The 57,671-nt window shown below is 36.5% G+C and carries 50 protein-coding genes and 1 riboswitch (1 of these 51 running past the window's edge); of the genes, 29 read left to right on the top strand and 21 right to left on the bottom strand.

Annotated features, from left to right (window positions below):
• Nucleotides 1–1,428 carry the 3' portion of a phosphoenolpyruvate-protein phosphotransferase PtsI gene (ptsI, locus tag J3U36_RS08335; protein ID WP_065559774.1) on the top strand. It extends 300 nt beyond the left edge of the window, so only the last 1,428 of its 1,728 coding nucleotides appear in the window; its start codon lies off the left edge, out of view; the stop codon is at nucleotides 1,426–1,428.
• A 9-nt stretch (nucleotides 1,429–1,437) separates the two neighbouring features.
• On the top strand, nucleotides 1,438–1,944 hold the full coding sequence (gene crr / locus J3U36_RS08330) for a PTS glucose transporter subunit IIA (protein ID WP_267380191.1): 507 nt from the start codon (nucleotides 1,438–1,440) through the stop codon (nucleotides 1,942–1,944).
• A gap of 72 nt (nucleotides 1,945–2,016) precedes the next feature.
• Here the strand turns inward: crr and pgi are convergent, their stop codons facing one another.
• The 14 genes from pgi to rne all read right to left on the bottom strand — a co-directional run bounded on the left by pgi (nucleotide 2,017) and on the right by rne (nucleotide 16,400).
• Nucleotides 2,017–3,666, bottom strand: a complete 1,650-nt coding sequence (pgi, locus tag J3U36_RS08325; protein WP_267380193.1) for a glucose-6-phosphate isomerase — start codon at nucleotides 3,664–3,666, stop codon at nucleotides 2,017–2,019.
• A gap of 168 nt (nucleotides 3,667–3,834) precedes the next feature.
• Nucleotides 3,835–4,233: an Imm7 family immunity protein gene (locus J3U36_RS08320; protein WP_267380195.1), complete on the bottom strand. Its 399-nt coding sequence runs from the start codon at nucleotides 4,231–4,233 to the stop codon at nucleotides 3,835–3,837.
• Between the two features lie 16 nt (nucleotides 4,234–4,249).
• Nucleotides 4,250–4,402 (bottom strand): hypothetical protein, encoded by a 153-nt coding sequence (locus J3U36_RS11410; protein ID WP_416379844.1) that lies wholly within the window; start codon nucleotides 4,400–4,402, stop codon nucleotides 4,250–4,252.
• Nucleotides 4,403–4,808: 406 nt separating this feature from the next.
• Nucleotides 4,809–5,150: a DUF6717 family protein gene (locus tag J3U36_RS08310; protein ID WP_267380196.1), complete on the bottom strand. Its 342-nt coding sequence runs from the start codon at nucleotides 5,148–5,150 to the stop codon at nucleotides 4,809–4,811.
• Nucleotides 5,151–5,569: 419 nt separating this feature from the next.
• Nucleotides 5,570–5,800, bottom strand: coding sequence for a hypothetical protein (locus tag J3U36_RS08305; protein WP_267352117.1), 231 nt, complete (start codon nucleotides 5,798–5,800; stop codon nucleotides 5,570–5,572).
• Nucleotides 5,790–6,203, bottom strand: coding sequence for a type II toxin-antitoxin system death-on-curing family toxin (locus J3U36_RS08300; RefSeq protein WP_267380198.1), 414 nt, complete (start codon nucleotides 6,201–6,203; stop codon nucleotides 5,790–5,792). The genes J3U36_RS08305 and J3U36_RS08300 overlap by 11 nt, the downstream gene beginning before the upstream one ends.
• A gap of 182 nt (nucleotides 6,204–6,385) precedes the next feature.
• Nucleotides 6,386–6,826 (bottom strand): hypothetical protein, encoded by a 441-nt coding sequence (locus J3U36_RS08295; protein ID WP_267380200.1) that lies wholly within the window; start codon nucleotides 6,824–6,826, stop codon nucleotides 6,386–6,388.
• Nucleotides 6,826–8,517 (bottom strand): hypothetical protein, encoded by a 1,692-nt coding sequence (locus J3U36_RS08290; protein ID WP_267385873.1) that lies wholly within the window; start codon nucleotides 8,515–8,517, stop codon nucleotides 6,826–6,828. The genes J3U36_RS08295 and J3U36_RS08290 overlap by 1 nt, the downstream gene beginning before the upstream one ends.
• Before the next feature lie 350 nt (nucleotides 8,518–8,867).
• Nucleotides 8,868–9,800 (bottom strand): homoserine O-acetyltransferase MetA, encoded by a 933-nt coding sequence (metA, locus tag J3U36_RS08285; RefSeq protein WP_267379010.1) that lies wholly within the window; start codon nucleotides 9,798–9,800, stop codon nucleotides 8,868–8,870.
• Between the two features lie 221 nt (nucleotides 9,801–10,021).
• On the bottom strand, nucleotides 10,022–10,834 hold the full coding sequence (locus J3U36_RS08280) for an ATP-binding cassette domain-containing protein (RefSeq protein ID WP_220216008.1): 813 nt from the start codon (nucleotides 10,832–10,834) through the stop codon (nucleotides 10,022–10,024).
• Between the two features lie 24 nt (nucleotides 10,835–10,858).
• Nucleotides 10,859–11,848, bottom strand: a complete 990-nt coding sequence (sapD, locus tag J3U36_RS08275; RefSeq protein ID WP_065559789.1) for a putrescine export ABC transporter ATP-binding protein SapD — start codon at nucleotides 11,846–11,848, stop codon at nucleotides 10,859–10,861.
• A 2-nt stretch (nucleotides 11,849–11,850) separates the two neighbouring features.
• On the bottom strand, nucleotides 11,851–12,711 hold the full coding sequence (locus J3U36_RS08270) for an ABC transporter permease subunit (RefSeq protein WP_267379006.1): 861 nt from the start codon (nucleotides 12,709–12,711) through the stop codon (nucleotides 11,851–11,853).
• Nucleotides 12,704–13,633 (bottom strand): ABC transporter permease subunit, encoded by a 930-nt coding sequence (locus J3U36_RS08265; protein WP_267385871.1) that lies wholly within the window; start codon nucleotides 13,631–13,633, stop codon nucleotides 12,704–12,706. The genes J3U36_RS08270 and J3U36_RS08265 overlap by 8 nt, the downstream gene beginning before the upstream one ends.
• Before the next feature lie 85 nt (nucleotides 13,634–13,718).
• Complete coding sequence (gene rne, locus J3U36_RS08260; protein ID WP_416379828.1) at nucleotides 13,719–16,400, bottom strand: ribonuclease E; 2,682 nt, start codon at nucleotides 16,398–16,400, stop codon at nucleotides 13,719–13,721.
• A gap of 749 nt (nucleotides 16,401–17,149) precedes the next feature.
• Here rne and syd point away from each other — a divergent pair.
• Together syd and J3U36_RS08250 are read left to right on the top strand one after the other, a co-directional pair.
• Nucleotides 17,150–17,677, top strand: a complete 528-nt coding sequence (syd, locus tag J3U36_RS08255; RefSeq protein WP_267378998.1) for a SecY-interacting protein — start codon at nucleotides 17,150–17,152, stop codon at nucleotides 17,675–17,677.
• A 136-nt stretch (nucleotides 17,678–17,813) separates the two neighbouring features.
• Nucleotides 17,814–18,989 (top strand): aromatic amino acid transaminase, encoded by a 1,176-nt coding sequence (locus tag J3U36_RS08250; RefSeq protein WP_267378995.1) that lies wholly within the window; start codon nucleotides 17,814–17,816, stop codon nucleotides 18,987–18,989.
• 117 nt (nucleotides 18,990–19,106) lie between these two features.
• Here the strand turns inward: J3U36_RS08250 and J3U36_RS08245 are convergent, their stop codons facing one another.
• Nucleotides 19,107–20,243, bottom strand: coding sequence for an MFS transporter (locus J3U36_RS08245; protein WP_267378993.1), 1,137 nt, complete (start codon nucleotides 20,241–20,243; stop codon nucleotides 19,107–19,109).
• A gap of 304 nt (nucleotides 20,244–20,547) precedes the next feature.
• Between J3U36_RS08245 and purB the strand changes: the two genes are divergently transcribed.
• Genes purB through J3U36_RS08220 form a run of 5 tightly spaced genes read left to right on the top strand, consistent with a single transcriptional unit; the run spans nucleotide 20,548 to nucleotide 24,644 of the window.
• Nucleotides 20,548–21,909: an adenylosuccinate lyase gene (purB, locus tag J3U36_RS08240; protein WP_267378991.1), complete on the top strand. Its 1,362-nt coding sequence runs from the start codon at nucleotides 20,548–20,550 to the stop codon at nucleotides 21,907–21,909.
• Nucleotides 21,906–22,430: a GNAT family N-acetyltransferase gene (locus tag J3U36_RS08235; RefSeq protein WP_220216017.1), complete on the top strand. Its 525-nt coding sequence runs from the start codon at nucleotides 21,906–21,908 to the stop codon at nucleotides 22,428–22,430. Before purB ends, J3U36_RS08235 begins: the two co-directional genes overlap by 4 nt.
• Entirely contained in the window at nucleotides 22,427–23,212 is a 786-nt protein-coding gene (locus J3U36_RS08230; protein WP_267378989.1) for an amino acid ABC transporter substrate-binding protein, read from the top strand. Before J3U36_RS08235 ends, J3U36_RS08230 begins: the two co-directional genes overlap by 4 nt.
• Entirely contained in the window at nucleotides 23,209–23,880 is a 672-nt protein-coding gene (locus tag J3U36_RS08225) for an amino acid ABC transporter permease (protein WP_220216019.1), read from the top strand. Before J3U36_RS08230 ends, J3U36_RS08225 begins: the two co-directional genes overlap by 4 nt.
• Nucleotides 23,881–23,891: 11 nt before the next feature.
• Nucleotides 23,892–24,644, top strand: a complete 753-nt coding sequence (locus J3U36_RS08220; protein WP_267378986.1) for an amino acid ABC transporter ATP-binding protein — start codon at nucleotides 23,892–23,894, stop codon at nucleotides 24,642–24,644.
• A 157-nt stretch (nucleotides 24,645–24,801) separates the two neighbouring features.
• Here J3U36_RS08220 and J3U36_RS08215 read toward each other — a convergent pair whose 3' ends face one another.
• Nucleotides 24,802–26,163 carry an MmgE/PrpD family protein gene (locus tag J3U36_RS08215; protein WP_267378983.1) on the bottom strand — a complete coding sequence of 454 codons (1,362 nt, stop codon included), beginning with the start codon at nucleotides 26,161–26,163 and terminating at the stop codon, nucleotides 24,802–24,804.
• 213 nt (nucleotides 26,164–26,376) lie between these two features.
• Here J3U36_RS08215 and folK point away from each other — a divergent pair, with 213 nt between their 5' ends.
• The 3 genes from folK to gluQRS all read left to right on the top strand — a co-directional run bounded on the left by folK (nucleotide 26,377) and on the right by gluQRS (nucleotide 28,385).
• Nucleotides 26,377–26,862 (top strand): 2-amino-4-hydroxy-6-hydroxymethyldihydropteridine diphosphokinase, encoded by a 486-nt coding sequence (folK, locus tag J3U36_RS08210; protein ID WP_267378980.1) that lies wholly within the window; start codon nucleotides 26,377–26,379, stop codon nucleotides 26,860–26,862.
• 134 nt (nucleotides 26,863–26,996) lie between these two features.
• Nucleotides 26,997–27,452, top strand: coding sequence for an RNA polymerase-binding protein DksA (gene dksA / locus J3U36_RS08205; RefSeq protein ID WP_065559802.1), 456 nt, complete (start codon nucleotides 26,997–26,999; stop codon nucleotides 27,450–27,452).
• A gap of 42 nt (nucleotides 27,453–27,494) precedes the next feature.
• Nucleotides 27,495–28,385 carry a tRNA glutamyl-Q(34) synthetase GluQRS gene (gluQRS, locus tag J3U36_RS08200; RefSeq protein WP_267378977.1) on the top strand — a complete coding sequence of 297 codons (891 nt, stop codon included), beginning with the start codon at nucleotides 27,495–27,497 and terminating at the stop codon, nucleotides 28,383–28,385.
• On the opposite strand, the gene moaA is transcribed toward gluQRS, so the two are convergent.
• Nucleotides 28,365–29,339: a GTP 3',8-cyclase MoaA gene (gene moaA, locus J3U36_RS08195; RefSeq protein ID WP_267378974.1), complete on the bottom strand. Its 975-nt coding sequence runs from the start codon at nucleotides 29,337–29,339 to the stop codon at nucleotides 28,365–28,367. The genes gluQRS and moaA overlap by 21 nt on opposite strands.
• Nucleotides 29,333–29,462: riboswitch (molybdenum cofactor riboswitch) on the bottom strand. It overlaps the preceding gene by 7 nt.
• 390 nt (nucleotides 29,463–29,852) lie before the next feature.
• On the opposite strand from moaA, the gene ppnN reads away from it, so the two are divergent.
• Nucleotides 29,853–31,229, top strand: coding sequence for a nucleotide 5'-monophosphate nucleosidase PpnN (gene ppnN / locus J3U36_RS08190; protein WP_267379013.1), 1,377 nt, complete (start codon nucleotides 29,853–29,855; stop codon nucleotides 31,227–31,229).
• Between the two features lie 82 nt (nucleotides 31,230–31,311).
• Here the strand turns inward: ppnN and radA are convergent, their stop codons facing one another.
• A complete protein-coding gene (gene radA, locus J3U36_RS08185) occupies nucleotides 31,312–32,691 on the bottom strand; it encodes a DNA repair protein RadA (RefSeq protein ID WP_267349586.1) in 1,380 nt (459 codons plus the stop codon).
• Between the two features lie 9 nt (nucleotides 32,692–32,700).
• Nucleotides 32,701–33,675 (bottom strand): phosphoserine phosphatase, encoded by a 975-nt coding sequence (serB, locus tag J3U36_RS08180; RefSeq protein ID WP_267349584.1) that lies wholly within the window; start codon nucleotides 33,673–33,675, stop codon nucleotides 32,701–32,703.
• Between the two features lie 176 nt (nucleotides 33,676–33,851).
• Between serB and J3U36_RS08175 the strand changes: the two genes are divergently transcribed.
• The gene (locus tag J3U36_RS08175) at nucleotides 33,852–34,379 is read left to right on the top strand and encodes an NAD(P)H-dependent oxidoreductase (RefSeq protein ID WP_220216027.1); all 528 of its coding nucleotides are present in this window, start codon (nucleotides 33,852–33,854) and stop codon (nucleotides 34,377–34,379) included.
• A 54-nt stretch (nucleotides 34,380–34,433) separates the two neighbouring features.
• Here the strand turns inward: J3U36_RS08175 and rsmB are convergent, their stop codons facing one another.
• Together rsmB and J3U36_RS08165 are read right to left on the bottom strand one after the other, a co-directional pair.
• The gene (gene rsmB / locus J3U36_RS08170) at nucleotides 34,434–35,726 is read right to left on the bottom strand and encodes a 16S rRNA (cytosine(967)-C(5))-methyltransferase RsmB (RefSeq protein WP_267378971.1); all 1,293 of its coding nucleotides are present in this window, start codon (nucleotides 35,724–35,726) and stop codon (nucleotides 34,434–34,436) included.
• Between the two features lie 27 nt (nucleotides 35,727–35,753).
• A complete protein-coding gene (locus J3U36_RS08165; protein ID WP_220216029.1) occupies nucleotides 35,754–37,097 on the bottom strand; it encodes a Na+/H+ antiporter family protein in 1,344 nt (447 codons plus the stop codon).
• A 413-nt stretch (nucleotides 37,098–37,510) separates the two neighbouring features.
• On the opposite strand from J3U36_RS08165, the gene J3U36_RS08160 reads away from it, so the two are divergent.
• From J3U36_RS08160 to J3U36_RS08090, 15 genes are all read left to right on the top strand, one after another.
• Complete coding sequence (locus J3U36_RS08160) at nucleotides 37,511–38,332, top strand: sugar phosphate isomerase/epimerase family protein (RefSeq protein WP_267378968.1); 822 nt, start codon at nucleotides 37,511–37,513, stop codon at nucleotides 38,330–38,332.
• Nucleotides 38,333–38,377: 45 nt separating this feature from the next.
• Nucleotides 38,378–39,250 (top strand): shikimate dehydrogenase, encoded by an 873-nt coding sequence (locus tag J3U36_RS08155; protein WP_220216031.1) that lies wholly within the window; start codon nucleotides 38,378–38,380, stop codon nucleotides 39,248–39,250.
• Between the two features lie 134 nt (nucleotides 39,251–39,384).
• Nucleotides 39,385–40,149, top strand: coding sequence for a type I 3-dehydroquinate dehydratase (gene aroD, locus J3U36_RS08150; RefSeq protein WP_267378965.1), 765 nt, complete (start codon nucleotides 39,385–39,387; stop codon nucleotides 40,147–40,149).
• A 104-nt stretch (nucleotides 40,150–40,253) separates the two neighbouring features.
• Complete coding sequence (locus J3U36_RS08145; protein WP_220216033.1) at nucleotides 40,254–41,102, top strand: SDR family NAD(P)-dependent oxidoreductase; 849 nt, start codon at nucleotides 40,254–40,256, stop codon at nucleotides 41,100–41,102.
• 111 nt (nucleotides 41,103–41,213) lie between these two features.
• Nucleotides 41,214–41,501, top strand: coding sequence for a putative quinol monooxygenase (locus tag J3U36_RS08140; RefSeq protein ID WP_267378962.1), 288 nt, complete (start codon nucleotides 41,214–41,216; stop codon nucleotides 41,499–41,501).
• A gap of 213 nt (nucleotides 41,502–41,714) precedes the next feature.
• Nucleotides 41,715–43,757: an FAD-dependent oxidoreductase gene (locus tag J3U36_RS08135; RefSeq protein WP_267378960.1), complete on the top strand. Its 2,043-nt coding sequence runs from the start codon at nucleotides 41,715–41,717 to the stop codon at nucleotides 43,755–43,757.
• 235 nt (nucleotides 43,758–43,992) lie between these two features.
• Entirely contained in the window at nucleotides 43,993–46,410 is a 2,418-nt protein-coding gene (plsB, locus tag J3U36_RS08130) for a glycerol-3-phosphate 1-O-acyltransferase PlsB (RefSeq protein ID WP_267378958.1), read from the top strand.
• A gap of 373 nt (nucleotides 46,411–46,783) precedes the next feature.
• On the top strand, nucleotides 46,784–49,852 hold the full coding sequence (fdnG, locus tag J3U36_RS08125) for a formate dehydrogenase-N subunit alpha (RefSeq protein WP_267378954.1): 3,069 nt from the start codon (nucleotides 46,784–46,786) through the stop codon (nucleotides 49,850–49,852).
• Nucleotides 49,853–49,867: 15 nt separating this feature from the next.
• Nucleotides 49,868–50,842, top strand: a complete 975-nt coding sequence (gene fdxH / locus J3U36_RS08120) for a formate dehydrogenase subunit beta (protein WP_294825775.1) — start codon at nucleotides 49,868–49,870, stop codon at nucleotides 50,840–50,842.
• The gene (locus J3U36_RS08115) at nucleotides 50,835–51,533 is read left to right on the top strand and encodes a formate dehydrogenase subunit gamma (RefSeq protein WP_267378951.1); all 699 of its coding nucleotides are present in this window, start codon (nucleotides 50,835–50,837) and stop codon (nucleotides 51,531–51,533) included. The genes fdxH and J3U36_RS08115 overlap by 8 nt, the downstream gene beginning before the upstream one ends.
• 103 nt (nucleotides 51,534–51,636) lie before the next feature.
• A complete protein-coding gene (gene fdhE / locus J3U36_RS08110; RefSeq protein WP_267378949.1) occupies nucleotides 51,637–52,545 on the top strand; it encodes a formate dehydrogenase accessory protein FdhE in 909 nt (302 codons plus the stop codon).
• Nucleotides 52,546–52,824: 279 nt separating this feature from the next.
• Nucleotides 52,825–53,784 (top strand): ABC transporter substrate-binding protein, encoded by a 960-nt coding sequence (locus tag J3U36_RS08105; RefSeq protein ID WP_267378947.1) that lies wholly within the window; start codon nucleotides 52,825–52,827, stop codon nucleotides 53,782–53,784.
• A 316-nt stretch (nucleotides 53,785–54,100) separates the two neighbouring features.
• Nucleotides 54,101–55,048, top strand: a complete 948-nt coding sequence (locus J3U36_RS08100) for an ABC transporter substrate-binding protein (RefSeq protein WP_416379827.1) — start codon at nucleotides 54,101–54,103, stop codon at nucleotides 55,046–55,048.
• A gap of 59 nt (nucleotides 55,049–55,107) precedes the next feature.
• The gene (locus J3U36_RS08095; protein ID WP_220216043.1) at nucleotides 55,108–56,061 is read left to right on the top strand and encodes an ABC transporter permease; all 954 of its coding nucleotides are present in this window, start codon (nucleotides 55,108–55,110) and stop codon (nucleotides 56,059–56,061) included.
• Complete coding sequence (locus J3U36_RS08090; RefSeq protein WP_267378942.1) at nucleotides 56,054–56,848, top strand: ABC transporter ATP-binding protein; 795 nt, start codon at nucleotides 56,054–56,056, stop codon at nucleotides 56,846–56,848. The genes J3U36_RS08095 and J3U36_RS08090 overlap by 8 nt, the downstream gene beginning before the upstream one ends.
• Nucleotides 56,849–57,671 lie beyond the last annotated feature (823 nt).

Here is a 57,671-nt window from a genome sequence, read left to right as displayed (position 1 = left end):
GATGCCGCTGTCCAATCAGTATTTGAAACTCAAGCTAAAGAGCTTGAAAACTTAGACGATGAATACTTAAAAGAGCGTGCTGCTGATATTCGTGATATTGGCAAACGTTTACTCAAAAATATATTAGGGATTGAAATTGTCGATTTAAGTGCTATTAGTCAACCTTGTATTTTAGTTGCAACAGATCTTACTCCATCTGAAACTGCACAACTAAATCTAGATATGGTACTTGGTTTTATTACTGATGCAGGTGGACGTACATCCCATACTTCAATTATGGCTCGTTCATTAGAAATTCCGGCAATTGTTGGTACATCAAATGCAACACAAACAATTAAACAAGGTGATTTTGTTATACTTGATGCTATAAATAACGCCATTTATATCAATCCTGATCATACTACCCAAGAAAAACTCAAACAAGTTCAAGCAAAATATATTGCCGACAAAGAAGAGTTAGCAAAATTAAAAGACTTACCTGCCGTCACGCTTGATGGTCACCAAGTTGAAATTTGTGCGAATATTGGTACGGTGCGTGATATCGCTGGTGCGGATCGCAACGGTTATGAAGGTGTTGGTCTTTATCGTACTGAATTTTTATTTATGGATCGTGATGCCTATCCTAACGAAGACGAACAATTCAAAGCTTACAAAGAAGTAGCCGAATCAACGAATGGTTTATCTGTTATTGTCAGAACAATGGATATTGGTGGCGATAAAGATGTACCTTACATGCATTTACCAAAAGAAGAAAACCCATTCTTAGGTTGGCGTGCAATTCGTATCTGTTTAGATCGCAAAGAAATACTCCATGCACAGTTACGCGCAATATTACGCGCATCAGCATTTGGTAAATTACGTATCATGTTCCCGATGATCATATCGGTTGAAGAAATTCGTATCTTAAAATCTGAAATTAATATCCTCAAAGAACAACTAACTGCCGAAGGTAAAGCGTTTGATAAAAATATCGAAGTTGGTGTAATGATTGAAACCCCTGCGGCTGCTGTCATTGCTCATCATTTAGCGAAAGAAGTTGATTTCTTCAGTATTGGAACCAATGATTTAACACAATACACTTTAGCGGTTGATCGTGGTAACGAATTAATTTCACATCTTTATAATCCACTTTCACCATCTGTCTTAACACTGATTAAGAAAGTCATTGATGCTTCGCACAAAGAAGGTAAATGGACTGGCATGTGTGGTGAGCTTGCTGGTGATGAACGAGCAACGATTTTATTACTTGGTATGGGACTTGATGAATTTAGCATGAGTGCAGTATCAATTCCTAAAATCAAAAAATTAATTCGTAATACACATTTTGAAGAAGCGAAAAAACTTGCAGACAATGTGCTAGAAAAAGCAACTTCTAAAGAAATTATGGATTTAATCGAAAAATATAACGCTGAAAAGCAAATTTGTTAGGAGAAAATAATGGGGTTATTCGATAAATTGAAGCAATTCATCAAATCTGATGATAGCAATGATAGCATCGAAATTATTGCACCTCTGAGTGGCGAAATCGTTAAAATCGAAGATGTACCAGATGTCGTTTTTGCAGAGAAAGTCGTTGGTGATGGTATTGCAATTAAACCTGCTGGTAATAAAATTGTTGCACCACTAAACGGTAGAATTGGCAAAATTTTTGAAACTAATCATGCGTTTGCTATTGAATCAGATGAAGGTATTGAGCTATTTGTACACTTTGGCATTGACACTGTTGAATTAAAAGGCGAAGGTTTTACCCGTATCGCTGAAGAAGGTCAACAAGTAAAAGTTGGTGACACCATTATCGAATTTGATTTACCACTACTTGAAAGTAAAGCAAAATCAGTGTTAACACCTGTTGTCATTTCTAATATGGATAGTATTGTCGAACTGACAAAACTTTCTGGTTCCGTAGAAGCAGGTAAAACACCTGTTATGCGCGTGAAAAAATAAGCATAAAAAAAACCTTCAGTTTTACTGAAGGTTTTTCTGCTCAATTCATTAACTGTCTAAAGTTAAATCAGTTTAACGCCACTTTTTATATTGATTAATCAAATTATTTGTTGAATCGTCATGTGAAGTTACTGGCGTATCACTTGCTAATTCGGGTAAAATTCGGCCGGCTAATTGCTTACCTAACTCAACACCCCATTGGTCGAAACTAAATATATTCAGAATAATACCTTGAGTAAAAATTTTATGCTCATACATCGCAACTAATGCACCCAAGCTATACGGAGTAATTTTCTTAACTAAAATTGAATTAGTCGGTTTGTTTCCTTCAAACACTTTAAACGGAACAATTGCTTTAACCTCATCAAGCGTTTTTCCAGCAGCCATAAATTCTTGTTCAACTTGTTCTTTGGTTTTACCAAATGCTAATGCCTCAGTTTGAGCAAAAAAGTTAGATAATAATTTAGGATGATGATCACCAACTGGATTATGGCTAATTGCTGGCGCAATAAAATCACACGGAATAAGTTTAGTACCTTGATGAATTAATTGATAAAATGCATGTTGACCATTGGTCCCTGGTTCACCCCAAATGATTGGGCCAGTAGTATAAGTTGTTTTATGACCATTACGATCGACACTTTTACCGTTTGATTCCATATTGCCTTGTTGAAAATAGGCAGCAAATCGATGCATATACTGGTCATAAGGTAAAATGGCTTCTGTCTCAGCACCATAAAAATTATTATACCAAATCCCAATTAAGGCTAATAATGCAGGAATATTTTTATCAATTGGTGTATTTTGGAAGTGTTTATCCATTGCATGACCACCAGCCAAAAATTGTTTAAAATTATCAAATCCAATAGATAAAACGATCGATAAACCTATCGCTGACCAAGAAGAGTAACGACCGCCTACCCAATCCCAAAATTCAAACATATTTGCTGTATCAATACCAAATTTTTCAACTTCTTTGGCATTAGTGGATAACGCAACAAAATGCAAAGCAACAGCTTTATCATCTTTAGCCGCATCAAGTAACCAAGAACGAGCCGTTTGTGCATTAGTCATGGTTTCTTGTGTGGTAAATGTTTTTGAAGCTACTAAAAACAAGGTTGTTTCAGGATTTAAGCCTTTTAATGCTTCAACAATATGAGTACCGTCAACATTTGAAACAAAATGCATGTTTAAATGATTTTTATAAGGACGCAACGCTTCGGTAATCATGACAGGTCCAAGATCTGAACCTCCAATTCCGATATTTACCACATCAGTTATCGCTTTACCAGTATACCCTTTCCACTCACCGCTAATAACTTTATTACTGAATGATTCCATTTTTGCTAATACCGCATTGACATCATCCATCACATTTTTGCCATCAACATAAATAGGGGTATTCGATACATTACGTAAGGCAACATGTAAAACAGCACGATCTTCGGTGCGATTAATTTTTTCACCACTATACATAGCTGAAATTGCACCTTTAAGATCACATTCATCAGCAAGCTTATGAAGTATTGCTAAAGTCTCTTGCGTAATACGATTTTTAGAAAGATCAACCAAAAACTCATCCTCAAACGGAATACTGAGTTTTTCAACTCGTTTTGGCTCTTCTTTTAAAATCTGCGCAATGGTCTTATTTTGATGCTTTTGATAACTTGCTTGAAGGGATTTCCAAGATGAAGTGGTAGTTGGATCAATTGATTTTAACATAACTCATTCCTTAAATAATAAAGCACTCTATCCATAATATAACTATGCCTAAAATGATGCAAGATAAGGATCTTTTATCTTTTATTTTCGAATTAAGCACACTGACCAATTGACTAAAGCACCGATTCATAATCGTTTTAAACGACTTTTTATTTGATTAATGTAACCTTAATCATCTTCTATTTTAGGAATACATGGAGACAAAAACTGATCTTTTTCTTTTTTTATTTTCCCTCTTGCTAAGACATATACTTCAAATTCATTAAATTTATCCGAAGATTCATCGTTTTTAACATACAATAAACCATATGAGCCTTGAGAAATTTTTGCTACATATTGATATAACTCAAAAATTTCTGCTACATCCTGAGAATAATGATTAGTATTCCCACTAAACAAAAGTTGACAACAATCATTAACCTTATGAATTTTAATAAATCCTGTACTATTTTCAAATTCATGTTCTGATATGAATAAAGTAAGTTTATTTAGAATTGAATTCATCTCATTTTCATTGTTTTCGTATGTAGAATTTCTTAATGATATCCACCCATAATATTCGATCATTTTATTACCTTATTTTTTAGTTAAGAAGTTTAGTATCTATAATGACTTTTACATCATAACGATTACTATATTCATATAATTTATTTATTACTGATTTTGCTGGTTCACCCTCAAAATGATAGTATACAGAACGGTTAGTTTCTTTAGCTGCTTCAAATGTTGCTTTCATTTTAGATCTTACACTTTCATTTAATTGCTTTAGGGGGGGTTGTTTGAGCTATATATAAATCACTAATCACATCAAACTCTCTTGTATCATTAGCAAATCTTACCCTTGACACACCATTTAATCTTATCGCTAAAGCATCAGCTGCTACATGTGGCTTGTTTACTTTTATCATGTCCCCCAAAGTATCGGCTCACTTCTTTTAATAATGCTTCTAAATTCAACCACTAAAAATTTGGTTGAATTTAGTATGGTCAATGATCACTTTTCAAAGTAGATTAATAGTGAGCATTACAACTACTCCTTTAGATAATCACATACAATATTGTGTGGTTTTTTATATTCTGCCGATTTATAAAGCACTAGTGACATTAACATTCATGATAATTTGTAATATTAGATTTTCTAACTAGATAGATTTAATTTTGATATACAAGTTTTTGGGGGCTTCAGGAAAATACTTAAACAAAGCAGGACAAAGCCAGCCTTCCATATCAAATTCTTTCGAGTAATACCAGTTACCAGCATTATCAGATCTTCGCCATTCTAAACAAAGATCGGTATCAGGGAAGTAATCTTTAGAAAAGATTAAAATAAATCCTTTTTCAGCATTTGGGATTGATTCAGTGGCTTTATCAATTAAAGTATCTGCGCCAGAAACAAAAGGCTCTTGTAACAAGCCTACCTTTTCATCATCAAAGACCCACATATCAAGATATTTATATGGTTTTATAATATTAATTGAGTTCATGTATTTTCCCTTTATGGAAACATTCGTAAAATATTCATGAGCGCGAAGAAAATTTTGGAGTTAGGAGTCCAAATTGGTAGCTTTTCGTGACCAATAAATAAAAAAATGGAGTCGTATTTCAAGTCATCATCAGAAATACCTTCTTTCCTAATATCAATTAACTTCTCTATACTATCTAATTTTAATTGATAGATACTATTATTATGATAACTAATATATGTTTTCATTAAATTTAATGAAAACTTATAATTTTCATTTATCATTTTATTATTAAGCCTACGAATATTAATAAATTATCTACGCAATTTATTAATATTCGTTACAGCTAATTCCATTCTTCTTCGAGCTGAAATATTAGCCGAATGAATTTTTATTTTTGGAGGCTTTCGAATATCATCTAAAAATATTTTCATAATTATTCAATAATTAGATAAAGAATCATAATATGCTATTAACTCTTCAAGCAATAAATCAAGTTCCGCACCATCTTTTCTGAAAAAACCATCTTTTAACTTACCTCCCGATAAAACAACAGAATAGAAATTATCTTTACTCCGTTGACCATCTAACTTAATAATAACGGATGCACCATCTTCTGCTATCGCTTCAATATTTTTCCAATAACACTCTAATTTAAAATTATTTTTCATATTTTAAAGCCCTTGATATATCTTCAATTTCTCTTAATTTTCCGGTTGCTACATCATCTATTACTTTTCGAATTTGTACAGGTGACAAATTCATATTATTTTTATTTACTAATTGTTCAACAACTGTTTGTGCAGTGCGTTTGTTACCATCATTAAATAAATGTCGCCCTGCAATATCCCTTATAGCTACAGCAATTTTGTCATAAAAATTTTCTCTATATGACATATTAGCAAGTATTGTCCCTATTTCATCTGTTAATGTATGACTTCCTCCATATGATTTATTTATGTTTGATATTTCTTCAATACTTAATTCCTTAAATGATGAAACGACAAAATCAGTTGCTTTTTCAGTATTATACCAATTCCCTTCTACTTCAACTGTTTCAATTTTATGATGCACCTTGGTTCTGACTTCAGTGCCGGTTATTTTGATGCGGGCGTATTTTAATAAGCGTAGTGAACGGGTTAAGGGTTTGGCTTTCTAACATCATTCACTTTTTATCGTTTTTACTCACTTCACTTACTATGCAGCTATAAGAACGTAAAAGCACTCTAATAAATTAGAGTGCTTTTACGTTATGACTACTCTAATTCAGTTATACTTACTGAAGCAGATTTTACTTCTTTTGGTAAAGTATAGATTATTTCTTTTATATTTTTCGGTAGGTCTTTTAAAGATAATGGACTCAGGGGTTTTACAACTAAAAAATAGCTATTATCTTCATAGTTAACATCATAACTAAATAATCCCTTTAAAGCCGAATCAACATAGCTTTTTAAATATTGTTCTCTTTTAAGTTGATCGGGAAATTCAGGCAAATTATCTTCAATGATTTCAATATCAGATCGTTTTTCTAATTCAAAAAAATAATCACATAGTTCTTCATAATTCTCAACCGAATCAGCTACTTTCTTCGGTACAGCTCTTGTGCCACCTGAAGCAAAGTGTGCTAGATTACCATTATAAAATGCAGCATACCAGTCAAGATCGTTAGTACTTATAAACTCATCAGTCATTTTCATTATTTTTCAACTCCAAATATATTTGTGCAATTTTCACAACGGGACACTGGTTTACCATTGCGAGGGCGTACGGCTTGAGTAAATTGTATATCTTTTAATTTAAGATTAGGATTATTTAATAACAATTCGTTGGCTGCTCTAAATTCAGCACAAGCTCCTAATACATTACCACATGAAGTTTTAACACCTAAACCTCCTAATTTATCAGCATAAACTTGTAGTTCTGGTGCTATTTTAGTGGGAACTGTTCCACTTGATGCAGTAACAACTTTCTCCGTTAATGGATCAACAGCCCCAACTGCTGTAGCTGGTTTATATTTGCTGTTAGCTAAAGATGCTATGTATTGATCTAATTCTTTATTTGCATTAGCCAATAAAGAATTATTCCTTATTGTTTCTTTTTCAACAACATTATTCCAATTAACCTCATCTAATTCAACCTCTACCGCTTCAATTTTATGATGTACCTTGGTTCTGACTTCAGTGCCAGTTATTTTAATTCGGGAGTATTTTAATAAGCGTAATGAACGGGTTAAGGGTTCGGCTAAGCCGCCGGCTATTATTCCTTCTAAGCTGTTTTTTAATCGTCCTTCTGCAAAACTATCGTCTGGTTTGGCTTGTAAATATTCGGTTATTGGGTTAGCCAGTTCGGGAAATTCTTGTACTAAGTTTGACAGGCGTTCTTCATGAGGGCTAAATACCGTAAAATCTGTGACACTGCCTGCTATCATCCCTTTTACCCACGAGCCTACATTTTTCAAGGGTTTTATAAATTTGGTTGCCCTTACCGCCGGTATAAACCCGACAATAAATTGACTGACACCATGTGTTATCCCACCAGAGATAGTCTGTGGTGGTGATACCTCAGGCATTTGTATAGGATTGGGAGCCTGACCAATCGGTTTATCACTAATAATTTCTGCATGCACTCGAGCAAAAAATAGCGGAGATACCGGATTAATTAAGGTGCTATCCCATAATAAATCGAGTGTACTTTGCCCCGCATCTCGTAAACCACCCAATATCTGTAAGGGGACATCTTGATACCAGGCTCGGTGCTGTGTTTGGCGGTCAAAGATGACATCCACTAATTTTATATCCGGCTCAAGATTGACGTAAGCATGTCCACGACTATCAAGTTGACCCTGATAAATCATTCGTTGATTACTGTTATTAAATAACGTAAAAGATTGATTCGGTAAGTTTTCGACACTGAATTCTATCCAGTTATCATCATCAAAGAAAAACAACTCCCGTTCCCGTATTTCTGCCGGGGTTAATTTACGTGGCGCTTTGTTGCTCGGTAGTCTTAAAAAATTGGTTTGAGGCGGTAATAATCCACAATCAAGTGTGAGTGGTTTTTCAATTAACAACGCCCGACCGGTTGTCAGTGCCTCTGTTAAGGCTTGCGTGACTTTGGCATTATCATGACCGTAGTGATTATTGCCATAATATAACCCCAAGTTTTCCAGTGTAGGGTAAAGCTGTTGACATTGTTCAGGATGTTGAACGCAATGAGCAATAGCTTCATCTTGTGCTGCGCTGTAATCGAAACGAACGGTGTTATAACCGGATGCCTGTAACTGTGTTTTGGGAAACTCATAAAACCCATACTGGGCTAACAGACTTTCGGGGGCTTTCTTTTGTAGTGCCAGCCACTCTTTTTGAGTAATCAATTTATAACATTTCATACAGCTTGTTGTTCTCTATCCCTTATATACCAAATCCGTAATGCATAAGCTTAAACTGACGATTTAAAGCTAACATTTTGCATTTTATGGTTTTATTTTGCATTTTTATATAAAACCATTTTTTTAGGATAGATTATTTTTTGACAGGCGACAAGCTTTTTTTTCTTTTTTTGGAAACAAATACGCAATTTATTGGAAATGATTACCCGTTATTTTTTTAATCTCAATAAACAAATTCTAATTATAAATCATTAATCAAATGGTGTTGCACAAGCAATAACCGATAAAAGTCAGAATAATGAGTTTATTTCTGGCTCTTTTAATCTAGGTATAATTTCTTTATGTTCGGTTTAATCATCAATTGTTAAATTGCGCGTCGTTAAATCAAATGGTGTTAATTGATAGACATAATAGTTAAGCCAATTGCTGAACAATAGATAAGCGTGACTACGCCATGTGGCTTTAGGGGTTAAGTCTGGATTATTATGAGGAAAATAATTTTCTGGGATAGTAGGCTGAATGCCAGCTTTAAGATCACGAAAATATTCATTGGCTAAAGTAAAAGAGTCATATTCAGGATGCCCGGTAACAAATACCATCCGTTTATCTGCTGTTGCCATTAAATAAGGCCCAGTGATATCTGAATCTGCCAGTATTAAGAGATCAGTATAATTTTTTATTTTTTCAATCGGAAAATCTGCATACCGTGAATGCGGTGCTAAAAAAGAGTCATCGAATCCTCGGGTTAAAATGGCATTAGGTTGCAAAATCTGATGCTGATAAACCCCAGATAATTTATGTGATCGTGTAAATTTTGGTAAATCATATAATACATTCAATGCGGCTTGTACTGCCCAACACACAAACATGGTTGAGGTGACATGTTCTTTTGCCCATGTGATAATTTCAACTAATTTTGACCAATAGACTACATCCGTAAAGGCCACTTTTCCTAACGGTGCGCCAGTGATAATAAGCCCATCAAAATTTTGTTCACGTATATCGTCAAAATCACAATAGAAACTATTTAAATGCTCGACTGGTGTATTTTTAGATTCACGCTGATCAATACGTAATAGTTGAATATCGACTTGTAATGAGGAGTTAGAAAGTAGTCGTAAAAATTGGTTTTCTGTCTCTATTTTTTTAGGCATAAGATTAAGAAAGAGCAGTTTTAGCGGACGAATTTCTTGTGTATTTGCACGAGAAGATGTCATGATAAAAATATTTTCTTTACGAAGTACATCAACGGCTGGTAATGAATCAGGAATACAAATAGGCATAGCAAAAACTCCTAATAATCAACAATCTTTTAAAACTTAAAATAGACGTCTAGAAATCTGTATAGCTAAATATAAGATGTTTTAGATTATTTGTCGAGGTTTTTATTTTGATCAGCCAAATCCAATATCTCAAAGAAAATCATGATACTACTATAAACGAATAAAATTAAATTCGCATTGGTCTTTTTTAGATTGGATAATTGACAACAGTAAGGAAAGAGTTAAAAAGCCCGTGTATCGGTGCGCCATGAGTCAGCGGTTAACGCTTCGCCAAAATAGCTATTAACGAGTTTTTGCGTGATATCACTAAGTGGCGAGGCTAACACTTCGGCGGTATTCCCGTATTCAACAAGTTCGCCTTTGTGCATCACTAAGATTTGATCACTAATATGCTTCATCATCCCTATATCTTGAGTCACATAAATATAAGAGATGTTATGCTCGGCTTGTAATGACAACATCAAATTAACAATCTGTGAACGCATCGAGATATCTAATGCGGCTAACGCTTCGTCTAAAATAATAACTTTAGGTTTTAGAATTAATGCTCTCGCTAGGGCGACCCGTTGTTTTTGCCCCGATGCCATCACCGCTGGATAATAAGAAGCATGTTCAGGCAGTAACCCAACTTGCTTTAATACGTCGCTTATCATTTTTTCACGTTCAAACGCATCGTAATGTGTATTGTGTTTGAGTGGAATTTCAAGCAATTGACCAATGCGAAGTCTTGGATCAAAAGAGCTTTCTACATGTTGAAAAATCATGCGAATAAGTTGACAACGGTAACTATAATCGCCGTATTCGACTTTTGTACCATCAATCCAAATATCACCACTATCCGGTTTGACCATTCCAACTAACATTTTAGCTAATGTTGATTTTCCCGATCCATTCTGACCAATAATTGCCAAGGTTTTTCCTTCATTGATCGAAAAAGATATCGGTTTAACAGCATCAATGTATAGATGCCCCAAAAATCCTTTAGGAATTTTAAATTGCTTTGACAAATTACGCACTTTTAAAATTGGGTTCATGGTTTAGTCCTGGTATTGATAATTTTACTCATCAGTATTTAAAGGAAAATGACAAGCAACAAAGTGATCTTTAATTTGGATTAATTCGGGTGCTTGAATACATTTTTTTTGTGCATAAGGACAACGTGGGCCCAACCGACAGCCAATAGGTAAATGTTCAAGTGACGGAATAACACCCGGTAAAGTATTTAACGGGCTTTTATGTGGCATTGCCTTACCAAAATCTGGAATGGCGTAAATGAGCGCCTGTGTATAAGGGTGATAAGGCGATTTTATTAAATCTTCGCTATCCGCCACTTCAACCGTCTGTCCACAATACAATACATTAATTCGATCTGTCCACCTTGTAATCATTTGCAAATCATGGCTGATAAGTAAAATCGTGGTGCCCATATTTTGATTCATGCTAGCCAGTAGCCTAAAAATTTGGGCTTCTGTCGTGGCTTCCATGGCATTAGTCGGCTCATCGGCAATGAGTAATTTAGGTTGATTGGCCAATGCAATGGCTATCATGACTTTTTGACATTCACCTTCTGTCAGTTCAAACGGATAAGACTTTAATATTTCTTTATGCTCTTTGATTCCAACCCGATGCAATAGTTCAATCGCACGATTTTTACGCCAAAATAGCCGTTGCCACCAATGACCTTTAAAGGTGCGTCTAGGTATCGCCTCGATCAGTTGTTGCCCAATTTTCATTGATGGATCTAAACATGATTGTGGTTCTTGGAATATCATGGAAATATTCGCACTAATAACTTTACGGCGTTGTTTAGGCGTAAGTTTTAGTAAATCAATATTATTAAAATGAAAGCGATCTGCCGAAATTTTCCAATTATGATTAGTGATCCCTAAAATCGCTTTGGCAATTAAGCTTTTACCAGAACCGGATTCACCGACTAATCCTCGAATTTCACCTTCTGATAATCTAAGGTTAACCCTGTCGATAGCACGTAACAGACCATCAGGTGTAATAAACTCAATCGTTAAATTACGAATATCTAACAATGCCATGATTAATGCCCTGCTCGTCGACCATTTAATCCAAAGTTTAATAAATAAACAAAGATAATGGTAGCTGAAACCGCAATTCCGGGGGATAAAAAGGCCAAGTAATTGGTACCAATAATGTCTTTCATTTTAAACATCATCATGCCTAAATCGGGTCTGGAGGTATCGTTAGCAAATCCTAAAAAGGTGATGCTGGTAATGGCTAAGATAATTGAGCTAAATAACGATACAATTTCAGTTAAATAGACCGGCATAATATTAGGCAAAATATAGTGATTTAAAATCGTTATTTTGGATAAACCATCAAGCCGATAAGCCGTGATATAAGTTTTATTCCACTCCTTAATCACTCGTTGATGGATATTGTATATAAATCGTGGTGAATAAGATAACCCAATAATTAACAACATATTGGTTATGTCATCTTCAAATAACATACTGACAACGATGACCCCCAATAAAGGTGGTACCACCATAAAAAATCGGAAAATCAATAAAATAAAAGATCGTAGAAATGGAATAAAGAACATTAAATAATTAATTAATCCTGCAATCACAACAACATAAAATACCGCTTTTAGTGTCATCGATAAGGTTGAGCGATAACCAATTAATAAGTAATCAAAAATATCTTGTCCTTTAGCATTGGTGCCTAAAATGTGATTAATATCGCCATTCATAAACCATGCTGGCGGTAAGGAACTTGCATAAATAGGATCTAAATGGGCATGAAAAAACCACTTTGTTGAAACAGCAACAAAGACAATTGCCATAATGCCATAAAAGCCAACAATTGAATAAAGATTACTATGTAGCTTATTAAAACATAATGCCACACTATTTAATAACCTTTTTACCTTAGACATGATGTTCCTTATGACGTAATGGATAAATAGCCACAGCGGTAATTTCGCCCAATAGTGTTAAAAAGCTTATCACCGTTCCACAAGCAAAAATAGCAATTGAGATAATAAAATAACTATGATGATGATAAGCACCCATGACCCATTGCCCTAATCCAACACGGTTAAATAATATTCCGACAATCATTGTTGAAAACAACAATGTAGTCGTATTATAAGTCAATTGAGGAATAGTTGCCGGAATGGTATTGGGCAATAAATGTCGACGTAAAATTTTTAAAGGTGACCTTTCTCGAATTGCAGCCATTTTTATGTAGTTCTGGCGTGAGGTATTTTTGACATTTTGGCTAATAAGCTGAATAGTCATAATGCTAGGCTGTATCGCAAGAATGATTATCGGAAGTTTCAAATATTGAAACTGCTCAATCAATAAATCTATTTTATTCTGTTTGTCAGACAGTAAAATCTCTAATAACGATGTACCAATAGTGGAGGAAGAAGTATCAAAATGTATTGATACAGACCAATTTGGAGAGACCCAAAACATAACAATCACAATTAGCATCACAATAGGACATGAATATAGTAATAAGCACCCTAACCGAATCGTGCTATTTAACCAATTAATATTACTTAGCCCTAAAAAGATACCCAACGGTAAACCAACAATTAGTGCTACCGCTAAGGCTAGAATACACAGTTCAATCGTCGCGGATAAAGTATAAAGAAACGAGACCTTTTCCCCTGAGGTTAATGTGAATTGTCCTTGCAATAATTGCCTAAAGAAAGAACTGTAAGCATCAACAATATGAAGATGATTAAACATAGAATGGGGCGAAAAATAGACAAGGCAAAAGCTGATCTGAGCCAAAATGCAGATAATTAATACAAAAGTGACTATTTTTTTCAAAATATAAATAATCATGTTTATCTTATCGCTTTTATTTGTCTAAGTAGGAACAGAAGTGGTCTGATGACCACTCTGTTTATAAATATCAGTTTTGAAACTATTATTCTGAAGGATAGGAAGGTTTACTTGCTTTAGCAAAGGCATGGTTTTGAGAGCTTAAACCGCCCGCTTCTCCTTTCCCTTCAAAGTGATAGTCTGATTCTTCCCGTAGTTTGAAACCAATTTCAGAATCTACATACTCTGGTGCAGGGGCTTTAGTCATTACTGACGAAGCGTGACCCGTAGCTTGAGACACATCAGTATTCACATCGCTATCATGACTTTCTTGTTCACTGTCTTTTGCAGCATCATGAACTTGAGTTGATTCAGAATTGATGGATACATCATTCAAATCAGCTGTGTCAATTGTCGGTTCAGAACGGGCTTCTGTCACTTCATTTTTAACGATAACAGGTAATAAAAGTGAAGGAATAACAGGAACCACATTACTTGGTTCATCTTGTGTGATTTGACTATAATCAATCGCAACCCGACCTAATGCCAATTCAAGAGATGCAGCAGCAAATTGTAACGGCATAGGTGATTTTTTAAGATCGCCACTTCGTACCCGTCGTTTATTACGTTGTCCATTCATACGTAGATGTCTGGAAGTGCGTCGTTGACGTTTTGGTTGTGACTCTAAAACAGGTGTTGTCTCAGCCTGTTCAGGCACTATCACCGGTAATAATAACGATGGAATAACAACACGCTCTTCATTGACTTGAATCGCTGCTTCACTATTTTTCACACGTACGCTTTTTGTCAATGAACGTTGTTGACGTCTTGGTTTCACTTCTTTTTGTTTCGGTGTGACCACTTCATTACTATTCGCTGTTTTTTCAGCTTTAGTCGCGTTTACCGCATTCGCCGAATGACTATTATTTTGCTTAGTACGACGACTGTTACTACGAGTAGTCTCTTTCACGTCTTCTGTTGCTGCGCTGCTATTAGCATTTGCACCATTGCTATTGCGACTATTACGCTGACGGCGACTATTTGATCGATTATTTTCACGTCTTTTAGTCGGTTTTGGTTTAACTTCTGGTTCAGGTTCACTTTTTTCAGCAACAAATAATTTACGTAACTTACTGAATAATCCACTAAACAAGCCCCCAGATTTTTCAACTTTAGGCTCGCTCTTTTCTTTCGATGTCGTGTTCGCTTCGACTTTTGGCCCCGATAATACCGCTTGTTCAACGATGATTTCAGCCGCTGCGTCTTCTTCCTCTTCTTCCAGTTCTCGGATTAATTTCGGTAAGTTATAACTCAGTACATCAGTCTCTTCGCCAACACGTTTACGAATCACTTTATAAAGTGGCGTTTCCATCTCTTCATCACCCACAATGACAATTTTTACATCAGGGTGCATTCGTTCGATATTATTAATCGCACGACGTTTTTCATTCAATAAATAGCTGGCAATTGGCACTGGCACGATAACATCAATTTGGACAGTGTTATCTTTCATCGCTTCTTCTTGAATTAATCGAAGAATAGAAAGCGATAATGAATTATTATCACGAATCGTTCCCGTTCCTTGACAACGTGGACAAATGTGATGAGTCGCTTCACGCAAAGACGGACTTAATCGTTGGCGTGACATTTCAAGTAGACCAAATCGAGAAATTCGTGTTGTTTGAATACGTGCTCGGTCTGTTTTCATCGCCTCTTTTAAGCGATTTTCAACTTCACGTTGGTTACGAATTGGTGTCATATCGATAAAATCGATAACAATTAGACCACCTAAGTCACGTAAACGTAGTTGACGAGCAATTTCTTCAGCTGCCTCAAGATTAGTGTTAAAGGCTGTTTCTTCAATGTCACTGCCCCGTATCGATTTAGCGGAGTTAATATCGATTGCTGTTAATGCTTCGGTCGCATCAATTACAATAGAACCGCCGGAAGGTAAACGCACTTCACGTTGAAACGCAGATTCAATTTGACCTTCAATTTGAAAATGGTTGAATAGAGGTACATCCCCCTCATAAAGTTTTAGTCGATTGACGTATTCAACACGCCCCAAATCAACTAATCGTTTTTTAGCGATCTCAAGGACTTTCGGATTATCGATTAATATATCACCCACATCATCACGTAAATAATCACGAAATGCTCGGGTAATAATATCACTTTCCTTGTGGATTAAACTTGGTGCTGGATGATTCTTAGCTTCATTTTGAATCGCTGCCCAATAATTGACTAACGCATCTAAATCTTGTTGTAACTCTTCTTGGCTTTTACCAACACCCGCTGTTCTGGCAATTACGCCCATGCCTTTAGGCTTTTCAATGGCGTCAATAATACGTTTTAAATCTGCACGATCTTCACCTTCAATTCGGCGAGACACACCACCAGCACGTGGATCATTGGGCATTAAAACTAAATAACTACCGGCAAGACTAATATAAGTCGTTAACGCAGCACCTTTTTTGCCTCGAATCTCTTTTTCAATTTGAATGAGAACTTCTTGACCTTCTTCAAGATGTTTAATGGTGCGACGACCGGTCATATTGGATGGAAAATAACTATCGGCAATCTCTTTTAATGGTAAAAAACCATCTCGCTCTCCACCATATGAAACAAAAGCCGCCTCTAAACTTGGATTGATTTTAGTAATTTTACCTTTATAGATATTGGCCTTTTTCTGCTCATGCCCAAGACTTTCGATATCTAAATCATATAAGCGTTGGCCATCAACAAGCGCAACTCGCAGCTCTTCTTGCTGGGTTGCATTGATTAGCATTCTTTTCATTATTCTACACTCTTCATTAATCTTAATTAATTGTAGGTAGAATCGTATTATTGATAAATGCTTATTTTAACAATGATAAAAAAAGTACTTAATTCGATATTTCTATACAGTGTGCATTATTTTATTTGTGTTATTTTTGTTATTATTTTATGTGACACCGATTTCACATTGACTACATTAAAATAATATTTTAGGGGGATAACCGCTAAATTCAAAAGTACAAATGACACGCCGAATTATTCCTAAATATATAATTTATTGATATTATTTCAATGGTTAATTTGCAAACCTTCATTTTATTGGTTCTAGCAAATAAACTAAATCTTTATATGATTGTTTAAAATAAACATATTATCTAATTATCTTGATTCTACTTACGCTATTTTGTTTTGACAAACTGTAATGTCTAACGCCATTGCTGCATTACAAGGATAAAAATATCCCCCCTTATTATTCACGTTTCGGCAAAGGATAGCAAGAAAATTAAACTTCATATTTCATCGATAGTTAGATTAATATTTTGAGTTATTTACAAATAATATTTATCATTTCAATAAAATCATATTAGATATATTAAAAATTTATATTAACCACACTAAAAAGCCAAAATTACTTTACATTTTTTTCTCATTTTTAGAAAACAAAAAATGGGCACTTACTTAGTAGTACCTAAAGTAAGTTAATTTGTATAATAATGGACGAAATATAAAATAAATTCAAAAAAGAGATTTAACTTATTTATGAAATCACCCGAAAAAACAGCCTTACTTGATTTTACTTCTCGTTGGATGACTCAATTTGATTATGCCCCTAAAAGTGAAGAATTACATGCCATTCCTTCACCTTGTATACTAAAAACAGCGCAACTTGCAGTATATTGGCAACCTTTTTTATTAGAGCCGGCAAGAGATCTAACTATTGTAGAACAAGTCGTTAACATCAATCTGTGTCAAAGTGCTCATGTTTTTTATGGCACACAATATGCCGGAAATATAAACGCAAAAGTTGCTGATACTCATTTAGTATTACTACAAGCATGGAATGATGACGATTTCTCAAATTTAGAGCAGAACTTAATTGCCCATTTGTCGCAACAAAAAAGATTAAAACGAATACCAACTATTTTTATTGCCTCTACCGATGAAAGTACCGAAATTATCGCCATAAATAATTTAACTGGCGAAGTGGTTAAAGAAGATCTCATTAGTGGAGAACTGACGATATTAGCTGAAAATTTAACATCATTTTTTAATAATCTTTCAATTTAATGTAAAAAAATAATTCATAAAAATTAACAAGATTATCGTCTAAACATTTATTCACAAATTGTCTGTATCGAAATTGTGTATTATAAAATATTATGTATATAATGCGATGAAAGTAATTAGACGAAATAGGTGAATTATGTTTGAAAGTTTAACAGCAGCACCGGCCGACCCGATACTTGGATTAGCCGATCTTTATAATAAAGATGAACGCACCAGTAAGATTAATTTAAGTGTCGGTGTCTATAAAGATGAAACCACCCAAACACCTATTTTAGAAAGCGTCAAAAAAGCCGAACAATTTTTATTAAATAACGAAACCACAAAAAGTTACTTATCCATTGACGGAATCAAAGAATTTAATATCGCCACACAAATCTTATTATTCGGTAACGAAAATGAACGAGCCAGAACGGCACAAGCACCTGGAGGCACAGGCGCTTTACGAATCATGGCCGATTTTTTAGCTCGCCGAACCAAAGTAAAACGTATTTGGGTCAGTAATCCTTCATGGCCAAATCATCGAAGTGTCTTCCAAACTGCTGGTCTTGAAGTGCGAGAATACCGTTATTATGATGCACAAACCCATAGCTTAGACTTTGATGGACTGATGCAAGATTTAAGTAAAATTGCAGCAGGTGAGGCGGTACTTTTTCACGGTTGCTGTCACAATCCAACCGGTATCGATCCAACTCCTGAACAATGGCAAGCCATTTCAGATTTAGCCTTAAAAAATGGTTGGTTACCGTTGTTTGATTTAGCTTATCAAGGATTGGGTCAAGGTATAGAAGAAGATGTGTATGGATTACGACTATTCACCAATCATCACCCAGAATTATTAATTGCTAGCTCATACTCTAAAAACTTTGGGCTATATAATGAACGAGTTGGTGCTTTTACCTTAATCGCTGCTGATACGGAGATTGCGGATCGGGCTTTTAGCCAAGTTAAAACCATTATTCGTGCCAATTATTCTAATCCACCCGCTCACGGCGCCAAAATTGTATCTTATATTTTAAATAACAAGGAATTAAAAGAAGAGTGGATCGATGAATTGACAAGTATGCGTCAACGTATTCATCGTATGCGCCAATTATTTGTCAAAACATTACAAGATAAAGGTGCCAATCAAGATTTTAGCTTCATCGCTAAACAAAACGGCATGTTTTCTTTCAGTGGACTAACAGAACAACAAGTACTGAAACTGCGTAACGACTACGGTATTTACATCGTAAATTCGGGACGAATCAATGTCGCTGGCATGACCCTTGATAATATGTCACGCCTGTGTGAATCGATAGTTGAAGTGTTATAAGCCTATTTTATGAAGTCAATTTTTAGGCATTATTGTTGATTAACTGTTGTGTTAGTTTGATAAAGACAGCATGAGGGATTGATTATCAATCCCTCTGCATATTAAGGATATCACGACTTATCTGGTAAATTTTTTAAATAATAAACAGGCAAATACAATATCTAACACACACAGTGAAATCAGCACTAAAAACGAGCCTAAAACACCGCCTGAATCTAATCCTAAACTAAACAGATACGGATAGCCAAATACGCCAATAAAGTAGCTTAAACTAAAAATAGTTAAATAGATACTTCGCTTTTCAGCATCGATATCTTTAACCATTTGAGTTTGAATTAACGGATAAACCAAACCATAACTTATGCCTAATAATGACGACGGTACAATATAAAAAATATTATTTGTCGTAACCAAAAACAGACACAAAGCGATCAACATAATGAATAACAAGCCGATCATTGCTAACTGCTGTGACAGTTTTAACATAAATTTAGCCAGATAGAATCGGGCAAATAATAATGAAAAAGTATAAGAAATATAAAATATCGAAAAGTTTAAATTCTTCTCTTTCGCAAACATAAATTGAAAGTTCATCATTGAAATGTAAATACAGGCGCCTAAAAAAACCATTATTAACGGAATGACCGCATTTGAAGTAACAATGGTTTTCATTACTGGCAAAATCGATAATTTACTGCAATTTTGCTTATTGGATAAGGTTACATTAAAAAATATCCCACCGGCTAACAAACTCAACAACACAGCAAACACAAACATATATTCAATAGCAATATTATAATCGAGCAGTGTTTTGACTATCACTGGCGATAATCCGGCACCTAACATATTAAATGCCGAAATAAACATAAAATGACGACTTAATTCGGCAGTATTACTGGTTGACGACACCATAATCGGCCCCAACGTATAAATAATCCCCCACCCTGCACCAAGCAACAAACCTGCAATATAAAGAAAAACACCACCTGTATACAAAATCAATGCGATAGCAAAGGCATAAATTAACGCCCCCATTGCAGCAATCACATTAGTAGAAACAGATTTCAACACATAAGGAATCGACAAAATCGACGCCACCACCCCAATGATTCCCATTGAAATAATTTCACTCGACATCACCAACGAAAGCTTTAAAGTGTCGGTTAAAAATAACGGCAGCGTTAACATCACGCCATAGGCAAAAGAGGTCAAAAAAGAGCCTAAGCAGACTAATTTAAATAATTTATTATTCATCACTATTTATTCCTTTTTATTAAGCAGGCTCACGTTGTCCCCACGATGATAACATCAAAGAGATCGAGTATCGTACATAATACGAATAAAAAATAAGAAATTTTGAAAAAATTCCCCTAGTTGAGTCTATTCATCCAAACAAAATAAACATTCAACAATTAACTTCCTCAATCGCCCGAGATCAAAACCCAACAACCTTAATTCTTTTTAGTTATATCCATAGTCCAAGAGGATATTAGACGCTGTTTGAATAATCTTTAATAATTGAATAATAAAACATTAATTAATCTTTGAGGATATTTCGGTGGCGTCACATGTTATTGATTATTTGATTTTAGGTAATAATTTTAGTACCAGTGAAATGCGAGCGATTTGGTCAGAACAAAATCGCTTAGAAAAGCAAGTTGCTGTAGAAGTCGCACTAGCAAAAGCACAAGGTGAACTAGGTGTCATTCCTTGCGATGCCGCTGATGCAATCGTTACTAAAGCCGATGCTTCGAAACTGTCCATTGAACAAATTGCCAAACAAGCTGCGAAAGCCAAGCACTCTTTAATGTCAACGATCAATGCGCTACAAGATCAAGTTGGCGATGCCGGTCAATTTATTCATTATGGTGCAACCACGCAAGATATTGTCGATACGGCAACCGTTTTACAACTTAAGCAATCATTTGCCATTATTGAACGTGACACCAAACTGGTGGCATGTGAATTAAAAAAGTTAGCCAAACAGTATCAATATTTACCTATGGTTGGACGCACTCATGGTATGCAGGCACTTCCTACTACTTTTGGGTTCAAACTTGCCGTTTGGTTAGATGAATTTGTTCGCCATTTACAGCGGTTAAGTGAAATTAAACAGCGGGTTTTAGTGGGTAATATCAGTGGTGCAATTTGTACTTATGCCGCCATGGGCGAATTAGGGGTACAAGTTGAAGCCAGAACATTAACTTTATTAGACCTCAATACACCCAACATTGGTTGGCAAGCTGCACGTGATCGGTTTTCCGAATATGCATCCGTCATTGCATTAATCAGTGGGACGCTGGGTAAAATGGGTAATGAGTTTTATAACTTAATGCGCACTGAAATTAACGAAGTTGAAGAGCCCTTTTCTGACGGAAAAATCGGTTCAACCACTATGCCTCATAAACGAAATCCAGCCGCATTAGAAGGCCTAGCTAGCTTAACCGCACCATTATTAAAAAGTGTCGCTTTAATTCATGAATCCATGAAAGTTGAACATGAGCGAGACGCCATGAGTTGGCGAGCCGAGTGGATAGCGCTTCCTGAAATTAATCTCTACCTTTCTTCACAACTACAAACGGCATTAGCTGTACTACAAGGGTTAAAAGTCAATGCTGAACGCATGTTAACTAACTTAACCTTACAAAATGGTTTACTGCTGTCTGAAAAAGTGATGTTTGAAATAGGCAAGCGATTAGGCAAACAGACCGCTCATCGTTTGGTTTATCAAAGCGCCATGCAAGCTTTTGAGCAAAATAAAACCTTTAAAGCAGTGTTATTAGCTGATCCTATCTTGAATAAAGAGTTTACCGAAGATCAACTCGATAGTTGGTTAGAACCCGTTAATTATGTTGGTTTAGCGCCTGAAAAAGTGGAACAAGTAATCCGGTATGCTGATCAAAGTGGAGTCTTAGTATGACGTTCCGCCTAATGACGCAAAATGATATCCCAGCTTATCAAACGCTATTGCATAATGCTTATCAAGCAACCCTACAACTTGGTATCCATTTTGCTGCTGCGACAGTTAATCAAAAACAAATTGCCGATCATATTGAATCAAATGCTGTTTATCTCTATGAAAAACAGGGTAAATTAATTTCAACATTAACGATTCGTTTTCCATGGGGCAATAATCCCGGGCCTTATGGATTACCGCATTTAGGTTGGTTTGCCACTGACCCACAATATAAAGGTCAAGGCTATGGTCATGCGTTATGGGATTTTGTTGAACAACAAATCTTAATTAAACAATTAAGACTTCCTGCGGCGACATTAGGAACAGCCGCAAATCATCCATGGTTAGCCACACTTTACATCAACAAAGGTTATAAACCTATTGGGCAAGCCGATTTAACCCCTGATCACACCACACTCTATTTTGAAAAAATTTTTAATTATAAAAACTACACTGAATGGAAAAAAAGGAATCACAAACAATGAAAACAATCAGAACTATTTTCTCTGCAATACTACTCGCCAGTTTAACATTATTATGCGGATGCGATACAAATAGCCAAGATTTGACCACAAAGCAGCCGATCATAAGAGTCGGTTCAACCGGTCAAAGTTATCCAAATGGTTATAAACAACAAGATAAATTAATCGGATTTGATGTTGAACTGACAGAAGCCATTGCCAATGAACTGGGTTATCAAGTCGAATGGGTAGTTGCTGAATTTGGCGGCTTAATGGGACAGTTTGATTCTGGACGTTTAGATACCATTGCCAATGCCGTTGCAATCACACCTGTTCGCCAAGCTAAGTATGATTTTTCTCAGCCTTATAGTTTTTACGGTAGTCAGATTGTTACTCATCAAGAAAATAACGATATTAATACGTTATCTGATTTTAAAGGTAAAACCATTGCTGGCGTGTTAGGTTCAAATCATATCAATAATTTGAAAAAAGCCTTTCCAAATAATGAAGTGACGATTAAAACTTATGAAACCCGTGACGGAGCCATGTATGATACCGAATATCAACGGGTTGAAGGTTATGTTAATTCAAAACCCATCTTACTGGCTGAAATCAAACGTAAAAATCTTCCTTTTAAATTAGTAGGCGAGCCAATAACGATTGAGCAAGTTGCTTTTCCATTTAGTAAAGATGAAAAAGGTCAAGCATTACGTGAAAAGTTTAATCAAGCTTTGGACAAGTTACGCAACAACGGCACGTTAAAAAATCTTTCGATTAAATATTTTGGTGAAGATATTACCTCATGAACTTTAATGTAAACTATTTTTTAAGTGTGTTTCCTCAGATATTACCGTATCTACCGGTCACACTTTTTATTGCAGTTGTCTCAATTTTATTTGCTATGGTGTTAGGTCTGACTATCGCATTGTTACGTAATAATAAAATCATCATTGTTGACGCAATTTTTTCGCTGTTTATTTCGCTATTTCGTGGGATTCCCTCGGTCGTATTGCTCTTTATTATTTATTACGGTTTACCGCAGATCTTTCCTGTATTAAAGCACATGGGAGCAACAACCGCCGCTATTGTCTGCTTTAGCTTAAAATATTCGGCTTATCTAGCCGAAATTTTCCGTGCCGGTCTGGCGTCAGTCGACCCAGGACAAAAAGAGGCAGGACTAACCTCGGGACTAAGCACGATTCAGGTTTACCGAAACATTATTTTGCCACAAGCATTGGTCAATGCTTTGCCTAATACCGGTAACATGTTTATTTCATTACTCAAAGACTCGTCTGTCGCTTTTTTTGTTGGCGTACAAGAACTGCTAGCAGCAGGCAAAATGCTAACGGCGAGCTCCTTTCTCTATTTTGAAACCTATTTAGCGGTCGGCATTGTTTATTGGCTAACGGTTGTTGCTTATTCATGGCTACAAAAACAGTTAGAACGTAAATTAAGCAAACCGTATTACCGTTAAGGAGCAAGCTCATGATTTCTGTATCACATCTGTCTAAACGGTTTGGTCATCATCAAGTATTAAAAGAGATAAACCTTCATGTAAAACAAGGTGAAGTTGTCGCCATTATTGGGCCTTCAGGCTCAGGTAAATCCACGTTATTACGTTGTCTGAATTTATTAGAAAAACTCAATACGGGTACAATTCGAATAGGTGATGTCATTCTGGATAGTGAACATTATCGTCATAAAGAAGAAGTCCAATTACGCAAACAATCAGCGATGGTATTTCAACACTATAATTTATTTAAAAACAAAACGGCGTTAGAGAACATTACTTATCCTTTGATTCTGGGTAAAAAAATCAATAAAAGCGAAGCCAAACAACAAGGATTGATGCTATTAAAGCGGGTGGGCATGTTACCTTATGCAGACCAATATCCAATAACATTATCCGGCGGGCAACAACAACGGGTGGCTATTGCCAGAGCATTAGCGGTTAGACCTAAAGTTCTATTATTTGATGAACCGACATCGGCACTCGATCCAGAGCGTGTACACGAGGTGCTGCAAGTCATGTTACAGCTTGCTAAAGAAAATATCACGATGATCATTGTTACTCACGAAATGGAATTTGCTAAATATGTCGCTGACCGAATTATCTTTATGGCAAATGGCGTCATTGTAGAAGAAGGCTATGCTAAAACTCTTATCGATCATCCACAAAACGAGTTAACTCAACGTTTTTTGCGTCAGCTAACTGATGATATTAATTTCGAAATTTAATAAAGAAAAAAATCGTTCGATCACTGAGCGCTTATATCGAGACAAGAAATTAGGGGGATTTTACATCGCCCCCCTATTTAGAATTCACGTAATAGTAAATATCACCTTATTAACAAACTTTAATTTTTATTCTTTTAAGTGAATCAAGATTTTTCAACTATAACTTAACTATATAACGCTTTATAAAATCGCTGACATCTAACCCTTTTGCAAATGCTTGGATATCTTGGCTTAGCGCTATTGCAGTTGGTTGATCATCAATAGCGTTTACGAGTTTTGCTGTCATTTCATTTTGGCTGTATGGATTCTTTGGTGATCCTTTGGGAAGGTCGATGCGTTGGCTGATTTTTTGACCGTTATTAAGTAATATCTCAACCACCACATAACGACCGTTATAAGCTTGAGGATGTGGTGCAAGGGTGATGTGATAACTGCGTTGCATTTTTTGCATCAGTTGTTGAATGTTGTCAGCGATTGACGTTGCCGAAAATGCTTTAAAATCAGTGGGTAAACCTAATAAAATTAAGGCCAAAATATATTCAGCTGAAAAGCGCCCTTGCTCAGCAAGGGTTGGCTGTTGATAAATTAATGCAGCATCACTCTTAGGTGGCGCAAAGTAAAGGGTAATGTTAGCCACATTCTCAACACGAAATTGCGGATGTTGAGAAAGTAATTGTCCGGCATCCGCAATATAGGCTCCAGCGGAACAAAAACTATAAGTTTTAAACCACAATCCAGGGTCAATTATCTTCCAAGGCTTTGCCCAACTGGTTAAATTCAACGCCGTATTCCCTTGTCCATACATGGCGAGAAATCCTAAATTTTCATCTAAAAAATTTTGATCTGCTTGTAGTCCTGCTCTTAACCAATCAACAGTTTGGATGGCATGTTGCGCAGCCAGTCCTGCATGTAAAAATTTTATGGGTGTGCCCATTAACAAGCGCATACCCGAAGCTTGGGTTGCTGCAAGTGCTAATGCTTGCGATAAAAAAGGTTCATTATACAAATAACAAATTGCAGCTGTGGCTGCTATGCCACCAAGCGTAATAGTGGCATGCCATCCTTTTTCATAATGTTGTGGATTGACGCTTTTACCCAGCAACGCCATGACTTCTATACCAATAACATAAGCCGTTAAAAACCGCCGTCCATTTATCTTGAATGGTGAATGATCTAATCGAATACTGGCAAACAGTGCCGATAAAATCACCGCTGAAGGATGGCCTCGTATATCTGAATGAACATCATCATAATCTAAACAGTGAGCTTGAAAACCATTGAATAATGCAGTTTGACGTGGTGTGGCTAACTTTTTTTGACCAATAAGCCAAGACCGCTCATGCCCGCCTTCTTCTTTTATCCAAGCGAGTAATCTTTGAACATTCATATCCTGACGAGCTTGTAAACAACATGCAAAATAATCGACGATGCCATTCATCGCATTATTAATAACGCAGGAATCATTAAGAACAGGGGTATTTTTAATTAACAAGCATAATTGTTGGTTTAAGTTCATCATATATTCACTCATCAAACTATCATAAATAGACTTGACCAAAATAGCGTAAAATCAGCGTTAAGTTAAAGATTATCTAGTTATATTTTAATAACTAAACTTAATACTATTGCATCAAGCAGTCGTCTTTTTCCCTTCATATAACTATTTTTGACTCATCATTAGTATGCTAATATAGATGACAAATGATTAACCTAAAATTTCACTTATCTAATTATGTCAACTTGTTATATCGCGTTAGGAAGTAACCTTGACGATCCTTTTGCTCAAGCAAATCGAGCAATAGCCGCTTTAACTCAATTGCCTCATACTCAGCTGATTAAAGTCTCGCCTTTTTACCGCAGTAAACCTTTAGGGCCACAAGATCAAAATGATTATCTCAATGCAGTGATTAAGTTAATAACCAGCCTTTCACCAATTGAATTATTAGATGCCTTACAATCGATTGAAAAATCACAAGGGCGAGTTCGCAAAGATAATCGTTGGGGGGCAAGAACTTTAGATTTGGATATTCTTTTATATGATGATTTGATTATCAATAGTGAACGATTAACCATACCGCATTACCACATGAAAAACCGAGAGTTTGTCCTTTATCCACTCTTTGATATTGAGCCAGAACTCGTCTTTCCCAATAATGACAAATTGTCAGATCTTGTTGCTAAGTGTCCTAAAAATGACATGAAACAGTGGGTAGCATAATTATATACATTAATACATATAGTTATGTTAATTTGCTCTAATTATGTAAAAAAAATCATAAAAAAATTTTGCCAATGGCTAATTTATTGCTATAGTTTAGCGCTTGCAAATAATCTGTACTTAAGGGGATTGCTGTGAAAAAGGAACAAAAAGTTAATACATCTTCTCTTAGCCTGCTTTCAATTGCTGGGCTTGAGCCTTATAAAGAGGCGAAAGGCGAGGAGTATATGAACCCTAAGCAATTGAAACATTTCAAACTTATCTTAGAAGCATGGCTTGCGCAATTACAAGGCGAAATGGGCAAAACAGTCTCGCACATGCAAGATGAGGCTGCAAATTTTCCAGATCCAGCTGACCGAGCAACTCAAGAAGAGGAGTTCAGTCTAGAGTTAAGAGCACGCGATAGAGAACGTAAACTGATCAAAAAAATTGAAAAGACATTAAAGAAAATTGAAACTGATGATTTTGGTTTTTGTGAATCTTGTGGCGTTGAGATTGGTATTCGTCGTCTTGAAGCTAGACCTACGGCGGATCTATGTATCGATTGTAAAACGTTAGCGGAACTTCGCGAAAAACAAATGGGAATGTAATTTTAATTACTTTCCTCAAACATTACACTACCAGATAAGCCCATGTGCTATATTGGTCGTTTTGCTCCCTCACCATCCGGACCATTACATTTTGGTTCGTTGGTGACGGCTCTCGGTAGCTATTTACAAGCTAAAGCTTATCAAGGTAAATGGTTAGTCCGTATTGAAGATATCGATCCACCACGCGAAGTCAAAGGCGCTTCCTCACTCATTTTAAAAACATTAGAAATATTCAATCTGTTTTGGGATGATGATGTTCTATACCAATCAACATGTAGTGAGCGTTATCAATCGGTATTGCAATCATTACTATCCAAACAGCAAGCCTACTATTGCGACTGTTCGAGACAACGAATCCATCATCTTACCAATCATATTTATGATGGCTTTTGCCGTCAGCGAAATTTAACCCCGAACCACCAGCAGCATTTAGCCATTCGGTTAAAGCAAACCCATCCAATCTTTGAATTTGAAGATAACATTCTTGGATTACAAACAGTTGAACTAGCCAGTGCGCAAGAAGATTTTATTATTCACCGAAAAGATGGACTATTTGCTTATAATTTGGTCGTCGTTCTGGATGATCATCAGCAAGGCATTACCGAAATAGTTCGTGGTGCTGATTTGCTACCGGTTACCGCAAAACAGATATCACTTTATCAACAGTTAGGCTTTACCGTTCCAACCTATTGCCATTTACCACTGGTCTTAGATCATAATGGTAATAAACTGTCGAAACAAAATCATGCTAAACCAATCGAATTGGATAATCCAACCTCACTAACCATTCAAGCTCTGCAATTTTTAGGGCAACAGATACCACAAGATTGGCAAGATGCAACCCAACAACAATTATTAGATTGGGCAATAGCACATTGGCAGCTTTCAACTATCCCGAAACAAAATGCAGTATTAACCACCAATGTAAGATAAGTTAGGCATCATACCCACTTGATTATCGTGTAATCGATGTTTTTCTGGTTTGACTACCAATGAGGCAAGAATGCGTGATTTAAGTTGTGCTTTTTGGTCTGCACTGACCAGTAAATCACGTAAATCAATCGCCGAATCTCCAAACAGACAATAGTGTAACTGCCCAATTGATGACACTCGCAATCGATTGCAACTTTTACAAAAATCTTTTGAATATGGCATGATAAGACCGATTTTGCCTTGATAATCATCATGCGCATAAACTTTTGCCGGCCCTGATAGAGCTTGCTTCGGTTGTAACTGCCAACCTTGCTCAATTAATTGACGTTCAATTGATTGACCAGCTAAGTGATAACGATGAAATAAATTACGGCTTTCATTGGTTTCCATAAGCTCGATAAAACGCAACTCAACCGGTCTGTATTTAATCCAAGATAAATAGTCTGATAAATGGCTATTGAGATCTTTCATTAAAACAGTATTAATCTTCACTTTCGGTATGCCAATTTCTAACGTTTTTTCAATGCCAGCAATCAGCTCTTTCAGCTTATCTTGACCTGTGATTAGTTTGAATATATGGGGGGAAAAACTATCTATACTAATGTTGATTGAATTTAGACCGGCTTGATGCCAATGGTTGATATTTTTTAATAACCGTGTGCCATTGGTCGTGATAGCAAGCTCACGAATACTGGGATAAGCCGAAATAACCGACAAAATTTCGGTAAAATCTCGACGCAATGTCGGCTCCCCGCCCGTAAGTCGAATTTTATGAACACCAAGTTCAGCAAATGTTGACACAATATTATCAATTTCATTAAGCGATAAAAAATGGTGAAGCTTATTTGGATGATAACCATTGGGTAAACAATACTGACATTTAAAATTACATAGTTCGGTAATCGACAAACGCAGATATTGAAATCGACGCTGATAATTATCCACTAATTGCATATAAAAAAACACCTTATCCAAATCGGGAAGCATAGCCATTTCTGCGCTATACCGCGGCTAATTCACCATATGAAACAGGCCAAGGCAACACTTAGGTAAAAAAGCTTCAGAGTTTGGTTTAGTCTAACATAGACAATATTTTTTGACTATAATCAATTAATCAATTCGAACATTCTGAATAAAATTCTAAGGTTAAGTTGATTCATCACTGTTTTCACCATTCTCAACTATTTAGAATAACAATTACTGCTTTCTCAACGATTATTCGCTTTAAATTAATCATTTAGCACAACAATATTAATTGATTTATTCACATTCAAATAAAGTCAGAGGTATATTAATATCAAATAAATTTAATTATGATAAATCAATCCTTTTGCTGTATTTCAATTATTCAATAGGATAATTACGATAAAATTGAAAAAAGTTCATTTTATAAACTTTACTTATTCAATCTGTTTGAGTATATAATAACTCCTTTGTCGATAAAACCGTCAAATGGAGGTTGTGATGATTACCACCCATATAAGTCCATTAGGATCTATGGATTTACTCGCTCAAGCTGAAGTGGATATTCTAAAGAGATCAGCAAATAGTGAATTATATCAATTATTTCGAAATTGCTCATTGGCAACACTGAATGCGGGTAGTAAAACCGATAATACGAAAGAGCTATTAGATAGGTTTCAATCGTTCGAAATTAATGTGATTAGTAAAGAACGAGGCGTTAAGCTAGAGCTCATCGATGCGCCGGAAAATGCTTTTGTGGATAAACGCATTATCCGTTCAATTCAAGCTAACCTTTTTGCGGTGTTGCGCGATATTCTTTTTTTAAATAGTCAAATCAGTGCTGTTAAGCAATTAGTGTCGAATGTCAACCTTGATAAAGATCATTCCTATTATATTACTAATTTGGTTTTTTCGATTTTACGTAATGCTAATGCGCTACATGTCGGCGAAGAGCCTAATCTTGTGGTTTGCTGGGGTGGTCACTCAATTAATGAAAACGAATATTATTATGCCCGTCAAGTCGGCATGCAGTTAGGGCTACGTGAGCTTAATATCTGCACTGGCTGTGGCCCCGGCATTATGGAAGCTCCCATGAAAGGCGCCGCTGTTGGTCATGCTCAGCAACGCTATAAAGATAGCCGTTTTATTGGGATGACTGAACCTTCAATTATTGCCGCTGAACCACCTAATGCCTTGGTCAATGAGCTTATCATCATGCCAGATATTGAAAAACGGCTTGAAGCTTTTGTCCGTATGGCACACGGTATTATTATCTTCCCTGGTGGTCCGGGTACTGCTGAGGAACTGCTCTATATTTTAGGCATTATGTTAAACCCAGCAAATAAAGATCAGACATTGCCACTTATCTTAACTGGCCCTAAAGAATGCGAAGGCTATTTTGCTGCCATTGATGACTTTATTCGCCAAACCTTAGGCGAAGAAGCCACCAAGCTTTATCAAATTATTATTGATTCTCCAGAACAAGTTGCACGTATTATGAAAAAAGGGGTTAAACATGTAAAATCCTCACGCTTAAAAACAGGTGATGCTTACGGTTTTAACTGGCTCCTTAAAATTGATGGTTCGTTACAACAACCTTTTGAACCCATTCATGAAAATATGGCTTCATTGAATTTACACAAAGATCAGCCTGTGGAATTATTAGCCGCTGATTTACGTCGTGCATTTTCGGGAATTGTTGCCGGTAATGTGAAGGAGTTTGGTATGAAACAAATTGCTGAACGAGGCCCTTATAAGTTACAAGGCGATAAGGAAATAATGAAACAGTTGGATGATTTATTACGTAGCTTTGTTAAACAAGATCGGATGAAATTACCGGGTGGAACGGCTTATCAACCTTGTTATGAGATCTGTTATTAACACATCATCTAAAATAGCTTGTTTAACTGTTATTTTGCCGGTATTTTTTATCGGCAAAATAACAGACGCATCAACCAATTAGCTATAAATCATTCAAAATATCTAAAGCTTCAGAAACTTTTTTGACACCAAAAACTTGCATATTTTCAGGTCTCTTTTTCGGCATATTGGCAATCGGTACTATCGCTTTTTTAAAGCCATGTTTTGCCGCTTCAGAAATCCTCTCTTGACCACTTGGCACAGGGCGAATCTCGCCACCTAAGCCAATCTCGCCAAAAATAACCACATCTTGTGGCAGTGGACGATTTCGAAAACTTGATACTAAGGCGGCAATCAATGCTAAATCGGCACTGGTTTCAGTAACTTTTACACCTCCGACGACATTAACGAAAATGTCTTGGTCAGCCATTTGTAATCCACCATGCCGATGCAAGACAGCCAGTAAAAGGGCTAATCGATTCTGATCAAGCCCAACTGTTACGCGTCTTGGATTCCCATACATTGAATGGTCTACCAGCGCTTGAATCTCAACCAATAATGGACGTGTCCCTTCCCATAACACCATCACCGAGCTACCGGGTAGCATTTCATCCCCACGACTTAAAAAAATCGCTGATGGATTACTGACTTCTTTCAATCCTTGCTCGGTCATGGCAAAAACACCTAATTCATTCACTGCACCAAACCGGTTTTTATGGCTACGCAATGTCCTAAATCTGGAATCCGCATCACCATCTAATAAAATTGAACAATCGATGCAGTGTTCAAGGACTTTAGGACCGGCAAGTGACCCATCTTTAGTAACATGTCCAACCATAATAATGGCTATGCCTTTGGTTTTAGCAAAACGAGTTAAATAAGCAGCGGTTTCCCGCACTTGAGCAACACTTCCTGGCGATGATTGAATATCAGCAAGATGCATAACTTGAATGGAATCAATAACCATGAGTTTAGGTTGTGATTGTTCAGCCAGCAAACAGATCTGCTCAATACTGGTTTCTGACAGCATATTAATATTATCGGTTGGTAGTCCTAAGCGATGAGCACGCATAGCCACTTGCTGTAAGGACTCTTCACCCGTTACATAAAGGGTGTTCATTTGCGTTGAAAGCTTACTCATGGTTTGTAATAACAGGGTACTTTTACCGGCACCTGGATTACCCCCAATGAGAATTGCACTACCAGGGACAACACCGCCCCCTAACACTCGGTCAAATTCGGAAAAGCCGGTAGAAAATCTAGGCAACGCTTCTAAACTGATTTCAGACAGTTTTTGAATTTTTGCCTGTCCAACGCCACTACCTGCATAACCGGTTAACCGATCATTGCGTGATGATGCACTTGCCAGCCTAACTTCGGTAATGGTATTCCAAGCATGACATGCACTACATTGACCTTGCCAACGAGGATAATCTGCACCACAATCATTACAAACAAAAGCACGTTTAACGGTTTTTGCCAACTTAATCTCCTAACCTTCACTTAATAAACTGGTCGATAAGATACACCATAATCCAGTTAAATCTGCATAATTAATGCTAATTCGTGCCTTTTCAACCACTTTAGGTTTACCATGATAAGCCACGCCAAGACCTGCAATTCGAATCATCATTAAATCATTCGCACCATCGCCAATAGCAACCGTTTGTTCAATGGGTATATCTAACGATGCAGCTAAATTCTGTAATGTTCGAGCTTTAAATTTGGCATCGACTATTTGACCCGTTACTTTACCGGTTAATTTATCATTTTTGATTTCTAACTCATTTGCATACGCATCGACCAATTTTAATTTTTGTTTTAAATGGTCGGCAAAATAGGTAAATCCTCCTGATGCGATAGCGACATACCAATTTCTTTTTTGTAATTCTTTAACTAGATAAGTCAGTCCCGATGTCAAAGGTAAGCCATTTTTTACTTGCTGTAAGAGTTCTTGAGGAGCTCCTTTCAAGGTTGCAACTCGCTTACGTAAGCTGGTCGCAAAGTCTAACTCGCCCCGCATAGCTTGCTCGGTGACAGCCGCTACCTGATGTCCAACACCATATAATTTGGCAAGTTCATCGATGCATTCAATTTTAATCGCCGTGGAATCCATATCCATAACAAGCAAACCTGGTGAGTGTAAGGTTGGTAAATTATCAATAGGTGATACATCAATGCCTAATGCTAGGGAAATAGATTTTGCCTTTTTAGGCATAACGCCAGCAATACGGACAATTTGGTAAGTTTTAATTTTCCAAGAAGAAACTATCACCATTGGCATCGCCAACTGATTTTGGAATTTTGACAGTATCGTTTTATTTAATTTTTTACCATAGATGATCCAACCTGTTTTACCTGCATTATAGTCAAGCGGAACCACTTCACAACCATTCAAAGATAATGGTAAACCTTGCCAGTTTTGAATATTTTCGGGGAGATCACTATAGGTGAGAGTATAAGCCATTACAAATATCTTTATAACACAAAATAAACCGAGAATTTACCACATCTACTAAAAATTGTCCAAGCGACCAATAATTAACCTATAATTTAGTTTATACTAGTATTATTTTTATACTAGTATATAGTTTATACAATTGAGTAACGTGCATTTTTTACATAAAAGGAAAGGAAATTACTATGACATTAATGATTTTAGGCCATCCCAATATGGCGCAATCCATTGCTAACAAAACAATTATTGAGACATTACAGCAAACTGTTACCGATCTTGAAATCCGAAATATACATCAACTTTACCCTAATTATCAAATCGATGTAGAACAAGAACAAGCCGCATTATTGAGACATGATCTTATTATTCTTCAATATCCTATGTATTGGTTTAATATGCCAGCTATATTAAAGTTATGGTTTGATGAAGTGTTGACTTACCAATTTGCTTATGGCTCACAAGGTGATAAATTAAAAGGTAAAAAGTTATTGCAGAGTTTAACAATAGGGCAAAAAAGTTACCAAGAATACGGTGAAAATTTAATTGACCACTTTCTTGAATCAGTAAAATTTTCGTCTCTGTATATACAAATGGAATATCTTCCACCAGCATTATTATATGGTGTATCGCCATTTGATGATAAAACAGAAATAAGAACCAAAGCCTTAAAACATGGACAGGAATTAGCTGAATTGATAAAAAGTTACTGCTAATGACAAAATGTGATGATATAGCGTGAGGCAGACATCATCACATTAAACGTTCTGTTAGCTATGTTTGGTTAAAACCGCATAAAAAAACCCATCACCGCCGTTGTCGGTAGGTAAAAACTGTTTAACCTCGCCTTGCAATTTTGCATCACTATTTTCATGTAAAAAACGCTCAATTTGCAATCTATTCTCTTCTGGAAGAATTGAACAAGTCGCATAGACTAAAGTACCACCTGTTTTTAAATAAGGCCAAATATTCGTTAAGATCGCATGTTGTAACTCAGTGAGTTGGGCTATATCACTATCACGACGTAACCATTTTATATCTGGATGACGCCGAATAACGCCCGTAGCTGAACATGGGGCATCAAGTAAAATCCGGTCAAATTGACGCCCTGCGCACCATTTTTCTGGCGTTAATCCATCACCAACTTTCACTTCGGCACATTGTTTTAAACGCGTTAAATTGTCATTAATCCGTTTAGCACGACTCGCATCAACATCAACCGCTAATACTTGAGCATTTGGGGCGACTTCTAAAATATGTGTAGTTTTACCACCAGGTGCTGCACACATATCTAAAATTTGCTCGCCATTTTGCGGGGCAAGTAGATAAGCCGCATATTGTGCAGACAAGTCTTGTACGGTCACCACACCTTCAGAAAAATAAGGCAATTTGGTCACATTAACAGGTTGTAATAATCTAATGGCGGAAGGTATAACTGTACAAGCTTGTGACTCAATACCTGCTTCGGTAAGCAGTTGTTGGTACTCACTCACTGAATAGTGATTAAGATTCACTCGCAACCACATCGGAGGTTTTTGATTATTAGCCGCTACAATTGCTTGCCACTGCTGTGGATAGGCTTGCTTAAGACGCGTTAGTAACCACGTCGGATGGAGAGTTCGGGCTGTATCTTGTTTACTGTCTTGCGAAAATTTGTTTGTCAAAACAGCTTGTTGACGTAAAAATTCCCGCAACACACCATTAATTAATCCTTTGAGAGCGATTTTTTTTAATTCCTTAACCGCGTTAACTGTTTCTCCTACTGCTGCATGCTCCGGAATACGGGTATAGAGAACTTGGTAAACACCCACTAACAATAAATAGTGTAAAACTCTATTTTTACCAGTAAGCACTTTGTTCATCAAGCTATGAATATAGAAATTCAGTTCAGGTAATACCCGCATTACCCCGAAACAGATTTCTTGAACTAACGCTTTATCTTTATCGGCAATTTTAGGATTTAAAGTCATCAATGCAGAACTAAGCGATTGCCCTTCTTCCAACACATTAAAAATAGCCTGAGCACAAACCGCTCGGATATTTTGATATAACTTGTTATTCATAAGCAATGACAGCCTTTATTAATGTTATTACAGAATTAACGATCCAACCCAACCCGCAATAAATAAAGGGATATTAAAATGGGTGAATGTTGGAATAACACTATCACGAATATGATCATGCTGACCATCACTATTAAGCCCAGCCGACGTTGCTAAAATGGTGTCAGAAGGTGGAGAACCAGCATCACCAATCGCTCCAGAAGCACCAATTAAACAGACTGTTGCAATAGGTGAAAAGCCAAGTTGAATACAAAGTGGGACATAGATTGCCGCAATAATAGGCACCGTCGAGAATGACGAACCGATACCTAACGTGATCACCAATCCGACTAACATCATCATAAATGAAGCAATAACTTTATTACCCGCGAATAAAGCAGCACTGTTAATCACTAACGGTTCAATATCATTTGTTTGTTTTAGCACTTCGGCAAAGCCTTGGGCAGAAATCATAACAAAACCAATCATGGCCATCATTTTAATGCCATCGGTAAAAACGCCGTCTGCTTCACCCCATTTAATGGTTCCCGAAACAATAAAGCAAATAAAACCAATTAGCGCCCCTAAAATCATTGAACCTGTATAAAGTTGGATAGCAAAAGAGAGAACAATCGCCAATAAAGACACAATAAGTGAACGCTTATTTACACTATTTACCGTTTCTAAATTCGTCTCTTCACGAATAATTTTATATTCTCTTGGTTTACGGTAACTGACAAAAATTGCCCAAAGTAGCCCAACAAACATCCCTAGCGCTGGTATCGCCATAGCATGCATTACATTCACATGACTAACATCCATGCCGGATGCAGTGATATTTTTTAATAAAATTTGATTTAAAAAGATATTACCAAAACCAACCGGTAAGAACATATAAGGTGTAATGAGTCCAAATGTCATTATACAGGCAATCATTCGTCTATCTAACTGTAATCGAGACATCACATATAATAGTGGTGGGATTAACAGTGGAATAAAAGCAATATGGATAGGTATGATATTTTGTGAAGAAATACTCACCAACGCAATAATAATAATTAATAACCATTTTATGCGTTTTTTAGCACTGCTCGTTGTCAGCTGTTTAACCGCTTTATCCGCTAGTAATTCAGGCAATCCCGATTTTGAAATTGCAACCGCAAAAGCACCAAGCATAGCATAAGAAAGAGCGATATTTGCACCATTGCTAATACCTGTATTGAATGCATCAATTGTTTGTTTTAACGTTAAATGGCTAAATAAACCACCAACAAAGGCACCAATAATTAAGCTAATTACCACATGAACACGGCAAAGAGATAAAATTAACATACAAATTACCGCAATAACCACAGCGTTTATTGACGATAAAAGCTCAAAAACTGTATTCATAGATATATTCTCTTAAATAAACAAAGTTAATTATTTTAGTGGATGACTATAGAAAGTGCAATTGATAGTAAATGCTGACTTTTAACCATGATTATTCTAAAAATAGTTGACGTCTAAATGGATTTTAAGTGACAGATTAAAATAAAAAGCAAAATCAACACATTGCTCAATAAACTCCCCATATTTTTTATAACTGTCTGATTAATTTTTTATTGATAAAGATCTCATTTTGATAAAAATCCTTTTTTTATCCTTGCTAATTACAGAATAAATGGCTATTTTAAATAATAGATATTTTTAATAGAAATCATTATATTTATAGAAATATAATAATGAATCATAATGTGGCTTATTTAAAAATTACACTAATTTTATGCTTTAGATGAATTAAATTTTTAATTAAGGAGAAAGATATGTCTAACCGTCCAATTGGATTGGCAGCGTTAACTGTCTTAGATGTTTCACCTGCTAACCAAGTCCTCGTTGCAGCAGAAGCGGGTTATACTCATGTCGGTTTGAGGCTTATACCGGCTACGCCAACTGAACCGGTATATGCGACCGTCGGCGATACGCCATTGGTTCGAGAAATTGAACGCCGTTTAAAAGAGACAGGAATTAAGGTATTAGATATAGAAATCTTCCGTTTAAAACCCGATACCCGTGTCATTAACTTTTTACCCGTACTGGAAACGGGCGCAAGATTAGGTGCCAGTCAGGTACTTTTGGCGGGTAACGATCCCGATCAAAATCGACTAGCCGATAATTTTGCCCAGCTTTGTGACATTGCCGCTCCCCTTGGCATTGCCATCAATATCGAACCGATGCCATGGACAAACATACCTGGCGTCAATGCCGGTGTTGAACTGCTAAAAAAAGCGAATCAAAACAATCAAGGTATGATAATTGATCCCCTGCATTTTGATCGAGGTCCAAATACCCTTGACGATTTGAAAAAAGTACCTAAAGATTGTTGGCGTTATATGCAACTGTGTGATGGTACTAAAGAAAAACCTCAAGACACAGAAGGACTACTTTATCAAGCCCGTAATTATCGTTTATCGCCGGGGCGTGGTGGTATTGACCTTATATCTTTGTTGAAAGCTTTACCTGAAATGCCGATTTCAATTGAATGTTGTAATGACGAATTAGCTTTATCTAAATCCCCAATTGAACGCGCTAAAATGTATATTGAAGATACACGTGCATTATTAAAACGTGTTGCTGAACAATCTTAATTGTTAACGCTTTATTGAAAAAAAGCGTGTAGTGGAGAATTTTTAATGAGAAATAATATTGACGGCCATTATTTATTGATTGGTTTAATGGCTTATCCAATACGTCACAGTTTATCACCGCAAATGCAAAACACTATTTATTCAAAACTAAATATCCCTTATGTTTATTTGGCTTTTGAAGTTGATCAAGAAAAATTACCCGATGCAATAAAAGGTCTTCGTGCCTTAGGTTTGCGAGGTAGTGCGGTATCGATGCCCAATAAACAATTGGTTTGCCAATATCTTGATAAGTTAACACCTGCGGTTGAAATGAGTGGGGCTTGCAATACAATTTCGAATGATAACGGCATATTAACCGGTTATAACACCGACGGCATTGGCTATATGCGCATGTTGAAAGAAGCAGGCATTGATGTCATAGGTAAAAAAATGACGATTCTTGGCGCAGGCGGTGCAGCAACAGCTATTGTAGTACAAGCTGCGCTTGATGGTGTGAAAGAGATCGCCATCTTCAATCAGAAAGATGACTGCTATGCAAAAATTGAAGCAATTGCAAAAAAATTAAATGAAAACACACCATGTAAAGTCAGTGTGACCGACCTTGCAGATAAAGAGCAACTCCGTCAAGCCATTGCCACCAGTGAAGTACTTTGTAACGCTACAGGTGTTGGAATGAAACCATTAGAAGGGCAAAGTTTAATTACTGATCCAACGATGTTAAGACCGGATCTTGTCGTAACAGACTGTATTTATAGCCCACGTAAGACCAAATTGCTTGAAATCGCCGAACAGCAAGGTTGTAAAACTTTAAATGGGATTGGCATGATGCTTTGGCAAGGTGCAGCGCAAATCAAAATTTGGACGGGTGAAGATGCACCTATTGAGTATGTAAAAGAAAAAATGGGATTTAATGATTAGTCGATAAGTAATCTTTTTACCTAATAATCAAATTAAAAATGAGTTAGCAGATTATTTTATGTTATTGTCTGATTTGAATCACACAATATAAGATTAATCATTATAAATATAATCTTTTACCAACAGGATATAAAATGAAAACAGTTACAACCAAAAATCTAGTTATAGGATCGGGTGCGCCGAAAATTATTGTCCCAATTGTTGGGAAAACTGAAACCGAACTACTTGATGAAGTCACATTTTTACAATCGATAGATTTTGACGTTTTGGAGTGGCGAGTAGATCACTTCACCCAAGTTGATAATATTGATACTGTGAAAACTGTTGCTAAAAAAATTGCAACCTTATTACCGAGCAAACCTATTTTATTTACCTTTCGTACCGCTAATGAAGGTGGAGTAAAACCGTGGCCACTAACCGATTATCTTGAATTAAACAAAGAAATAGCTAAGAGTGGACTGGTCGATCTGGTCGATGTTGAAGTCTTTATCGGCGATCAATACGTAAAAGAAATTATTAATGTAGCGCATCAACATAATGTATTGGTTGTCACATCTAACCATGACTTTGAAAAAACACCTGCGAAAAACGATATCATTTCTCGATTACGTAAAATGCAAGATTTAGGTGCTGATATTCCCAAAATTGCGGTTATGCCACAGACCACAGATGACGTCCTTACCTTATTAGCGGCAACCACAGAAATGAATGAAAAATATGCAACCAGACCCATCATTACCATGTCAATGGCAGGGCTGGGGGCAATTAGCCGAGTGGCAGGAACAACATTTGGTTCAGCAATGACATTTGGAGCAGCTAAAAATGCCTCAGCACCGGGGCAATTAGATGTCAAACAGTTACGTTATATTTTAGATGTGTTGTATCAAAGTAAACAGTAGGTTAAATAATTTGGTACTTACTTTGACATTAAGATTTAATCAAACAGAAAGATATGCGAAGAAAGTATAAATAAAAGTTATCAAGTTGAACAATAGGAGTTTTTATGAGCCAAAGTTGGTTAGGATTAGAAAATGATGTTTGTGTCATCACAGGTGCAATTGGTGGCATGGGCTCCGAAATTTGCCGTGAATTTGCCAAACAAAAAGCGAATCTCGTACTTATCGATTTAGATGAAACAAAATGTCAACAACTCGCTAAATCGTTAAGTAATGAATATGGTATAAAAGCAATCGGTCTTGCCTGTAATACCACTAACGAAGCACAAGTAGATGCAGCGGTCGCAAAAGTAAAACAAGAATTTGGACGTTGTGATGTACTGGTTAATACTGCAGCAATTTTACGTTTTTGTCCGATTGAAGACCTTCCTCTTGATGAATGGAATACTACCGTTAATATTAACCTAACAGGATATTTCCTTATGTCTCAACGTTTTGGACGTTTAATGATTGAGCAAAAATCAGGTCGTATGGTGCATATCTCAACGGTGGCGTCGCACACGCCTGAAACTTACAGTGGTGCTTATAGTTCAACCAAAGCTGGGGTTTCGATGATGTCTAAACAATTTGCTGCTGAATGGGGACAATTTGGTATTCGCAGTAATGCAGTCTGTCCATGTTTTGTCAAAACACCTTTATCAAAAAAATTCTATGAAGATAAAGAAGTTGAACAAGGTCGTACCCGTATGATAGCCAGCCGTCGTATTGGTGAAACCATCGATATTGCTAATGCTGTTTTATATTTGGCAAGTAAACGTTCTGATTATTCAAATGGTACTGAGCTTGTAGTTGATGGTGGTTACGAAGTGATGCTTGGAGATTTAGTCCCTCGTCCGGGTGGTCGTCGCCAATTTGCAGAACAACAACATGCGGCTTCGAAAGCATCGAACAAATAAAAAATATCAGTCAATTAGGCTTATAGCTCACGACCGTGATCATGGTGGTTAATTGGCTTTTTAGGATTTGAAAACCACAATCAAAATAGAGAATAACCATAAGGAATATCGATGTGTGAGCTAAATATTATTGCAATACATGAGGTAAAACCAGAGTGGGTAAACGAATATCAACAAGCTGCCCTAAAAGTGCGGAATGAAAGCAGAAAAGAAGCTGGTTGCATTCGTTATGAACTCAGTCTGGATACCAATAACCAACATATTTTTATTTTCTCAGAAATATGGGCAAACCAAGCTGCCATTGAGTTTCATAATACGACTGCTCATTTTATGGAATTTAAACAATTCTTAGAGAATAAATTAGTCGATAGAAAATGGTATAAAACGAAAAAATTCTAATTAAATAGATAACGAATTCTCGTAATGGCTCGCGCTTAGCATAACGCGAGCCATTCTAGTTTTCATCTATTTATAGATAAAATGAATAAATTAAACTTGATCTATAAAATATAAGCATAAGTTAGCAATGGATTTATTATTAACTTTAACACGTTTAGAAGACTATTTTGCAATGTTTGATAGAGAAATTATTTAAATAAAAAGGAGACAAATATGCCCAATTTTTCAGCTATATTTGAACCGTTTGTAATTAATAAAACAACTATACGCAACAGAATTGTCATGCCACCGATAGGGACTAACTTTGCCACATTACATGGCGAAATGGTGGATGACCATATTCAATACTATGAACAACGAGCAAAAGGCGGAACTGGGCTTATTATCCTTGAAAACGTATGCGTTGATTTTCCTTATGGTACTAACGGTACCACACAACTGAGAATCGACAACGATCAATACATTCCCGGATTGTATAAATTTACCGAACGTATGCACAAGCATGGGGCATCGGTCGCAGTACAAATTAATCATGCAGGCGCATCCGCTTACCCCGGTCGCTTAAATGGCTTGCAACCCATTTCTTCATCCAATATACCGTCTAAAACAGGTGGCAATATTCCCAGACCAGCAACGATTGAAGAGCTTCATGATATTGTTAAACAATATGGACTAGCAGCTCACAGAGCCCAAAGAGCCGGTTTTGATGCTGTTGAAATTCATGCCGGACACTCGTATTTGCTGAGTCAATTTTTATCACCGCTGTATAACAACCGTACAGATGAATTTGGAGGCAGTATCGAAAACCGAGCACGATTAATTCGTCTGGTTATTGATGAAATGCGTAGCAAAGTCGGCCCTTTCTTTCCAATCCTTTTACGGATTAGTGCGGTCGATTTTGTAGATGGAGGAAATACTTTAGACGATACCTTAGCTATTTTAGAACACCTGAGTGAGGGTGTGGATGTTTTTGATGTATCTGCCGCCCAAAATGATACTATCCAATTTCAGATTGATCAGATGAATCTCCCAGACGGTTGGCGTTCTTACATGGCAAAAGCTGTGCGAGATAAATTTAATAAACCGACCATTGCGTCTGGTAACTTTCGAGACCCATCAATCATCGCCAAAACAATTGAAGAAGGGATTGCTGATTTTGTCGTTTTAGGACGAGGGCTAATTGCCGAACCTTATTGGGTTGAAAAAGTACAAAATAACGAAATCGACACATTAAGAAAATGTATTTCATGTAATATTGGTTGTGCAGATCATCGTATTGCGAGATCTAAACCAATTCGCTGTACAGTTAATCCGGATATTATCAGTTATGAAGACTATAAACGCTATCAGATCTCAACCCCGCTTAATGTTGTTGTAGTGGGAGGCGGAACGGCTGGACTTGAAGCCGCATGCACAGCAGCAGAAGTCGGATGTAATGTTACATTATATGAAGAAAAGCCTTTTTTGGGTGGTCTGTCAATGATGATTTCTCGATTTCCATACAAACAACGTATCGCCGATTTGCCTAAATTTCTTATCAACCGTGCCAAAAGTTTAAAAAATCTCACAATCAATCTTAATACACGAGCAACGCCTGAAATAATCGAAAAATTACAACCCGATTTAGTGATTAGTGCAACCGGTTCAAAACCTTTATTACCCCCTATTAAAGGATTACACGATCAGCTTAGTGCACCAAACAGACAAGTATTTTCGATTTTTGACATCATGGAAGACTTCAATCAATTTACCGATATTGCCAATAAAAAAGTGGTTGTCATCGGTGGGGGAGCTGTCGGGCTGGATGTCGTTGAATATTTTTCTGAAAACAACGCCAAGGCGGTTTCCATTGTTGAAATGAAGCCTGCTATGGCTGAAGATTTGGATTATATTGGTCGTATTTCTATGATGACCATGCTCAAACATAATCAGGTTGATGTTCATCTTTCTACAACTTTACTGGAAGTCGCTGAAAATCACTTTTTAGTTAAAGATAAAGATGATCACCAATTTAAATTAGAATTCGATTATGGTTTTGTCTGTTTAGGAATGCTAAGTGAAAACACCTTTAGCCAAGCTTTTTCTGAACATGCAGCTAAAAATAACTTTGTTTATCATAAAATTGGCGATTGTAAACAAGCTCGTAAACTTATCGATGGCATGCGTGAAGGACGAGATGTTATTACCCTGATCCAACGATTGGAGAGGATAAAAAACAAAGAGATTCGTGGAGTTGATATCAATAAACCTTTATAATGCTTTCAACTATCGTTATAAATAGAGTTATTTAACTCAAACTATATCGACGAAAGATTGTGCAAATTAGCTAACGTTTAAATGATAACAAGTATATACTTAGTGTTTTCTCTCTTATTTAAACAATAAGAGAGATTCACTATTATGATTTAAATACTAATTTCTGTATTAGCTTGATTAAGTATATTTCATTATTTAAGCCTATAATTAGCGAAATACGATGAGGTTTATTTTTATGTTTTCGTGGTGGACTAAAGTTTCTTTTTCACTAATCCAAATCCCAATTAAATTATTTGTTAAAAGTAAACCTATACCAGCAGATCCGGTTTCTGAATTAGGTCTTGATACTAATAAACCCATATTATATGTTTTGCCCTATAATTCTAAGATTGATCTTATGGTTGTTCGTTCTTTATGTTCCAAGTTCGGCTTACCTGATCCGCTAGAAGGCATCGATATTAATGGTAATATGGTTCCTTCATATATTTTTATTGATAAAGGCCCGGGTATTTTTGCCTCTAATCAACAAAAAACAAAAGCAATTGACATTTTAAGAGAATATATTTCTGCTCATCAAGAAAATCCCGAGTTGGATATTCAAATGTTACCGGTTTCGGTGATGTTCGGACGCAGTCCAGATAAAGAAGGCAAAAAAAGCCCTTCTCTACAAGTGCTGGGAGCAACTTATAAATTATATAAAATCATTGTTTCAGGTCGAGATTGCTATACCCGTTTTTCAAGAACCGTGTCATTAAAAGATATTGAAATCAATAATCAACAAAATATTTCGGTCTTAGCCCATAAGCTTGCTCGTGTTGCACGTATTCATTTTACCAAACAAAGAATGGCATCAGTGGGTCCTAAACTGCCTGTACGGCAACAAATGCTGAATAAATTATTAACTAATCCTAGCCTTTCTGATGCAATTCAAGAAGAAGCCAAAAGCAAAAATATTAGTCTTGATAAAGCGAAAAAAAATGCACTGGCAATGTTAAACGAAATTGCCGCTAATTTTTCTTATCGAATGCTAAGAATTACCGATATTGTTTTAACTTGGGCATGGAACAGACTTTACCAAGGTTTAAAAGTAACCAATGCCGATCCAGTTCGAGAACTGGCGCAAAATGGACATGAAATTGTTTATGCACCGTGTCATCGCAGTCACATGGATTATCTTTTATTATCTTATGTTCTTTATCGACAAGGATTAGTACCACCTCATATTGCTGCTGGTATCAACTTGAACTTCTGGCCTGCTGGTCCGATTTTTAGACGACTAGGTGCCTTCTTTATTCGTCGTTCATTTAGAGGAAATAAACTTTATACTTCCGTTTTTCGTGAATATTTAGCTGAGTTATTTATTCGAGGCTATGCTGTTGAATATTTTATCGAAGGTGGGCGTTCACGTACCGGTAGATTGCTCGATCCAAAAACAGGCATGCTCATGATGACCATTCAAACGTTATTGCGTGGCGATGCAAGACCTATCACCGTTGTACCGGTTTATATTGGTTATGAACACGTTTTAGAAGTGGCGACTTATGCCAATGAATTACGCGGCGCAAAAAAAGAAAAAGAGAGTTTATGGCGTACGCTAAAAGCCTTTTTAAAATTAAAAAAATTAGGTTTTGGCTATGTTAATTTTGGTCAACCTATCCCACTGAACCAATTTTTAAATCAACAAATACCGGAATGGCGTGATGCAATTGAACCAACTGGCACCGCTCGCCCAAATTGGTTGACACCCACTACCAATATGCTGGCAAAACAGATCATGGAGCGTATCAATGCCTCAGCAGCCATTAACGCCATGAATTTATGTTGCTCTATCTTATTGGCAGCGGATCAACGGGCATTAACTAAAGTTAAACTTATAGAACATATTAATTATCTTCTTACATTATTAAAAAATATTCCTTATTCTGATTTGATAACGATTCCCGCTCAAAGCGCAGATGAACTATTTGAACATGCTAAACAGATGGGTAAATTTGTTATCACAACCGATGAGGCTGGCGAAATTGTCGGTTTAACCACTGAACAAGCGGTTTTAATGACTTATTATCGTAATAATATTCAACATTTGCTGATCATACCTGCAATCGTTGCCAGAATTCTTGTGAAGAATAATCGCATCTCCTCAGAAGCGGTTTTAGAGCAGGTAAAATTGCTTTTCCCATTAATTAAATCTGAACTGTTTTTATATCATAATGAAGCGCAGTTAGTTGAATATGTAAACCAAATTATCGCCACCTATTGTGACTTAAATTTAATTAGTTGTACGTCAGATAAATTAGTGCTCAATTATGCAAAAATGTCTGGTTTACAGTTAATTGCTTCGTCATCAAAAGATACCTTACAACGTTATGCGATTGCTTTTTCGCTTTTGCAAAAAGACCCTTCAATTAGTCGAGCTAATTTAGAAAAAGAAGGTCGATTAATTGCGGAAAGATTATCGGTATTACATGGAATCAATGCGCCAGAATTTTTTGATAAAGGGGTCTTTTCAACACTGGTTGCATCACTACGAGAACAAGGTTATCTGGATGATCAAGATAGTGCCAGTTTTCAAAAAATTGAAAACATGAATAACATCCTAAAACCTCTCATTACTCATCGAGTCTTGCAAACAATTGAGGAAATTAATCCTTAATCACGAGTTGGTATCGATAGAGTTTGCCCTTTTATCAGTGGCAAGCTCTATCAATATTGTTGAATATAGCAAAATCCACAATACCAATCGATTCACTTGATAGCTTGTATATTGATAATAATTTTAAGTTTTGTTAAGATACGCTTTACATAGTTATTGCAAAGTGCTGCTAACAATTTTAGATAAAATTTAATAAAAATTATCGGATCTTTTCTTCTGTTTTTTTGATTAATGTCAAATTTTAATCATTGATATCTGTTTTTTCCTTTATTTCCAATTGATAAACGATTATTATGAATCATTATCCAATAGGGATATTAGTACCTATCAATATAATAAATTAAAATGTAATGTCAGCTTTTAAGGAGTTCATATGCTATTTAACCGTAGACAGTTCTTTAAGATCTGCGCTGGTGGCATGGCAGGAACAACAGTTGCCACGCTTGGACTTGCTCCCAATGTGGCGCTTGCACAAACTCGCCAATTCAAATTATTAAAATCGAAAGAAACCCGCAATAACTGTACCTACTGTTCGGTTGGCTGTGGAATGTTACTTTATAGTCGAGGAGATGGAGCTAAGAATGCCGAATCTTCTATTTTTCATGTAGAAGGCGATCCTGATCATCCAGTTAGTCGTGGCTCACTCTGCCCAAAAGGTGCTGGGGTACTAGACTATATCAAAAGTGAACAACGTGTTAAATATCCCGAATATCGTGCTCCTGGCTCTGATCAATGGCAACGTATCAGTTGGGATGAAGCGATTGATCGTATTGCTCGATTGATGAAAGAAGACCGAGATAAAAACTTTATCGAGAAAAATGAACAAGGTACAACCGTGAATCGCTGGACATCAACCGGTTGGTTGGTTACTTCAGCTGCGAGTAATGAAACGGGTTGGCTAGCGTTCAAAATAGCTCGCTCATTAGGTATGCTAAGTCTTGAAACTCAAGCAAGGGTTTGTCATGGCCCGTCAGTATCAAGTCTTGCAGCAACGTATGGGCGTGGTGCGATGACAAATAACTGGAATGACATTAAAAATGCCAATGTCGTCATCGTTATGGGTGGAAATGCCGCTGAAGCTCATCCAGTTGGTTTTAAGTGGGCGATTGAAGCTAAAATCACAAATGGCGCTGAACTTATCGCTATTGATCCTCGTTTTCACCGCACGGCTTCGGTTGCCGATAAATATGTTCCGATTCGTGCAGGTTCGGATATTGCCTTCTTACTAGGTATTATTAATTATCTCATTACCCATAACGAGGTTAATTTTGAATATTTAGTCACACACAGTAACGCTAGCTTAATTGTGAGTGATGACTTTAATTTTGATGAAACTAGTGGTCTATTTAGTGGCTATAATGCTGATAATCGTCAATATGATCAAGCCAGTTGGACATATCAAAAAGATGAAAAAGGTTATGCGCTTCGAGATAAAACACTCACGCATCCACGCTGTGTTTGGAATCTGTTAAAACAACATGTAAGTCGATATACACCAGAAATGGTAAACAAAGTTACCGGAAGCCCGATAGACGGATTTTTACATGTTTGTCGGTCTCTTGCCAGTACGAAAACCAATGACCGAGCAGCAACATTTTTATATGCCTTAGGTTGGACACAACATACTTATGGTACCCAAATTATTCGTACTGCTGCCATGATTCAACTTATTTTAGGTAATGTGGGTGTCATGGGTGGGGGAATTAATGCCTTACGTGGACACTCAAATATTCAAGGTTTAACCGATGTCGGACTCTTATCCAATCGTTTACCTGCATATTTGGATTTACCTAAAGACTCGCAAGTTTCGCTTGAACAGTATCTGGATGAAAAAACCCCTAAACCGTTAGGCGCCAATGAGGTGAACTTCTGGGGTAACTATCCCAAATTCTTTATCAGTTTTATGAAAGCGATGTATGGTGATAAAGCGACTAAAGACAATCAATGGGGATTTGATTGGTTACCTAAATGGGATAAAACTTACGATATCTTACGCTTTAGTAAAATGATGCGTGACGGTCAAGCTAATGGTTTTATTTGCCAAGGATTCAATCCACTTGCTGCCTTACCTGATAAAAATAGTATTCGTGAAGGTTTATCTAAACTCAAATTCTTGGTGAGCATTGACCCATTACCCACTGAAACAGCCGAATTTTGGAAAAATCATGGTGAGTCAAACGATGTCGATTCAAGCAAAATTCAAACCGAAGTCTTTCGATTACCGACTAACTGTTTCGCTGAAGAAAACGGTACGATTGTCAATTCATCACGTTTATTACAATGGCATTGGGCAGCAGCAAAGCCTCCTTATGAATCGCTATATGACCCCGAAATCATTTCACGTATCTTTCTAAGAATCAAAGAACTTTATGCTGAAGAAGGCGGTGCTTATCATGAACCAATTAATAATCTTTCTTGGGATTACCAAGATCCAGAAGGGCCAGCAGCAGAAGAATTAGCCCAAGAGTGTAATGGTCGTGCTCTTGCTGACCTTACGGATACCAACGGTAATGTGATTCTGAAAAAAGGTCAATTATTAAGTGGTTTTTCTCAGCTTAAAGATGATGGTACCACCTCTTCAGGTATCTGGATATTCTGTGGTTCGTGGACTGAACAAGGTAATTTAATGGCAAGACGTGATCCAACAGATCCATCTGGTAAAGGTATCCATGCTGGTTGGGCATGGTCATGGCCAATGAATCGACGTGTACTCTATAATCGGGCATCGGCAGATGAACACGGCAATCCATGGGATCCAAACCGAGTATTGATAAAATGGAATGGTTCTCATTGGGATGGCAATGATGTTGCTGACTTTACCGCTACCTTGTCTCCAAGTTCTGGTGCAGGCGCCTTTATTATGAATAACGATGGCTTAGGTGGATTATTCTGCTTAAATCGTCTGGTTGATGGGCCTTTCCCTGAGCACTACGAACCATTTGAAACGCCAATTACCAATAATCCGTTGCATCCAGAACAAATCAATAATCCGGTTGCTCGAGCATTTAAAGAAGATTTAGCGCGTTTAGGTTCAGCAGATGAATTTCCTTATGTGGGAACAACATACAGTATTACAGAGCATTTCCACTTTTGGACACAACACGCAAGATTGGCCTCAATTACGCAACCAGAACAATTTATCGAACTAAGCGAAAATCTTGCCAATAAAAAAGGAATCAAATTAGGCGACACCGTTAAAGTGACTTCGTATCGAGGCTATATAAAAGCGAAAGCGGTAGTAACTAAACGCTTGCCTACGTTAACGGTAGACGGTAAAGAGATCGAAACCATTGGAATCCCAATTGTTTGGGGATTCACTGGACAAACTAAGAAAGGATTTTTGGTCAATGAATTAACTCCTCATTTAGGTGATGCAAATTCACAAACGCCAGAATATAAATCATTCTTAGTTAACATCGAAAAAGTTACCACAGTGGCATAGGCAGGAGGATTAATTATGTCATTACAAACTCAAGATATTATTCGTCGTTCTGCAACTAATGATTTAACGCCTGCGCCGCGAGCACGTGATTATCAACAGGAGGTGGCCAAATTAATTGATGTCACCACCTGTATTGGTTGTAAAGCATGCCAAGTCGCCTGTAGCGAATGGAATGACCTGCGAGCAGAAGTAGGCAATACGGTCGGTGTTTACGATAATCCCGCTGATTTGGAGCCTAAAGCATGGACGGTAATGCGCTATTCTGAAGTTGAAATTAACGGAAAATTTGAATGGCTAATTCGCAAAGATGGGTGTATGCACTGTTCTGAGCCTGGCTGTTTAAAATCTTGCCCTTCTGAAGGTGCTATCATTCAATATGCTAACGGAATAGTCGATTTTCAGTCGGAACATTGTATTGGTTGTGGCTATTGTGTAGCAGGTTGTCCGTTTAACATTCCTCGTATCAGTAACGAAGATAATCGAGCCTATAAATGTACCTTATGTGTTGATCGTGTTTCGGTTGGACAAGAGCCGGCTTGCGTTAAAACTTGCCCGACTGGTGCTATTCATTTCGGGACTAAACAAGATATGATTCGACATGCTGAGCACCGAATAGCCGATTTAAAAAAACGGGGGTTTGAACATGCAGGGCTTTATAATCCTCAAGCGGTCAATGGAACGCATGTCATGTATGTATTACATCACGCTGATCAACCAGATCTGTATCACGGTTTGCCAGATGAACCCCATATCAGTGAACTGGTTAGATTCTGGAAAGGCCCTTGGAAACCACTTTCAGCTGCCGCCTTTATTGCTACTTTTGGAGGATTACTTTTCCATTACATGGGCGTCGGTGCAATTGAAGTAGACGAAGAAGATATCGAACAGGAAAAACAAGCGGATAAACAAGCAAGAAAACGATTAGGATTACCTATTTTTGGTCGTAAAAATAGTGCCGACATACCACAAAAGGAGGAACATCATGAATAAAAAAGGAATGATTCTTAGAACACCACTTATTGTACGTTTTTGCCATTGGTGTATGGTGTGTCTTTTCATCTTAACGGCATTATCTGGTTTATCGTTATTTTTTCCGTCCATTAAACTATTTGGGCTTTTTCTTGGAACCCCTCAACTGGTTAGAGCGTTACATCCCCTAATTGGATGCATCGTCTTTATACTGCTGATGTTCATGTTTGTAAAGCTTGCTCATCATAATATCCCTAATAAAAATGATCTGTTATGGATCAAGAATTTTAAACACGTCATCATGGGCAAAGAAGAAGGTATACCCATTGGCAAATATAATGTTGGTCAGAAATTTTTATTTTGGTGTATCATGAGTTTAATCACTGTGTTATTCGTAACCGGTATGATTATGTGGCGAAGATATGTTTCAGATTATTTTTCAATTGAAATTGTTCGTATTGCAATCTTTTTCCACTCGTTTGCAGCTATTTGCTTAATCTTGCTCGCCATTGGTCATGCTTATATGGCTATCTGGGTTAAAGGTTCAATTAAAGGGATGATTACAGGGTATGTATCTCGAGCTTGGGCTCGAAAAAACCACTCTTCATGGTATGAAGAAGAAATGCAAAAAATCTATCAACAGGAACTGGAAGCAGATAAACCTGTAGACATGAAGCAAACAACAAAAGTCGAACAAAAAACAGCTTTATAGTTGTTTCTAAAATATATCTATTTTATCCGCTGATATTTATCAGCGGAATTATCTCAATCACGAAATCGATTATGGATAAAATAATCATGAATGGTAACCAATAATGAGTATAAAAATCATCCCACAAGTCCAGCTTGAAGAACAAAATATCAATTCCGTTATCAGACAAATTCCCTTACTTTTTTATCCTTCACCAACAACGCTCTATTTGCATCGAGCTAACAGGCTAAAAGAATTAGAAAAAAATAGTCCATTTAGTGATTATCTCTGTTTTTGTGCTCAATTAGCGCAAACGCAAGCAGACTTAGTTAGCCAAAAACCACTAAATAAAGAGCTATTCGAGCCATTAAATAATGATTTACCGCCACTGAGTATAGAAAACTTTTCATTACCCTACTCTTGGCAGGATTATTTAAAGGCGTTATTAAAATCATCATCAAATTTAACCGATCAGATTTCAATCGTGATTGAACAACTGAATAAAAACAGTATTGAGCAATTACAAAATAAAGCTTTGCATTTACTCAAAGGCGAATTCCACGCAGTTGATGGTAATGAAGCCGTATTTATTTGGTCTGCACTCTCTGTTTACTATAGCCAGCTAGCTAGCCAAATAAAAGGTAAAGCAGTATCCGAAAATAGTGATAAAAATTGGCTATGTCCCGTTTGTAATAGCATGCCGGTTGCCAGCGTCATTCAACTGGGTGGTCATAATGGACTGCGTTATTTACATTGTAGTTTATGTGAGAGTGAATGGTATGTGCCAAGAGTAAAATGTACCAGCTGTGATAATATGAAAAATATTGAATATTTTTCGCTAGATAGTGAATTGTCAGCGACTAAAACAGAATGTTGTGATGCTTGCCACTGCTATTTAAAAATCTTTGATCAGGATAAAGATCCGCATATTGAAGTTATTGCTGATGATATTGCCTCTTTAATACTTGATATCAAAACCGAAGAAGAAGGTTTTGCAAAAAGTGGTATCAATCCCTTTGTATTTGCACAATAAGAATTTAGCTTCGAATAAATTTAGAATTAACCTTGAATAGGTAACTGAACAATATTAGCAGCTATTTTTAGCTTTTTTTCATGAAAAGCAGGATAAAAAACCAATAATCTGATTATTATATTCTTAATTTGTTTGAAATTTTAGCGTATTTTTATATTAATCAGATGATGCCTCATCCTTTTAAAAAATAAGAATGACAAAAAAGTCCAATTACACCTTAACATTTTGGTTGAATCAGTTTAGAATAATACTATTGTACTAGTTTGCGAGTTTATTTTTATGAAACGCTTTTTTTTATTCAGTTGTTTGATGTTAATTACCCCTTTTGTGTGTATAGCCAATACGGTAAAAAGTGTTGCTATAACAGCAATTGTTGAACATCCATCACTAGATCAAATCCGAGATGGTGTAAAAGATGAATTAACAAGCAGTGGTTATCTATTAAATGAAAATTTAACGGTTAAGTACAAAAGCGCCCAAGGCAGTAGCGCGACTGCAGCACAAATTGCCAGACAATTTATTGCCGATAAACCCGATGTTATCGTCGCTATTGCAACTCCAAGTGCACAAGCAACAGCCGCAGTAACTAAACAAATCCCACTCGTATTTGCAGGAATTACCGATCCCATTGCCGCAAAGCTAGTTAAAAATTGGGAACCAACCAATACCAATATTACGGGTGTATCTGATTTTCAAGAGATTGGGCCTCAAATCGACTTTATGAAAAAAATTGTCCCGAATGTAAAATCGGTAGGATACATCTACAGTCCAAGTGAAATCAATTCCACTGTGGTAATGAAAAATTTGAAAGCACAACTTGCAGAACAAAATATTTCATTGGTTGCAGTGCCCGCACAACGAACTGCGGATATTTCAACTGCGGCAAATTCATTAAAAGGCAAAGTTGACTTGATTTATACGACAACCGATAACAATGTTGTATCTGCTTATGAATCATTAGTGAAATTTGCTAATGAAAACAAAATTCCTTTATTAGCATCTTTTCCTGATGCAATTGAAAGAGGCGCCGTTGCGGCTTATGGTATGAGTTATTATGATGTTGGTCGTCAATCAGGCAAACTTGTTGTTCGCATTTTGAATGGAGAAAAACCCGGCAGTATTGCGCCAGAAATTGGACAAGCATTACGGCTGGTTATCAATATTGAAGCCGCGAAAAAACAAGGCGCAACATTATCGCCTGAAGTTATTCAGTCCGCTTATAAAGTCATTGGTGAATAACATAATCCCATTTATGCTTTGCTGAATCAATCAGCAGAGCATACCCCTATTATCAACAGAACTCGCTTACTCTCGAACGAATGATTATTTTCGTTTTTTTATCTATAAAAGAAGCAAAATACACCCAATTTTTGTCGATTAAAAGTGCTTTACAATCACTAGTTATAACAGATTGTAATTAAAAATTTACAGCTAAATAAAGTGATATTCCTAGAAAATTATTTAAATATGATTTATAGTAAACACATATTTATCTAAGTTGTAAAAAAATTATTACAAAGGTACCTATATGCGTAATCGTATTTGTAAACTTATTATGCTACTCTGTTTATCAACCCTTACTTTTTCATCGTTTGCTGATACAGCAAAGGAACAAAAGTATGTTGCTATTACAGCCATTGTTGAACATCCTGCATTAGATAATGTTCGAAGAGGGGTGGAAGATGAATTAAAAGATAATGGTTATATCAACGGTGAAAACTTAAAATTACAGTATGCCAGCGCTCAAGGCAGTAGTGCTAATGCTGTTCAAATCGCTAAACAATTTGCTGCTAATAAACCCGATGTGATTGTCGGAATTGCAACACCTAGCTCACAAGCTTTATTAGCGACGACTAAACGTATTCCAATCATTTTCACGGCTGTAACAGATCCCGTTGCCGCAAGATTAACCCCTAGTTGGGAAGCGTCAAAAACCAATGTAACCGGTGTTTCTGATGCACTACCGTTAGATGCGCAAATAGATATGATGTTAAAAATCAAACCAGATGCGAAAAACATTGGTTATGTCTATAGTCCTAGCGAAGTCAATTCAACTATTGTACTTAAACAATTACAATCAGCACTAGAAAAACGTGGTATGCAAATTATCGCAGCTCCTGCTCAACGTACTTCAGATATTTCTACAGCAGCAAGAAGTTTAAAAGGTAAAGTTGATCTGATTTATACCACTACCGATAACAATGTCGTTTCGGCTTACGAGTCTTTAGCAAAAGTCGCTAATGAAAGTAAAATACCTTTGTTAGCCTCCGATCCTGACTCAGCCGAACGCGGAGCCATCGCGGCCTTGGGAATGAGTTATTATGACTTAGGACGCCAAGCTGGTAAAATCGTTATCCGCATTCTTAATGGTGAAAAACCTGGCGATATTCGGCCACAAATAGGTAACATTACACAGTTAACAATCAATAAAAAAGCAGCTGAGCGACAAGGCGTCGTATTATCTGAAGATGTATTGAAATCAGCAACGAAGATTGTTGAATAGTTTTTTAATTTTATCACGATACCGCTAATATTAGCGGTTAATTTTAATAGGTTTTTTTCATGTCTTTTGAATTTTTAATAGGCTCGCTGGGAATTGGACTTATTTATGCCATTGTGAGCTTAGGTGTTTTTATATCTTTCCGTTTACTCGATTTTCCAGATCTAACAGCCGATGCCAGCTTCCCGTTAGGTGGCGCAGTATGTGGTTTATGTATTTATATTGGTATTGACCCTTGGATTGCCACACTTTTAGGTATGTTTGCGGGGTGTATCGCCGGTAGTTTGACTGGATTGCTTTATGTTAAGCTCAATATTTTGCAATTATTATCCAGTATTATTGTCATGATAGGTTTGTATTCAATCAATTTAAGGATATTAGGTCTTGGACGTTATATTACTCACGAAACAACTGAATATTCAGGATCACCGAATCTTGCGTTATTGGATGCGAAAACTATTTTTTCACCCTTTATTTCAGAAGACTACAGTAACCAATATATTATTCAATCCGTTATGGTTTTTGGCTTTGTTGTTGTGGTTTGGTTATTGCTACATTTATTTTTAAACACCCAAATGGGATTGGCATTGAGAGCTACCGGTACAAACCAAAGAATGGCTAGATCTCAAGGTGTCCCAACGGGCAGCATCACCATTTTAGGTATGGCTATTTCCAATGGCTTAATCGCATTAGGCGGTTCATTATTTGTGCAAACTCAGGGCAGTGCTGATATTACTATCGGTGTGGGGACAATCGTCATTGGTCTTGCTTCTATTATCATTGGTGAAAGTATCTTCCCAACAAAACGTATATGGGCAATTATGCTGGCAGTTATTCTAGGCGCTATTCTTTATCGTTTATTTATAGCTGTAGCACTTAGTAATGAGTTTTTGCACAAAATAGGTGTAGGCACAGAAGACTTAAATCTTATTACCGCAATATTGGTTGTACTTGCTCTTGTACTACCTAAGCAATTAAAAAAATACTCGAAAAAAAGAGGAAATAAACATGCTTAACGTTGAACAATTGCAATTAACCTTTAACCAAGGTACACCTATTGAAAATCACGTATTACGTGGCTTAAATTTAAATATAAAAGAAGGTGAGTTTGTTACGATTATTGGTAGTAATGGTGCGGGTAAAAGTTCGTTACTTAATATTATTAGCGGAGATTTACTTAGTGACTCAGGGCATGTCATCATCAATGGCAAAGATGTAACGCGTGTTCCTGCCTGGAAAAGAGCAGGAATGGTTGCCAGAGTGTTTCAAGATCCGATGGTGGGAACCTGTGAAAATTTAACCATCGAAGAAAATCTTGCTATTGCTTATAATCGTGGACGTTGTTTTACATTACGCCCTGCACTTAATCGCAAAATTCAGTCCATATTTAAGGAAAAGCTTGCGACTTTAAATTTAGGTCTCGAAAATCGTTTATCCGATATGATGGGGTTACTTTCAGGAGGACAAAGACAAGCAATAAGTTTATTGATGTCGACCTTACAGCCATCTAAAATTTTGTTACTCGATGAACACACCGCTGCACTTGATCCTAAAACAGCTCAATTCGTTCTAGATCTAACTAATGAAATAGTGGGCAAAAACCACTTAACGACCATGATGGTAACACATTCAATGAAACAAGCTCTAGAATACGGAAACAGGACCGTAATGCTTCATCAGGGACAAGTCGTACTTGATGTTTCTGGTAAACAACGTGATAAGATGACGGTAAATGACTTATTAGCTATGTTTGAAAAAACACGCGGTGAAAAAGTTACCGACGATGCCTTACTTTTAGGTTAATATTAACAAACAAGCAATATTCCTTAATAGGAGTATTGCTTTCTCTTTTGTCTGTCCAATCAAACTCTCCAAACTTTAAGCTCTTTCAATTGCTTACAAAATGTTATCAAAGCATAAGCTAATAAAAGATCACTTTCCCATAAATAGTTAGTTAATAATAGAGATACTCTAGCTAACGCTTTTTTTTAAATATTTAATCTACAGACATTAACTTCGATTCAATATTTTTCCAATAAAGAGCATAAATTTGACTCATTGTTATTATAGAGAGCACTTGGCTTGGCTATTCGCCAGTTAAGTGTTAACCATTTAATCTTTAATGGAATTTTATAATCAAAAATCTAGTCTAAATAACAGATATGTTATTAGCATCAAACAAGTTTATCAATCATTGGGTAGGTCAAACCTACTGTTTAATATTTTTCATTCAATGAAAATTGAACTACGACATTACACTGATATAACAATAGATATTTAATGGAATTTTGTAATCGACGGCTTAATCTCGATAATAGACATGTTATTAACATCAAACAAACTTATTAATATTTGTAATAAGCATTAGGTAGATCCCTGCTGTTTGATATTATTCATGAGATACCGCTTCAAATGGTTTATTAAAAGCGATTAATGAGCTCATTTCCAGACTATATCCCTCTCTGCTCTTCAATTACGTTGATTTTAATTTCTTATATCATAGATAGCAAAAAAGCCCAGCATCTCTGCTGGGCTCTCGCTCTTATTTAAAAGTCTGGCGGCACCCTACTCTCACATGGGTAATACCCACACTACCATCGGCACTACGGCGTTTCACTTCTGAGTT

It is taken from the genome of Gilliamella sp. B3817 (assembly GCF_026536705.1).
GTDB classification, from domain to species: Bacteria; Pseudomonadota; Gammaproteobacteria; order Enterobacterales; family Orbaceae; genus Gilliamella; species Gilliamella apicola_I.
The sequence above is the reverse complement of the archived record's forward strand: the minus strand, read 5'-3'. Positions and strand labels throughout refer to the sequence as shown.

Coding starts and splice junctions, on each gene's coding strand:
- J3U36_RS08175 (WP_220216027.1), top strand. CDS start 33,852: ATGACATTAATGATTTTAGGCCATCCCAATATGGCGCAATCCATTGCT.
- J3U36_RS08115 (WP_267378951.1), top strand. CDS start 50,835: ATGAATAAAAAAGGAATGATTCTTAGAACACCACTTATTGTACGTTTT.
- rne (WP_416379828.1), bottom strand. CDS start 16,400: ATGCTAATCAATGCAACCCAGCAAGAAGAGCTGCGAGTTGCGCTTGTT.
- J3U36_RS08160 (WP_267378968.1), top strand. CDS start 37,511: ATGTCTAACCGTCCAATTGGATTGGCAGCGTTAACTGTCTTAGATGTT.
- J3U36_RS08320 (WP_267380195.1), bottom strand. CDS start 4,233: ATGATCGAATATTATGGGTGGATATCATTAAGAAATTCTACATACGAA.
- J3U36_RS08220 (WP_267378986.1), top strand. CDS start 23,892: ATGATTTCTGTATCACATCTGTCTAAACGGTTTGGTCATCATCAAGTA.
- fdxH (WP_294825775.1), top strand. CDS start 49,868: ATGTCATTACAAACTCAAGATATTATTCGTCGTTCTGCAACTAATGAT.
- J3U36_RS08245 (WP_267378993.1), bottom strand. CDS start 20,243: ATGAATAATAAATTATTTAAATTAGTCTGCTTAGGCTCTTTTTTGACC.
- J3U36_RS08215 (WP_267378983.1), bottom strand. CDS start 26,163: ATGATGAACTTAAACCAACAATTATGCTTGTTAATTAAAAATACCCCT.
- moaA (WP_267378974.1), bottom strand. CDS start 29,339: ATGCAATTAGTGGATAATTATCAGCGTCGATTTCAATATCTGCGTTTG.
- fdnG (WP_267378954.1), top strand. CDS start 46,784: ATGCTATTTAACCGTAGACAGTTCTTTAAGATCTGCGCTGGTGGCATG.
- J3U36_RS11410 (WP_416379844.1), bottom strand. CDS start 4,402: ATGAAAGCAACATTTGAAGCAGCTAAAGAAACTAACCGTTCTGTATAC.
- rsmB (WP_267378971.1), bottom strand. CDS start 35,726: ATGAATAACAAGTTATATCAAAATATCCGAGCGGTTTGTGCTCAGGCT.
- J3U36_RS08270 (WP_267379006.1), bottom strand. CDS start 12,711: ATGTCTAAGGTAAAAAGGTTATTAAATAGTGTGGCATTATGTTTTAAT.
- J3U36_RS08290 (WP_267385873.1), bottom strand. CDS start 8,517: ATGAAATGTTATAAATTGATTACTCAAAAAGAGTGGCTGGCACTACAA.
- crr (WP_267380191.1), top strand. CDS start 1,438: ATGGGGTTATTCGATAAATTGAAGCAATTCATCAAATCTGATGATAGC.
- fdhE (WP_267378949.1), top strand. CDS start 51,637: ATGAGTATAAAAATCATCCCACAAGTCCAGCTTGAAGAACAAAATATC.
- syd (WP_267378998.1), top strand. CDS start 17,150: ATGAAATCACCCGAAAAAACAGCCTTACTTGATTTTACTTCTCGTTGG.
- J3U36_RS08250 (WP_267378995.1), top strand. CDS start 17,814: ATGTTTGAAAGTTTAACAGCAGCACCGGCCGACCCGATACTTGGATTA.
- J3U36_RS08100 (WP_416379827.1), top strand. CDS start 54,101: ATGCTACTCTGTTTATCAACCCTTACTTTTTCATCGTTTGCTGATACA.
- J3U36_RS08105 (WP_267378947.1), top strand. CDS start 52,825: ATGAAACGCTTTTTTTTATTCAGTTGTTTGATGTTAATTACCCCTTTT.
- J3U36_RS08140 (WP_267378962.1), top strand. CDS start 41,214: ATGTGTGAGCTAAATATTATTGCAATACATGAGGTAAAACCAGAGTGG.
- J3U36_RS08295 (WP_267380200.1), bottom strand. CDS start 6,826: ATGAAAATGACTGATGAGTTTATAAGTACTAACGATCTTGACTGGTAT.
- aroD (WP_267378965.1), top strand. CDS start 39,385: ATGAAAACAGTTACAACCAAAAATCTAGTTATAGGATCGGGTGCGCCG.
- J3U36_RS08165 (WP_220216029.1), bottom strand. CDS start 37,097: ATGAATACAGTTTTTGAGCTTTTATCGTCAATAAACGCTGTGGTTATT.
- J3U36_RS08090 (WP_267378942.1), top strand. CDS start 56,054: ATGCTTAACGTTGAACAATTGCAATTAACCTTTAACCAAGGTACACCT.
- J3U36_RS08305 (WP_267352117.1), bottom strand. CDS start 5,800: ATGAAAAATAATTTTAAATTAGAGTGTTATTGGAAAAATATTGAAGCG.
- folK (WP_267378980.1), top strand. CDS start 26,377: ATGTCAACTTGTTATATCGCGTTAGGAAGTAACCTTGACGATCCTTTT.
- metA (WP_267379010.1), bottom strand. CDS start 9,800: ATGCCTATTTGTATTCCTGATTCATTACCAGCCGTTGATGTACTTCGT.
- J3U36_RS08095 (WP_220216043.1), top strand. CDS start 55,108: ATGTCTTTTGAATTTTTAATAGGCTCGCTGGGAATTGGACTTATTTAT.
- J3U36_RS08280 (WP_220216008.1), bottom strand. CDS start 10,834: ATGAACCCAATTTTAAAAGTGCGTAATTTGTCAAAGCAATTTAAAATT.
- J3U36_RS08265 (WP_267385871.1), bottom strand. CDS start 13,633: ATGATTATTTATATTTTGAAAAAAATAGTCACTTTTGTATTAATTATC.
- J3U36_RS08235 (WP_220216017.1), top strand. CDS start 21,906: ATGACGTTCCGCCTAATGACGCAAAATGATATCCCAGCTTATCAAACG.
- plsB (WP_267378958.1), top strand. CDS start 43,993: ATGTTTTCGTGGTGGACTAAAGTTTCTTTTTCACTAATCCAAATCCCA.
- J3U36_RS08135 (WP_267378960.1), top strand. CDS start 41,715: ATGCCCAATTTTTCAGCTATATTTGAACCGTTTGTAATTAATAAAACA.
- J3U36_RS08230 (WP_267378989.1), top strand. CDS start 22,427: ATGAAAACAATCAGAACTATTTTCTCTGCAATACTACTCGCCAGTTTA.
- J3U36_RS08145 (WP_220216033.1), top strand. CDS start 40,254: ATGAGCCAAAGTTGGTTAGGATTAGAAAATGATGTTTGTGTCATCACA.
- pgi (WP_267380193.1), bottom strand. CDS start 3,666: ATGTTAAAATCAATTGATCCAACTACCACTTCATCTTGGAAATCCCTT.
- J3U36_RS08155 (WP_220216031.1), top strand. CDS start 38,378: ATGAGAAATAATATTGACGGCCATTATTTATTGATTGGTTTAATGGCT.
- J3U36_RS08225 (WP_220216019.1), top strand. CDS start 23,209: ATGAACTTTAATGTAAACTATTTTTTAAGTGTGTTTCCTCAGATATTA.
- J3U36_RS08310 (WP_267380196.1), bottom strand. CDS start 5,150: ATGAACTCAATTAATATTATAAAACCATATAAATATCTTGATATGTGG.
- serB (WP_267349584.1), bottom strand. CDS start 33,675: ATGGCTTATACTCTCACCTATAGTGATCTCCCCGAAAATATTCAAAAC.
- sapD (WP_065559789.1), bottom strand. CDS start 11,848: ATGGCATTGTTAGATATTCGTAATTTAACGATTGAGTTTATTACACCT.
- gluQRS (WP_267378977.1), top strand. CDS start 27,495: ATGTGCTATATTGGTCGTTTTGCTCCCTCACCATCCGGACCATTACAT.